The sequence below is a fragment of the Priestia aryabhattai genome (genome assembly GCF_023715685.1).
In the GTDB taxonomy this organism is placed as follows: Bacteria; Bacillota; Bacilli; order Bacillales; family Bacillaceae_H; genus Priestia; species Priestia aryabhattai_B.
In genome coordinates, this window is the sequence record NZ_JAMBOQ010000003.1 from 57,672 (window position 1) to 115,342 (window position 57,671).

55 protein-coding genes, 1 pseudogene and 2 riboswitches (1 of these 58 only partly in view) are annotated in these 57,671 nt (G+C 38.3%); of the genes and pseudogenes, 34 read left to right on the forward strand and 22 right to left on the reverse strand.

From position 1 onward, the window contains the following. A protein-coding gene (locus M3225_RS13455) for a 2-aminoethylphosphonate aminotransferase (protein WP_251394513.1) crosses the window boundary here: on the forward strand, positions 1 to 1,071 show its 3' portion. The gene continues 771 nt to the left of window position 1, outside the view; only the last 1,071 of its 1,842 coding nucleotides appear in the window; its start codon lies off the left edge, out of view; it ends in the stop codon at positions 1,069 to 1,071. Between the two features lie 7 nt (positions 1,072 to 1,078). Then, the gene (locus M3225_RS13460) at positions 1,079 to 1,501 is read left to right on the forward strand and encodes an NUDIX hydrolase (RefSeq protein ID WP_251394515.1); all 423 of its coding nucleotides are present in this window, start codon (positions 1,079 to 1,081) and stop codon (positions 1,499 to 1,501) included. A 110-nt stretch (positions 1,502 to 1,611) separates the two neighbouring features. Here M3225_RS13460 and budA read toward each other — a convergent pair whose 3' ends face one another. The 6 genes from budA to M3225_RS13490 form a co-directional block, all read right to left on the reverse strand. Continuing rightward, complete coding sequence (budA, locus tag M3225_RS13465; protein ID WP_251394517.1) at positions 1,612 to 2,325, reverse strand: acetolactate decarboxylase; 714 nt, start codon at positions 2,323 to 2,325, stop codon at positions 1,612 to 1,614. Positions 2,326 to 2,341: 16 nt separating this feature from the next. Beyond that, positions 2,342 to 4,018, reverse strand: a complete 1,677-nt coding sequence (gene alsS, locus M3225_RS13470; RefSeq protein WP_251394519.1) for an acetolactate synthase AlsS — start codon at positions 4,016 to 4,018, stop codon at positions 2,342 to 2,344. Positions 4,019 to 4,247: 229 nt separating this feature from the next. Next, entirely contained in the window at positions 4,248 to 4,412 is a 165-nt protein-coding gene (locus tag M3225_RS13475) for an aspartyl-phosphate phosphatase Spo0E family protein (protein ID WP_251394521.1), read from the reverse strand. Positions 4,413 to 5,267: 855 nt separating this feature from the next. Then, a complete protein-coding gene (locus tag M3225_RS13480; RefSeq protein ID WP_013055498.1) occupies positions 5,268 to 5,465 on the reverse strand; it encodes a YwbE family protein in 198 nt (65 codons plus the stop codon). Next, positions 5,465 to 5,644: a hypothetical protein gene (locus tag M3225_RS13485; protein ID WP_013055499.1), complete on the reverse strand. Its 180-nt coding sequence runs from the start codon at positions 5,642 to 5,644 to the stop codon at positions 5,465 to 5,467. Before M3225_RS13485 ends, M3225_RS13480 begins: the two co-directional genes overlap by 1 nt. Positions 5,645 to 5,728: 84 nt before the next feature. After that, positions 5,729 to 6,097, reverse strand: a complete 369-nt coding sequence (locus M3225_RS13490) for a winged helix-turn-helix transcriptional regulator (RefSeq protein ID WP_013055500.1) — start codon at positions 6,095 to 6,097, stop codon at positions 5,729 to 5,731. A gap of 315 nt (positions 6,098 to 6,412) precedes the next feature. Between M3225_RS13490 and M3225_RS13495 the strand changes: the two genes are divergently transcribed. The 8 genes from M3225_RS13495 (at position 6,413) to M3225_RS13530 (ending at position 15,121) form a co-directional block, all read left to right on the forward strand. Then, positions 6,413 to 7,612 carry an MFS transporter gene (locus tag M3225_RS13495; protein WP_251394523.1) on the forward strand — a complete coding sequence of 400 codons (1,200 nt, stop codon included), beginning with the start codon at positions 6,413 to 6,415 and terminating at the stop codon, positions 7,610 to 7,612. A gap of 58 nt (positions 7,613 to 7,670) precedes the next feature. After that, positions 7,671 to 8,627, forward strand: a complete 957-nt coding sequence (locus M3225_RS13500) for an LLM class oxidoreductase (protein ID WP_251394525.1) — start codon at positions 7,671 to 7,673, stop codon at positions 8,625 to 8,627. Positions 8,628 to 9,023: 396 nt separating this feature from the next. Then, positions 9,024 to 9,950, forward strand: coding sequence for an ACP S-malonyltransferase (locus tag M3225_RS13505; RefSeq protein WP_251394527.1), 927 nt, complete (start codon positions 9,024 to 9,026; stop codon positions 9,948 to 9,950). Between the two features lie 37 nt (positions 9,951 to 9,987). Continuing rightward, on the forward strand, positions 9,988 to 11,640 hold the full coding sequence (gene mdcA / locus M3225_RS13510; RefSeq protein ID WP_251394529.1) for a malonate decarboxylase subunit alpha: 1,653 nt from the start codon (positions 9,988 to 9,990) through the stop codon (positions 11,638 to 11,640). Between the two features lie 5 nt (positions 11,641 to 11,645). Then, positions 11,646 to 12,512: a triphosphoribosyl-dephospho-CoA synthase gene (locus tag M3225_RS13515; RefSeq protein WP_251394530.1), complete on the forward strand. Its 867-nt coding sequence runs from the start codon at positions 11,646 to 11,648 to the stop codon at positions 12,510 to 12,512. A 23-nt stretch (positions 12,513 to 12,535) separates the two neighbouring features. Next, the gene (locus M3225_RS13520) at positions 12,536 to 12,838 is read left to right on the forward strand and encodes a malonate decarboxylase subunit delta (RefSeq protein ID WP_013055506.1); all 303 of its coding nucleotides are present in this window, start codon (positions 12,536 to 12,538) and stop codon (positions 12,836 to 12,838) included. Then, the gene (gene mdcD / locus M3225_RS13525) at positions 12,825 to 14,525 is read left to right on the forward strand and encodes a biotin-independent malonate decarboxylase subunit beta (protein WP_251394532.1); all 1,701 of its coding nucleotides are present in this window, start codon (positions 12,825 to 12,827) and stop codon (positions 14,523 to 14,525) included. The genes M3225_RS13520 and mdcD overlap by 14 nt, the downstream gene beginning before the upstream one ends. Beyond that, entirely contained in the window at positions 14,513 to 15,121 is a 609-nt protein-coding gene (locus M3225_RS13530) for a malonate decarboxylase holo-ACP synthase (RefSeq protein ID WP_251394534.1), read from the forward strand. The genes mdcD and M3225_RS13530 overlap by 13 nt, the downstream gene beginning before the upstream one ends. 40 nt (positions 15,122 to 15,161) lie before the next feature. Here M3225_RS13530 and M3225_RS13535 read toward each other — a convergent pair whose 3' ends face one another. Beyond that, on the reverse strand, positions 15,162 to 16,100 hold the full coding sequence (locus M3225_RS13535; protein ID WP_028412292.1) for a response regulator: 939 nt from the start codon (positions 16,098 to 16,100) through the stop codon (positions 15,162 to 15,164). Between the two features lie 4 nt (positions 16,101 to 16,104). Next, complete coding sequence (locus tag M3225_RS13540) at positions 16,105 to 17,355, reverse strand: ATP-binding protein (protein WP_251396074.1); 1,251 nt, start codon at positions 17,353 to 17,355, stop codon at positions 16,105 to 16,107. A 265-nt stretch (positions 17,356 to 17,620) separates the two neighbouring features. Here M3225_RS13540 and M3225_RS13545 point away from each other — a divergent pair, with 265 nt between their 5' ends. Both M3225_RS13545 and M3225_RS13550 read left to right on the forward strand, forming a co-directional pair. After that, positions 17,621 to 18,610 (forward strand): glutaminase, encoded by a 990-nt coding sequence (locus M3225_RS13545; RefSeq protein ID WP_251394537.1) that lies wholly within the window; start codon positions 17,621 to 17,623, stop codon positions 18,608 to 18,610. Between the two features lie 103 nt (positions 18,611 to 18,713). Further along, on the forward strand, positions 18,714 to 20,144 hold the full coding sequence (locus M3225_RS13550) for an alanine/glycine:cation symporter family protein (RefSeq protein WP_251394539.1): 1,431 nt from the start codon (positions 18,714 to 18,716) through the stop codon (positions 20,142 to 20,144). Positions 20,145 to 20,174: 30 nt separating this feature from the next. On the opposite strand, the gene M3225_RS13555 is transcribed toward M3225_RS13550, so the two are convergent. From M3225_RS13555 to M3225_RS13565, 3 genes are all read right to left on the reverse strand, one after another. Next, on the reverse strand, positions 20,175 to 21,674 hold the full coding sequence (locus M3225_RS13555) for a sodium:solute symporter family protein (RefSeq protein ID WP_251394541.1): 1,500 nt from the start codon (positions 21,672 to 21,674) through the stop codon (positions 20,175 to 20,177). Then, on the reverse strand, positions 21,674 to 21,877 hold the full coding sequence (locus tag M3225_RS13560) for a DUF3311 domain-containing protein (RefSeq protein WP_251394543.1): 204 nt from the start codon (positions 21,875 to 21,877) through the stop codon (positions 21,674 to 21,676). Before M3225_RS13560 ends, M3225_RS13555 begins: the two co-directional genes overlap by 1 nt. Positions 21,878 to 22,252: 375 nt before the next feature. After that, entirely contained in the window at positions 22,253 to 22,852 is a 600-nt protein-coding gene (locus M3225_RS13565; RefSeq protein ID WP_081085187.1) for a cupin domain-containing protein, read from the reverse strand. Positions 22,853 to 23,236: 384 nt separating this feature from the next. Beyond that, positions 23,237 to 23,315, forward strand: a riboswitch (ZMP/ZTP riboswitch). 56 nt (positions 23,316 to 23,371) lie between these two features. On the opposite strand from M3225_RS13565, the gene M3225_RS13570 reads away from it, so the two are divergent. From M3225_RS13570 to M3225_RS13600, 7 genes are all read left to right on the forward strand, one after another. Beyond that, the gene (locus M3225_RS13570) at positions 23,372 to 24,967 is read left to right on the forward strand and encodes an APC family permease (protein WP_251394545.1); all 1,596 of its coding nucleotides are present in this window, start codon (positions 23,372 to 23,374) and stop codon (positions 24,965 to 24,967) included. Between the two features lie 177 nt (positions 24,968 to 25,144). Continuing rightward, a complete protein-coding gene (locus M3225_RS13575) occupies positions 25,145 to 25,387 on the forward strand; it encodes a hypothetical protein (protein ID WP_251394547.1) in 243 nt (80 codons plus the stop codon). Beyond that, positions 25,356 to 26,132 (forward strand): DUF5105 domain-containing protein, encoded by a 777-nt coding sequence (locus M3225_RS13580; protein ID WP_251394549.1) that lies wholly within the window; start codon positions 25,356 to 25,358, stop codon positions 26,130 to 26,132. The genes M3225_RS13575 and M3225_RS13580 overlap by 32 nt, the downstream gene beginning before the upstream one ends. A 151-nt stretch (positions 26,133 to 26,283) precedes the next feature. Continuing rightward, positions 26,284 to 26,793, forward strand: a complete 510-nt coding sequence (locus tag M3225_RS13585) for an acyl-CoA thioesterase (RefSeq protein WP_013055518.1) — start codon at positions 26,284 to 26,286, stop codon at positions 26,791 to 26,793. Positions 26,794 to 26,975: 182 nt separating this feature from the next. Further along, positions 26,976 to 29,744, forward strand: coding sequence for a phosphoenolpyruvate carboxylase (gene ppc / locus M3225_RS13590; protein WP_251394551.1), 2,769 nt, complete (start codon positions 26,976 to 26,978; stop codon positions 29,742 to 29,744). 218 nt (positions 29,745 to 29,962) lie between these two features. Next, on the forward strand, positions 29,963 to 30,406 hold the full coding sequence (locus M3225_RS13595; RefSeq protein WP_251394553.1) for a hypothetical protein: 444 nt from the start codon (positions 29,963 to 29,965) through the stop codon (positions 30,404 to 30,406). A 391-nt stretch (positions 30,407 to 30,797) separates the two neighbouring features. Further along, on the forward strand, positions 30,798 to 31,805 hold the full coding sequence (locus M3225_RS13600; RefSeq protein WP_251394555.1) for an aromatic ring-hydroxylating dioxygenase subunit alpha: 1,008 nt from the start codon (positions 30,798 to 30,800) through the stop codon (positions 31,803 to 31,805). 30 nt (positions 31,806 to 31,835) lie between these two features. Here the strand turns inward: M3225_RS13600 and M3225_RS13605 are convergent, their stop codons facing one another. The 3 genes from M3225_RS13605 to M3225_RS13615 form a co-directional block, all read right to left on the reverse strand. Beyond that, complete coding sequence (locus M3225_RS13605; RefSeq protein ID WP_251394557.1) at positions 31,836 to 32,591, reverse strand: ABC transporter permease; 756 nt, start codon at positions 32,589 to 32,591, stop codon at positions 31,836 to 31,838. Beyond that, positions 32,588 to 33,325, reverse strand: coding sequence for an ABC transporter ATP-binding protein (locus tag M3225_RS13610; protein WP_251394559.1), 738 nt, complete (start codon positions 33,323 to 33,325; stop codon positions 32,588 to 32,590). The genes M3225_RS13605 and M3225_RS13610 overlap by 4 nt, the downstream gene beginning before the upstream one ends. A 97-nt stretch (positions 33,326 to 33,422) precedes the next feature. Continuing rightward, positions 33,423 to 34,730, reverse strand: coding sequence for a homocysteine synthase (locus tag M3225_RS13615; protein WP_251394561.1), 1,308 nt, complete (start codon positions 34,728 to 34,730; stop codon positions 33,423 to 33,425). Positions 34,731 to 34,988: 258 nt separating this feature from the next. Between M3225_RS13615 and M3225_RS13620 the strand changes: the two are divergent. Continuing rightward, positions 34,989 to 35,945, forward strand: a pseudogene (locus M3225_RS13620) (ABC transporter permease); the annotation flags it as partial. An 87-nt stretch (positions 35,946 to 36,032) separates the two neighbouring features. Here M3225_RS13620 and M3225_RS13625 read toward each other — a convergent pair. Further along, positions 36,033 to 37,019, reverse strand: a complete 987-nt coding sequence (locus M3225_RS13625; RefSeq protein WP_251394564.1) for a S8 family peptidase — start codon at positions 37,017 to 37,019, stop codon at positions 36,033 to 36,035. A 354-nt stretch (positions 37,020 to 37,373) separates the two neighbouring features. Between M3225_RS13625 and folP the strand changes: the two genes are divergently transcribed. From folP to M3225_RS13640, 3 genes are all read left to right on the forward strand, one after another. Then, positions 37,374 to 38,225: a dihydropteroate synthase gene (gene folP, locus M3225_RS13630; RefSeq protein ID WP_251394566.1), complete on the forward strand. Its 852-nt coding sequence runs from the start codon at positions 37,374 to 37,376 to the stop codon at positions 38,223 to 38,225. A gap of 115 nt (positions 38,226 to 38,340) precedes the next feature. After that, on the forward strand, positions 38,341 to 39,474 hold the full coding sequence (locus tag M3225_RS13635; protein WP_251394568.1) for a zinc-dependent alcohol dehydrogenase: 1,134 nt from the start codon (positions 38,341 to 38,343) through the stop codon (positions 39,472 to 39,474). Between the two features lie 240 nt (positions 39,475 to 39,714). Beyond that, a complete protein-coding gene (locus tag M3225_RS13640; protein ID WP_075421262.1) occupies positions 39,715 to 39,909 on the forward strand; it encodes a hypothetical protein in 195 nt (64 codons plus the stop codon). Between the two features lie 26 nt (positions 39,910 to 39,935). Here the strand turns inward: M3225_RS13640 and liaG are convergent, their stop codons facing one another. After that, positions 39,936 to 40,805, reverse strand: a complete 870-nt coding sequence (gene liaG / locus M3225_RS13645) for a LiaG family protein (protein ID WP_251394570.1) — start codon at positions 40,803 to 40,805, stop codon at positions 39,936 to 39,938. A 404-nt stretch (positions 40,806 to 41,209) separates the two neighbouring features. Further along, a riboswitch (purine riboswitch) is annotated at positions 41,210 to 41,311 on the forward strand. A 137-nt stretch (positions 41,312 to 41,448) separates the two neighbouring features. Here liaG and M3225_RS13650 point away from each other — a divergent pair. The 6 genes from M3225_RS13650 to M3225_RS29590 all read left to right on the forward strand — a co-directional run bounded on the left by M3225_RS13650 (position 41,449) and on the right by M3225_RS29590 (position 47,460). Further along, positions 41,449 to 42,642 carry a NupC/NupG family nucleoside CNT transporter gene (locus M3225_RS13650; RefSeq protein ID WP_251394572.1) on the forward strand — a complete coding sequence of 398 codons (1,194 nt, stop codon included), beginning with the start codon at positions 41,449 to 41,451 and terminating at the stop codon, positions 42,640 to 42,642. Between the two features lie 314 nt (positions 42,643 to 42,956). Then, a complete protein-coding gene (locus M3225_RS13655; protein WP_251394574.1) occupies positions 42,957 to 44,393 on the forward strand; it encodes an amino acid permease in 1,437 nt (478 codons plus the stop codon). A 137-nt stretch (positions 44,394 to 44,530) separates the two neighbouring features. Continuing rightward, positions 44,531 to 45,094 carry a biotin transporter BioY gene (locus M3225_RS13660; RefSeq protein WP_251394576.1) on the forward strand — a complete coding sequence of 188 codons (564 nt, stop codon included), beginning with the start codon at positions 44,531 to 44,533 and terminating at the stop codon, positions 45,092 to 45,094. A 32-nt stretch (positions 45,095 to 45,126) separates the two neighbouring features. Further along, complete coding sequence (bioD, locus tag M3225_RS13665; RefSeq protein ID WP_251394578.1) at positions 45,127 to 45,849, forward strand: dethiobiotin synthase; 723 nt, start codon at positions 45,127 to 45,129, stop codon at positions 45,847 to 45,849. Next, positions 45,830 to 47,203 (forward strand): adenosylmethionine--8-amino-7-oxononanoate transaminase, encoded by a 1,374-nt coding sequence (gene bioA / locus M3225_RS13670; RefSeq protein ID WP_251394581.1) that lies wholly within the window; start codon positions 45,830 to 45,832, stop codon positions 47,201 to 47,203. Before bioD ends, bioA begins: the two co-directional genes overlap by 20 nt. A gap of 122 nt (positions 47,204 to 47,325) precedes the next feature. After that, positions 47,326 to 47,460 (forward strand): hypothetical protein, encoded by a 135-nt coding sequence (locus M3225_RS29590; protein ID WP_285885741.1) that lies wholly within the window; start codon positions 47,326 to 47,328, stop codon positions 47,458 to 47,460. Positions 47,461 to 47,544: 84 nt separating this feature from the next. Here M3225_RS29590 and M3225_RS13675 read toward each other — a convergent pair whose 3' ends face one another. Beyond that, positions 47,545 to 47,727, reverse strand: coding sequence for a YolD-like family protein (locus tag M3225_RS13675; protein WP_251394583.1), 183 nt, complete (start codon positions 47,725 to 47,727; stop codon positions 47,545 to 47,547). Positions 47,728 to 48,104: 377 nt separating this feature from the next. On the opposite strand from M3225_RS13675, the gene M3225_RS13680 reads away from it, so the two are divergent. After that, on the forward strand, positions 48,105 to 48,770 hold the full coding sequence (locus tag M3225_RS13680; protein WP_251394585.1) for a TerC family protein: 666 nt from the start codon (positions 48,105 to 48,107) through the stop codon (positions 48,768 to 48,770). Between the two features lie 37 nt (positions 48,771 to 48,807). On the opposite strand, the gene M3225_RS13685 is transcribed toward M3225_RS13680, so the two are convergent. Together M3225_RS13685 and M3225_RS13690 are read right to left on the reverse strand one after the other, a co-directional pair. Next, on the reverse strand, positions 48,808 to 50,076 hold the full coding sequence (locus M3225_RS13685; protein WP_251394587.1) for a dicarboxylate/amino acid:cation symporter: 1,269 nt from the start codon (positions 50,074 to 50,076) through the stop codon (positions 48,808 to 48,810). 144 nt (positions 50,077 to 50,220) lie between these two features. Continuing rightward, the gene (locus M3225_RS13690) at positions 50,221 to 51,279 is read right to left on the reverse strand and encodes a DctP family TRAP transporter solute-binding subunit (protein WP_251394589.1); all 1,059 of its coding nucleotides are present in this window, start codon (positions 51,277 to 51,279) and stop codon (positions 50,221 to 50,223) included. Positions 51,280 to 51,387: 108 nt separating this feature from the next. On the opposite strand from M3225_RS13690, the gene M3225_RS13695 reads away from it, so the two are divergent. The 4 genes from M3225_RS13695 (at position 51,388) to gdh (ending at position 55,538) form a co-directional block, all read left to right on the forward strand. Further along, positions 51,388 to 52,956 carry an ATP-binding protein gene (locus tag M3225_RS13695; protein ID WP_251394590.1) on the forward strand — a complete coding sequence of 523 codons (1,569 nt, stop codon included), beginning with the start codon at positions 51,388 to 51,390 and terminating at the stop codon, positions 52,954 to 52,956. Positions 52,957 to 52,968: 12 nt separating this feature from the next. Further along, positions 52,969 to 53,655 (forward strand): response regulator, encoded by a 687-nt coding sequence (locus M3225_RS13700; RefSeq protein WP_251394592.1) that lies wholly within the window; start codon positions 52,969 to 52,971, stop codon positions 53,653 to 53,655. Between the two features lie 219 nt (positions 53,656 to 53,874). Continuing rightward, a complete protein-coding gene (locus M3225_RS13705) occupies positions 53,875 to 54,735 on the forward strand; it encodes a RhaT/GlcU family sugar-proton symporter (RefSeq protein WP_251394594.1) in 861 nt (286 codons plus the stop codon). Between the two features lie 17 nt (positions 54,736 to 54,752). Beyond that, complete coding sequence (gene gdh / locus M3225_RS13710; protein ID WP_251394596.1) at positions 54,753 to 55,538, forward strand: glucose 1-dehydrogenase; 786 nt, start codon at positions 54,753 to 54,755, stop codon at positions 55,536 to 55,538. Positions 55,539 to 55,569: 31 nt separating this feature from the next. Here the strand turns inward: gdh and M3225_RS13715 are convergent, their stop codons facing one another. Genes M3225_RS13715 through M3225_RS13725 form a run of 3 tightly spaced genes read right to left on the reverse strand, consistent with a single transcriptional unit; the run spans position 55,570 to position 57,505 of the window. Continuing rightward, positions 55,570 to 56,148 (reverse strand): ferric reductase-like transmembrane domain-containing protein, encoded by a 579-nt coding sequence (locus tag M3225_RS13715; RefSeq protein WP_251394598.1) that lies wholly within the window; start codon positions 56,146 to 56,148, stop codon positions 55,570 to 55,572. Continuing rightward, a complete protein-coding gene (locus tag M3225_RS13720; RefSeq protein WP_251394600.1) occupies positions 56,123 to 57,046 on the reverse strand; it encodes an FAD:protein FMN transferase in 924 nt (307 codons plus the stop codon). The genes M3225_RS13715 and M3225_RS13720 overlap by 26 nt, the downstream gene beginning before the upstream one ends. Positions 57,047 to 57,058: 12 nt before the next feature. Then, on the reverse strand, positions 57,059 to 57,505 hold the full coding sequence (locus M3225_RS13725) for a hypothetical protein (protein WP_251394602.1): 447 nt from the start codon (positions 57,503 to 57,505) through the stop codon (positions 57,059 to 57,061). Between the last annotated feature and the right edge of the window lie 166 nt (positions 57,506 to 57,671).

Below are 57,671 nucleotides of genomic sequence, written 5' to 3' on the forward strand. Positions count from 1 at the left end.
CCGGCAACTACAACAGATACCGTCAAATATGCTCAAATAGTGGAGGACATTTGTCCGAGAGAAAAAGAATTTGGAGAGACGATGGAATTTATCTCTACTGAATTAACAAAATTTGTTGGGAATCCAGAGAAGTATACTACGGTATTATTCGGCGGATCTGGAACAGCGGCAGTGGAATCTATTTTAAGTTCAGTAATTGATAACGGTACTGTTGTTATTATCAATAATGGTCCATACGGTGAGAGAATGTGTAAAATCGCTGAAATTTATGGGCTGAATTATTTAGAATATAAAAGCTCTGCCGAGCAGGCTATTGATATGAACGACTTAGAAATTTTTATAAAAAAGATTTCAACGAACGTTTCTTATCTGGCGCTTGTTCACTGTGAAACTTCAACAGGGCTTCTTAATGATATTGAACAAATTGGGGAATTTTGTGCAGTGAAAAATATCGAAATGATTGTGGATGCAATGAGTTCGTATGCAGCTGTTCCAATTGACATGCAAAAAATGAATATAAGCTATCTGGCTGCAAGTGCAAATAAAAACCTTCAAGGAATGGCAGGCGTGTCGTTTGTTATAGCAAATAAAGAACGGTTAGAAAAAACGGAGCAAATGAAGCCCCGTAACCTTTATCTTCATTTATATGATCAGTATCACTATTTCCAAATGAATAAACAAATGCGTTTTACGCCTCCTATTCAGACTATTTATGCCTTAAAGCAGGCAATTATAGAAACTCAGTGGGAAGGAATTGAGACAAGATATGAACGCTACTCAAAATCATGGACTACTTTAACTGATGGAATTACTCGGCTTGGGTTAACCTATTTGGTTCCTGAAACACATCATTCTAAAATTATTACCTCTATCCTCGAGCCTTCCGATAAAAAGTATAATTTTGATATCATGCATGATTTTTTTTATAAACAAGGATTTACCATTTATCCTGGTAAAATTGATAAATTAAAAACGTTTCGAATAGCAAATATTGGTGATATCACATATAGAGATATAGAAAGATTTCTTCACCTTCTTGAACAATATCTTAAAGATTTAAAAGGAGAGTGAAAAAAATATGAATCAAAAATTAGCTGTAGCAGTTATGGTGGTAAATCAAGATCATCACGTGCTTCTAGTCAAGAATCATAGACGGGGATGGGAATTTCCAGGCGGTTTTGTCGAAGTAGGTGAATCAATAAGAGATGCGGGTATACGAGAGGTTAAAGAGGAATCTGGAATTGTTATTGAAGTGACAAACTTTCTAGGAGTAGAACAAGATGTTAAAAGGTCTACTACTGTTATTTTATTAAAGGGAAAAGCGATTAGCGGGGAAATTTCTGTCTCCAATGAAACGCAGGGTGTGGGATATTTTACGTTAGAAGAAGCAAAAAACATAATTAAATTAGATAACTTTAAGGATAGAATGGCTAGGTGTCTAAAAGAGACTGAAATACCATTTTTCTATATTTTAAAAGACACAGGCTCCTTTTACGTATAGGCGGGAGGTTTCTGTGTTGTGCTAGAAATGCAGGCTGAACTCGATTAAATAAAAAACTCTCATCGTCATGCGTAGCGATGAGAGTTTTTTATCAGTAAAAGTATCGTTGTTTATTCAGCCGTCGCAATTTCTTCTTCTACATCATGGTCTTCTAAATTAGCATCTAAAAATTCACTTGTTTCCGATAAATTGAGATTTAATTTCGTTTTTTTACAAATTTGAATTGTAACATCTTGAACGGAGACGTCTAAAACATGACCCCCTTCTTTTTTATATTCATCAATGAAGTGCAGGTGGTAGCCGGGAACACCGATGCCTGAAGAATATTCTGGCGTGTAAAAACCTGCTAGTGTTCCATTTACGTCTGAAGATGTAAATGTAGGCTGATCAGCAGCTGCATCTACCATAGAAGGGTAGGGTTTCTCTTGCTTTGCAACAGTGCGTGTTTTTACTTCTTTAAACTTCCCGTCGATGCGAACTGCATAGAATAAATTCGGGCTAGGAATAAGCTCGTTCATTAAGCTTTCTAGTTGTTCACGGTTCATTTCTTTTTCTCCATGGTAAGAGATATCTTCATAAAAGGTTGTCATAATGGCAAAAGGTGTTTTTGCATCTTTACTAATAGGTGCGGCTTTCCCATCAGCAATATGATAAAACTCTCCGTCAAAGGCAATCATTTCACCGTCCAATTGATTAAACGTACCGATGCCGAAATCACCTTTTTTAGCTAAGGCCTTGTATGTGACAACACCGTCAAACACTCCGTCTAATAAAGCAATCATAGTGGAAGTTTGATGAATCGTTAATTTTTCTTTATTGCTCATCCTTTACTCAGTCCTTTCAGTTAATTTGATCTGGTAGTAGCTGTGTATTTAATTTTTCGTTATCCTTATAATCTACAGGCACATCGATGATAACGGGGCCTTGTTCACGAAAAGCGTTTGCTAGAGTGTCAGAAAATTCTTCTGGTGAGTTAACTCTAAATCCTTTGGCACCAAAACTTTCAGCAAGCGTAACAAAGTTTACACTGCCAAACTCTACTGCAGATTTTCGGCCATATTTAATCTGCTGTTGAAAGCCAACCATATCGTAGGTTTGGTCGTTCCAGATAATGTGAACAATCGGTAAGTTTAACCGAACGGCTGTCTCGAGCTCCATAGCTGAAAATAAAAAACCGCCGTCTCCAGACATGGACAGAACTTTTTTGTGGGGGCGAACGAGTGCAGCTGAAATAGCCCAAGGTAAAGCAACACCTAGAGTCTGCATGCCGTTGCTGAATAGTAAATGCTGAGGTTCATAGGAACGAAAATAACGAGCCATCCATATGTAATGCGAACCGACGTCACACGTGATGGTAGTATCATCTTCAACAAAATCCTGCAGAGTTTCAATTAACTGTAGGGGATGAAGGTGAGTATCATTAGAAAACTCGTACTGATCGTCAGATTGTTCTAGTTTTATTTTTAGCGTTTTTAAAAAAGAAGCACTTTCTTTTGAACGTATTAAATTTGGGAGTTTATCCGCTAATATGTCAATCGTGCTTGGAATATCTCCTACTAACTCAATTTCCGGCTGATAATGATGGTCAGCTTGTGCTTGTAAATCACCTAAATGAATAATGCTTCTTAGACTTTCTGAGTTCCAAATAGAAGGAGGATATTCAACTGGGTCATATCCGATTGTTAAGACGACGTCAGCATGCTTCAATAAGACGTCTCCAGGCTGGTTGCGAAAAAGACCTACTCGCCCAAAAAAGTGAGTTTCAAGCTCACGTGAAACAGCTCCTGCACCTTGGAACGTTTCTACAATAGGAAGGGCATGTTTAGCTACAAGTTGACGGATCGATTCGACCGCTTTAGATTTACTTGCTCTCATACCTAAAAGTAAAACAGGTAGCTTTGCTGTGCGAATGGTGTGTATAGCTTGGGCAATAGCGTCTAAATTGGCAGCGCCAATCGTAGGAGTTTTTAAAACGGATAGAGGGGAAGCTGATGTTTCGCTATCCATCACATCCTGTGGCAAGCTGACAAAAGATGCTCCTGAAGGAGAAGAAGCAGCTTCGCGAAAGGCGTCTGTTATCACTTCTGGAACGTTTGCAACCTCTTCTACCTCAACGCTGAATTTGGTGATAGATTTAAATAGCCCTTCATTATCCATTGATTGATGCGTCTTTTTTAATCGATCTGCTCTAGGTACTGCTCCTGCTAAGGCTACCACTGGATCACCTTCAGAAGTAGCAGTGACAAGGCCGGTGGCTAAGTTAGCGGCACCTGGACCTGATGTGACAAGGCAAACGCCCGGCGTACCTGTCAGTCTTCCCATAGCAGCTGCCATAAACGCAGCATTTTGTTCATGGCGACAAACAATTACTTCTGGTCCTTTCTCTTTCAGAACATCAAATACGCCATCAATTTTGGCTCCTGGAATGGCAAAAATATAAGGCACATTCTGACTTGCCAAACTTTCTACTAGTAAATCAGCGCCTTTTTTTGTTTCAGTAGTATCAGCATTACTCATCGTGTATTCTCTCCTTTATGTTTCTTAAATAGGTTTTAAGGCCTGCTGATTGAATACCCAATTTGTATGACAACTAACCAAAGGAAAGAAGAAGGTTTTAATTTTCTAAATAAAAAACTTCCCTATTAATTAGGGAAGCAGGGATGTACCTATTGCGAATAAAACATATCTGTTTTATTTGTAGGTTTATGGTGCTTGAGGCATAGCAAGTGAAATTCCTACGTGGCTCTTATTTGATATGGTTAAAAAGCTTTTGGTAACTAACAATTTTTTGATCTAGCTTTTGACTTAATTTTAAGATCTCACCGTGAGAATAACTGCTTGTTTTTTTAGCTAATTGATAAATATCTGATTGTAAGGCTCGAATTTCTTTTTCTAACTGAGGTTGCTTCATTGAAATCCTCTCCAAGTCAGAATACTTCTATCTTTTATCTAATAGTATGAAATTCCTTCATATTTGTAAAATGTTTTTCGTTTTGAAAAATATGAAATAGGTGAAGAGCTGCTGACAAGCTTTGTCGAATACTTTTTTTACCTGTTTTCAACAAATATGATATACTGAAGCTAGGAAAAATGACAATCTGGAGCGCACGTTCAGTTATTCTTAACAAGCGAATGAATTCTTAGCTTTGACAAGTTTAACTTGTAAGGTGAAGAAATTCATCACATAATCTTATTAGATCTGAACCTTGTCAGCCCGGATGAGGATTTGTCGAAAACGATTCACTAGAAAAAACCTTCGAGACCGCCAACTCGGAGGTTTTTTTATTTTTGTGTATGGGAAGTAAAAAATAGACATAGACTAATAAAGAAAAAGGTCCCGCACCCATAATCGGCTGTAGTTGATTACACCTTGTCCATTTCTGCAAGGAAGCTGTCTTTTTACTATAGGGAAGTGCCGCCAAACACCATTCCCTAAAGACAATCAGCACACGAGCCTTATGGATGAAGAACCTTTTAGACGATACTTATTGGTGATTACTTATTTTACTACTGGAAAAATAGCAAAATAAGAGCGACTATGGCTCCTAAAAGCTCCACGTAAGCCGTTAGGAGCTGAACATTCTCAGCATCTAGGAAAAATGACTTGAGGATTCGTCTCAGACTATCCACCACCTTTTTTTCCTTGCGTGAATTCCCAAGGGAAAGAAAGGGGACGACAGTGCTTCTTTATTTTAACAAAAGTGGCAAATGATAAGTAGATTTATTTGAAGTATAAATTAAAAAAGCATGTAGAATACATGCTTTTTTAATTTGGGTAAATTTCTTTTATGCGTCCGACTTGTCCATCTGTTAAACGAACTTTGATGCCGTGTGGGTGAAAGCTTGAATTGGTCAGAATGTCTTTGACCGTTCCATGTGTAAGTTTTCCAGAACGCTGATCCGCTTTTAAAACAATGTCGACTTCAATTCCAGGGGCTACGTCTTTTCTATTTTGTCCGTTCATTATACACCTGTTCTCTTGCGCTGATTATTCGTTTTTTTTGTTTGTTGACTCGTCAGCTTTTTGGTTGCTTGATTCGTGCTGCTATTTTGAGCTTTACTTGAAGATTGATTTTTCTTATTAGCAAGCTGCTGTTTGATAGCATCTTGAAGACTAATTTTCTTTTTAAGTTGTTCTGTCATATGGGTTCCTCCTGAATACGTACATCGTCTGAAAAAACAAAGAAAGTAAGGGAATGAAAAAGCTGACTAGATAGTCAGCTTTTTTTAATTAGAAACAGTGACTTCTTCTACAGGCTGCATAAGTACAGCTTCTTTATCAGGATACGTTTTTTCAATATGATGTTCTCCCCAAGAGCATAATGAATCAAGAATGCTTTTTAAAGACCATCCGTAATCTGTTAAAGAATATTCTACTCGAGGCGGCATTTCATTGTACATTTTTCTAACAATGATGCCGTCTGCTTCAAGTTCACGAAGCTGCTGCGTTAATACTTTTTGTGTAACGCGCGGCATAATTCTTTTTAATTCTCCAGGGCGCTTTGTCCCTTTGATTAAGTGGCAAAGAATAACGACTTTCCACTTGCCTCCAATGACTTCTAGTGCCGCTTCCACTGGAATATTATATTTTTTCACGTTAACAACTCTCCTTGTTCTAGAGATAACGGTCAAATGCATGTTTTCGCATTTTTTCTGATGTTTATCATATCACTATAGAGCAAAATTTTCTAGGTGTAAGCATTTTTTTAGAATACCCAATAGTTCATGACTTTAGTATTTACGCTTATTGTAACCTCCAGGTACCTATATCACTTGAAAGTGCGTACTTTTTCTTTGGTTTTACATCGCTCATAATAGCAATTGTTGATGGCGAATTAGCGAATATATGAATGGTACCTAAGCTAATCAGCTGTAAGAGAAGTTATTATAACGAATAGGAGGCGTTAAGAAGTGAACACACTTTCACAAACGCAACAAAGTAAAAAAAGCGGTGCTTTACCGTTATTAGCGCTAGCTATTAGCGCCTTTGGAATCGGGACAACAGAGTTTGTTCCAGTAGGTTTATTATCATCGCTTGCAGATGATTTAAATATTTCCATTACACTAGCAGGGTTATTAATTTCAGGATACGCAATGGGAGTTGCATTTGGAGCTCCCGTATTAACGGCTTTAACAAGTAAAATGAGTAGAAAATCATTGTTAATGCTATTAATGGTTATTTTTATCGTAGGAAACTCAGTAGCAGCTTTATCAACAAGCTTTGGGCTGCTGCTTATAGCACGAATTATTACTGCATTTTCACACGGGATTTTCTTTTCCATCGGTGCGACTATCGCTGCTGATTTGGTGCCGGAAGATAAGCGAGCAAGTGCCATTGCTTTAATGTTTACAGGTTTGACAGTTGCAACTGTTACAGGTGTTCCGCTTGGTACATTTATCGGACAAGCTTTCGGTTGGAGAGCAACATTTTGGGGAGTAGCTTTACTTGGGATTATTGCCATTATTGCAAGTGCTCTTTTAGTGCCTAAAAACTTAAAAGAAGCGCCGCCAGCAAAGTTTAGTGATCAATTGAAAATTTTAAAAAACGGGCCGCTTTTACTATCGTTTGCTATTACCGCTTTAGGATATGGCGGAACGTTTGTATCTTATACGTATTTAGCGCCTATTCTTGAAAAGTTAACAGGATACGCACCAAGCGCGGTTAGTATCTTGCTACTGGTATACGGTGTAGCGGTAGCCATCGGAAATACGATCGGAGGAAAAGCTGCTAATAAAAACCCATTAAAAGCATTATTTTGGATGTTTTTAATTCAAGCAGTTATTTTAATTATTTTATCGTTTACTGCATCTTTTAAAGTAGCGGGAACAATCACGATTTTTGCCATGGGCTTATTGGCATTTATGAACGTACCTGGACTGCAAGTGCTGGTCGTGAACTTAGCTGAAAAGTATGTCCCTTCAGCAGTAAACGTAGCATCTGCGCTTAATATTGCTGCATTTAACGTTGGAATTGCCATTGGTTCTTTTGTAGGCGGCCTGATTGTTGATTCGATTGGTCTTGTTCATACTCCTTGGATTGGAGGAGTAATGGTTCTAGGAGCGGTCTTATTAACCGCATGGAGTCGCTTAATAGAAGCAAAAGCAAAATGAAACTAAGAGATCATCGCTTTTTGCGATGATCTCTTAGTTATAAAAGGAGAGGAAGCAAATGACTACATTTCAACATCATAAGGCGTATCGTCGTATGTACAAGGAGCATGAGTTAACGTTAGGTTTGCATATGCCACTTGAAAATTATCAGTATGCCACACCTACCATGGACAAACAAGTAGAGCTAACGCAGCTTGCAGAACAATATGGATTTACAAGCTTATGGTTTCGTGATGTCCTGCTTCAAGATCCATCATTTGGCGATCCAGCAACAGGTCAAGTTTATGATATGCTTATTTATCTGACTTATCTTGCCAGTCAAACAAAAGAAATTGCTCTTAGCACATCTGCTATCGTGCTGTCTTTGCGCCATCCGCTTCGCATAGCTAAAGAAATGGCAACCATTGATCAGCTTTTTCCTGAGCGTTTGATTATGGGCGTATCTTCTGGAGACCGTCAAGCAGATTTTCGAGGATTAGGTATTCCTCATGAAGAAAGAGGAAAGCGATTTGCAGAGGCTTTTCATTATTTAGAAGAAGCGTTAAATAAAGAATTTCCATCTATCCAGTCCGCTTTGGGATCCATTCAAGGAGCAAATGTTGTTCCTAAGCCAACGAAACGTATTCCAACAATGATTACGGGATATAGTCAGCAGAAGATGGAGTGGTTTGCACAGTATGGAGACGGCTGGATGTACTATCCTCGTCATCCGCATTTTCAAGCAGAAGCCATTAAACAATGGAGAGAACTTGTTGAAATCTATCATTCAGGCGTTTTTAAACCTTTTACACAACCTATGCATCTAGATTTAGCGGAAGATCCAAATGAAATGCCAACGCCAATTCGTTTAGGATTTCGAGCAGGGCGTAATACATTAACTGAGCTTCTTTCTATTTATAAAGAAATAGGAGTTAATCATCTGTTTTTTGCTCTTTTTGATAGTAAGCGTCCGGCTGAAGAAGTCATACATGAGCTTGGTGAAGAAGTGCTTCCTCATTTTCCGTCTCATATGTAGCAAAAAGAGGCTGGGACCAAAGTATTTTAGTTGAAGGAAGATCCGAACGATGAATCGAGATTCTTAATGGAGAATCCAACTCGTTCGGATTTTTTCATTGATATGGGAACGTAGGTTTCATATATGTAGTAGTTGCTTCTAGCGGTTGATTGGAAGGCAAAGCGAAGTCTTGCACGGAAATCAACAGCCGTGTAACAAGCGATCCATACCAGCTCATTTATCCAACTTGTTCGTCTTTAGATTGGATTGATGTAGTTATGTCTCAATCTCTTTTTATATAGATTTCAAGTTATAGGATATATAAGAAATATGTATTAGAGTTATTGATCCTATGTTCTTTATAATAAAATTATCCATTATCTCCTTGGATGATATAAAGTCGAAAGGAGAAACATGATGAGTGTTGCATTTCTATTTCCAGGACAAGGCGCACAATATGCTGGTATGCTTCATGATATAAAAAATAAATGGGGGTTAGTGACTACGTTTGAAGAAGCAAGTGAGGCTTTAAATCAAGACGTATTATCGTTGGATTCGTCAGAAAAATTAAAATATAATAAAAATGTTCAGATATGTCTTTTTATTGCAGGGGTGGCTACGGCTAGGTCGTTTAAAAACAAAGGATACTCACCAGACGTGGTAGGAGGGCATTCAATAGGAGCGTTTGGAGCAGCGGTTACATCTGAAGTGTTATCTTTTAAAGAAGCTCTTCTTCTTGTGAAAAAAAGAGGGGAACTGATGGAAAATGCTTATCCTGATGGTTATGGTATGGGGGTTGTAATGGGAATGCGTGAACATCAGCTTCTCTCTCTTGTACATGAAATATCAACTGATGCAGCTCCTGTTTACGTAGCGAATCCAAATGCTCTTGATCAAATAACGATTTCTGGCACCGTAAAAGCAATTGAGAAAGTTCTTGAAAAAGCATCTAAAAAAGGGGCTAGAAAAACTAAAATGCTTCATGTAACGGTGCCTTCTCACTGTCCTCTTATGGAAGGAGTTTCGAGTGAGTTACGAAAAATAATAACTGAAGTGAAAGGAAAGGACCCGGTCGTTCCTTTTATAGGCAATTGTAAAGCTCGGAAATTATGGAAAGCTGCTGATGTTAAGGAAGATCTGGTAGCGAGTGTTGCTCTGCCCGTTCGCTGGCATGATGCTACGGAAGTTATGTATGAAATGGGTACAAGATTATATATTGAAATGGCTCCAGGAAGAGTACTAACGGATTTGACTGCTAAGAGCTTTCCAGAAGCAAGGGCTATTTCCGCAGCCGAATCTTCCATGAAGTCTGCGTTAATTTTAATGGGAAAAGAAAAAATGTAAGCGCCTTAATTTAGAAGTATAAGAAAGGAGCTAGAACATGAGTGGCATAAAAAAACCTTCAAAATCATGGACAACTCGCCGAGATCAAAAAGCAGCTCGTCTTGTGCAAATAGGTCATATTCTTAAAGGAAAGTTATTGAGTAATGAACACATTATCGAAGCGTTAGAATTGCTTATATCACCTGGAGATAAAGTAGTGCTTGAAGGAGACAATCAAAAGCAAGCATCTTTTTTATCAAAGGCTTTAAACGAGGTAAGCGCTGATAAAGTAAACGGTCTTCATATGATTATGTCTAGTATTTCACGTCCGGAACATCTCGACATATTCGAGAAAGGAGTTGCTGAAAAAATTGATTTTTCGTATGCCGGTGCTCAAAGCCTTCGCGTATCTCAAATGATTGAAGATGGCACGTTGAAAATGGGGGGAATTCATACATATCTAGAGCTTTACGGACGTCTTTTCATTGATTTAATTCCCAATATTGCATTAGTGGCTGCCGACAAAGCGGATGCACAAGGTAACTTATATACAGGAGCAAATACGGAAGAAACACCGACCATTATCGAAGCAACAGCATTTAAAGATGGAATCGTCATTGTGCAGGTAAATGAACTTGTCGAAGAACTTCCGCGAGTTGATATTCCGGCTTCTTGGATTGATTGTATCGTCGTGGCGGATCAACCTTATCAATTGGAAGCTTTATTTACGCGAGACCCTCGTCATATTACAGAGCTCCAAATTTTAATGGCTATGATGACGATTCGGGGTATTTATGAACGCCACAACGTACAATCATTAAATCATGGCATTGGCTTTAATACAGCTGCTATCGAGCTTTTGTTGCCTACTTATGGAGAAAAGTTAGGATTGAAAGGTAAGATATGCAAGCACTGGGCCCTGAACCCTCATCCTACGTTGATCCCAGCAATTGAAAGCGGATGGATCGAGAGCGTGCATTGCTTTGGCGGAGAAGTAGGAATGGAACAATACACAGCGGCGCGTCCAGATGTGTTTTTTACGGGACGTGACGGCAGCCTGCGTTCAAACCGTGCGATGTGTCAAGTGGCTGGTCAATATGCGGTAGATGCTTTTGTGGGATCAACTTTACAAATAGATGGAGAAGGAAATTCTTCTACCGTCACATCTGGACGTCTGTCAGGCTTTGGAGGGGCGCCCAATATGGGGCACGACCCTAGAGGCCGCCGGCATTCTACGCCTGCTTGGTTGGATATGATGAACGAGCAGCACGAATTAGCAAGAGGCAGAAAGCTAGTTGTTCAAATGGTTGAAACCTTTCAATCAGGAAATGAGCCTGTTTTTGTTGAATCTTTGGATGCGATAAATGTAGCTAAGCAAGCAAACTTAGCTACTGCTCCTGTCATGATTTACGGGGATGATGTGACACATGTTGTGACGGAAGAAGGAATTGCTTATTTATATAAAGCACAAAGCTTGGAAGAAAGAAAAGCAGCGCTTGAAGCAGTAGCGGGGGTAACGCCTATAGGGTTACGACACAACCAAAATAAAGTGGAAAAGATGCGCAGAGATGGCTTAGTGGCTTTTCCTGAAGACTTACAGATTCGCCGTACAGAAGCAAAACGTTCATTATTGGCGGCGAGAAGTGTAGAAGATTTAGTAGAATGGTCAGATGGCTTGTATAATCCTCCTGCTAAATTTAGGAGCTGGTAAGGAATATGCGTATTCAGAGTATTCAAGAAGAGCCAAAACCAGCTGTGTTTTATTCATGTCTAATAGCTAAAATGGCAGTTACCGCTCTGGTTGATGAGGCGGTACTTACACCTAAGCCTGGGCTTGTAGATGCAGCAACAACTGGATCTCATCAAGATATGAATATTGAGACGCTGTTAACCTCTGCTTATGCTTTACAACCGACCTTTTCACAGATTGCATTATATAGTCAAGGAAAGCAGCCAAGTCAGATGCTAAGGGAAGAAATTGCTCGAATTGGACGCGAGGGCGAACAAATTATGTACGCGGCTACGGATGGTGTTAATACACACAAAGGAGCCATTTGGGCATTAGGTCTACTTGCTTCTGCAACAGCGGTTTGCGGCATTCAAGCATCACCTGTATCCATCACAGAAGCTGCAGGACAAATTGCTCGTTATGCAGATCGTTTTTGTCCTCTGCATTCATCTAATGGACTTCGTGTGAAAAAACAGTATGGCATAAAAGGGGCGGTTGGAGAGGCGAAGCAAGGATTTCCCCACGTGATTCATATAGGCTTGCCTGCTTTACATAAGGCTCGCAAGCTAGGCATACATGAAACATCAGCGCGGATTGATACTTTAGTAACACTAATGGCCAATCTTGATGATACGTGTATTTTGCATCGTGCTGGTCCGGTTATGTTGGAGGAGGTTAAAATGGCGGCATCCAATGTGTTAGAAGTTGGAGGGGTATCTACATCAATGGGAAAACAGCGGCTAGAAGCGTTAGATAATATTCTTCTATCATCTAACGCTTCTCCAGGTGGGAGTGCAGATTTGCTGGCTGCTGTATTATTTTTAGATCGAATATCTCTTTTTAAAGAATCGTAAACGTCTGCAGGGAGGAGTGGCTAATGGAAACGTTAGTGTTTAAATACAAAGCCGATCGAAAGTTAACTCAGCGCGCACATGTAGGCGTTGTTGGTTCAGGGGATTTAGAAATTTTAATGGTTCCTTCTGATGAAGAACATGCTCACGTATCAGTACGAACAGGAAGTGAAGGGTTTAGTGAAACCTGGAAAGCCGTATTAGACAGGTTCTTTAGTGTTCATACGATTCAAGCGAAGATTGTAATTAATGATTTCGGTGCTACGCCTGGTGTAGTCGCCTTGCGTCTTGCACAGGCTTTGGAGGTGAGTGAAAATGGGAGTGAATAATCAAAGCTTTATTGGGTTAAATGGAAGAGAACGAGCGCAGGCAATCTTAGATCAAGGCACATACCGTGAGCTGCTCGGCCCTTTTGACGGGATTGAATCGCCTCATTTACCTAAGCAAAATATTGTTCCTCAAAGCGATGATGGTGTCATTATAGCAGGTGGGCTGATAGCAGGGGAGCCAGCCGTTGTCATTTCAATAGAAGGAGGGTTTCAAGGGGGAGGCATTGGTGAAGTATCGGGAGCTAAAATTGCAGGAGCTTTAGAATTAGCCCTTAATAATCACAAAAAAGGTGTTCCTGTTAGACCTGTTTTTCTATTCGATACAGGAGGGGTAAGGCTGCAAGAAGCGAATTATGGACTTTTGTCGATATCTGAAATTGGCTCAGCTGTGGTTGCTTTGCGTGAGTATACACCTGTTGTCGGAGTCATTTCAGGAAATGTAGGCTGCTTTGGAGGAATGTCCATCACTGCTTCACTCTTTAGTTATCTCATTATGACAAAAGAAGCAAGGTTTGGCCTTAACGGCCCTGAAGTGATCGAACAAGAAGCAGGGATTGAAGAGTTTGATGCAAGAGATCGAAGCTTAATCTGGAGAACGATTGGCGGTATTCAACGCCATGAAACAGGTTTTGCAGACGCCTTAGCACCGGATGATGTCACTGCTATTCAACGAGCAGTTCAAGAGACGTTTCAGAAGAAAGAAAAAGTAACTAGTAAAACAGAACAAGTAGATTTTTACAGACATTTGCTTAGTAAGGTTGATCCTTCAGAAAAAATGGCTCCTTATCAATTTCAAGAATTGTATAAAGCAACAAAAAATGAACATATCTCTTCAACAGTCTCTTACTCGTTGAATGAAGTTCCAGGTAGTATGCCTAACAGCCGCGGTCGCGTGTGGATCAACGCTTTAATAAATGATGAAGAAGCAGATTTTGAAATTCCTTCCGTTCTTTATAAAGACGCATTGCTAGGAAGAGAAAAGGTCCGATATATATCGGTTGTACCTAATCCTTATAATCGTTTCTTACGTGCACGAAAAGGGGAAGTAGGACTAGATGAAGGATGGGCAATTGCCAAGCACGTTCGTGAAGTAATAAAAGAAGATCGAAATCAATCTCCGCGCCCTATAATTGCCATTGTGGATGTACCGAGTCAAGCGTATGGCTATCATGAAGAACTTCTAGGTATTCACTATGCTTGTGGTGCTGCGGCTGATGCTTATGCAGCAGCGCGCTTAGCAGGTCATCCAGTTATTACATTAATTGTCGGAAAAGCAATTTCAGGAGCATTTTTGGCTCATGGATACCAATCAAATCGGATATTGGCTTTGAAAGACGAAGGAGTGAATGTTCACGCCATGTCCAAACAGTCGGCAGCGCGTATTACCAAAAGAAGTATCAAAGAACTTGAAGAAGCTTCAAAGAAAGTTCCTTCCATGGCCTATGATATTGAATCATTTGCCTCACTTGGCGCTTTATATGAGCTGATTAGCGGTATTCAACCAGAGCAGCCCACAGAGCGCGACGTTCAAACGATTCAAGATATTTTGACTAGAGCAGTAGAAGATGTACGCCGTGAAGGTGTGTACGATTTAAGCAGCCGGCTGCACAGTGAGCAAGCAAGAAAAGCAGGGCGAAAAGCTTCTTTATTAGTAAGAGGTGAGTTGGAAAAACAATGGAATATATAGCTCATGATTTGCTTCAGTTAAAAGAGGAAGCAAAGCTTATCAGTTATACACCTATTCCCGAGTGGGTGGAATATTCATTAGCGAAGGCTCCGTTTGTAGTTGTAAGGCGTGCTGTTCACCGAGATAGACGGATACCTGTTGGAGTAAGAGGAGAACGAAGAAATCAGCGTTTTGGTGCTTTTTTATCTGAGGAGGCCATTATACAAACAATTAGGCCGGAAAATCTCATTTCACTTTTTCAAAACGGCCAGTCCAGAAACATGCCAGCTATACGCGCTTTAGAAGAGGTGGCTATTATTTTTAAAAATTTTGCGTGGGGACCAACCGGCAGTGTAGGGTTCGAGCTTGCAAGCGGTGAAGAAGTTGTAACGACAACCAGTGATTTAGATGTACTCATTCGCCTTTCTTCTTATTTGTCGGTGAAACAAGCGGAAATGATAGTCAGTAAGCTAAAGAGGTGCCCAGTTTCTGTAGATGTACAGGTAGAAACAGAAAAAGGAGCATTTTCTCTAGCGGAATATGCAAAGGGAGAAGAGACGCTGCTTTTGCGTACCATATATGGACCTGCTTTAGTAAAACTGAATCAATTAGTATAAAAGACGGAAAGAGGGACCTGCACCTTTTCCGTCTTTTCTGTCAATACCAGCTTTTTTCTTGGCTTAACAAACGCTTTGCTTCCAAAAAGAATATTTGAATAAACTTTTTTGTGTTAATGCGAATCGGCAAAATTTTAGAATCTCCCTGCAATTCTTTCATTTTTTTACGAACGGCTGTAAAGTCAAAAAACTTAGAAGCATAATTTTCAAACTTTGGATTTGAAAAATCTGTTAATCCAATAGAAGCAAAGTGATTTAGTGAGTGAGTAACTGCTCGTCTTATTCGCTGTTCACAAGCCTTGGTTTCGCGATTAATTTCAATGGAAGACGCGTGAGCTCCTAATTTTTTCTCAGCGACATTCACAAAAATATTTTTTAGAGAAGGGAAATGTTTTTCCACACTTTCTCTTTGGTCATAAGTGTACAGAAACTGTAAAATATCCAGTAAATCTTTTGCTCCATTTTCTCCTACAATACCTAACTCGGCTAATAAGAATTTCCCTACATCGTATAGATGGGCTTGTTTCGTTATCGGCTGGCTTGAAGGGGGGGCGTGATGGGCTGTCGCTAAACTATTCAAGGAGGTTTTAATATCATCGATTGATTTCTCAAGGGAGATTCGTTCAATTACCTTTCGAATAACCGTTAAAATTTCAATTCGATTAATTGGTTTTGTAATATAGTATTCAATTCCTAATGAATAGGCTTCTCCTATCAATTCTTTGGACTCTACCTGTGAAATCATAATCATTTTTCCTTTAAATGAATCTTTTAAATGACGGATCGTTTCGATTCCGTCTCGTCCTGGCATAAGTAAATCAATAAATAAGATATCAATTTGCTTTAAATTTAACGTAGAGGCATCTAAAAAGCTTCCGTCTACGACTTCTTCTACAACTTCTCCTAAATCCTCATCTTCAATCAGCTGACTGAGCGTTGAACGAATGGCTGAATCATCATCTGTAATACAAAATCGCATAAACTCATCCTTTCTGAATTAGACTACAAAGAGGTATTTGAATGATAAAAATCATCCCGTTATCTCCACGTTTAGCTTCAATCGTACCTCCAAGTTCTTGAACAATATCCCTTACGTAAGAAAGGCCAATTCCAGTAGAGGGGTTTCCAAATTGATCGTATTTTGAGGTGAAACCAGGTTCGAAAATAGCTTTTTCGTACTTCAAAGGCACGCCAGGACCATCGTCTTGTACATGAAATTCTACATGTTCAGCTTGTCTATGTACGGATAAAACAATCCTTCCCTCATCTTTAATCGCCTCCACTGCGTTTGCTACCAAGTTATTAATGATCGATAAAATGGTGTAAACGTGGTAGCTGAAATGTTCTCCGGTTACAGAGGAAAAAAAGCGAATTTGTTTGTGAAGAGAATCAGCATATTTTTTGTTGATGCGTACGATCAGCTCGATTAGTTCCTCTGCTTTCATATAATTTTGGAAACTTTCATTTGAAATTGTTTTAGATAAGCCCGCAAAAATACGCTGGTTATCTTTTTTTACTTCGTGAATATCTCCGGCAATCCGAAGCGCCTTTTTACTGAGCGTTTGATTTAGCAAAGAATGATCTTTTTCCTGCTGATTTAATACACGATATAAATCGTACGAAGCTTTTGTAATCACTTCTGTATTATGAAGGGTCTTTTTTAAATGAACAGTTTCTTCATAAAGGCTTGTAATGAGCATTAGCATGTGCTCATTTTGTTTGCGAATTTGACGTTCTCGTGACTGTGATTCATAAATCGTCATCATATTAAAAAAGCTAAGTACAATGAAGCTGTGAGCAAAAGCAATAATGGCCATGTCGGATAATGAATCGACATGAATTGTTGTATGCAAAACGATATACTGCGCAGTTAGTTCGACTGTATCAGCAGCTATTTCAATGATGAGTCCAATCAATCCAATCACAATAGCACTATAGTTCATGCGGCTTACTTTAAAAATAAAAAATAAAAGTGCATACGTAAAGTAAAAGAAAAACGTAGGGTAATGCATATGTGCAGAAACCGCAAATTGAAAATGATCGAGCATGATATAGTCTAGCATGATGCGAAAGAGAACGACGCTTAAAGCGGTTAACAAGCCGCCAGCTAAAACGGTTTTCCGTTTTAAAAGCAACAGGAAAAAGAAAAATGTAGGGGTTCCAAATGTAATTCGAAATGTTTCATTTAACGGATAAAATTTTAACTCTCCCGCCAGCGGGACAGTAATGAGCATGAGCAATAAAATGTACGGATCTTTTCGGATGAAAGATTTAAAATTCAGATAATTACACCTCCTGAAGTGATTCGTGAATTAGTATACATTGTGACAGCGTCCAGCACAATGGAGAAGAGTGCCAAAGATAAAAATATAATTTCAAAAAGTTTTGTAGGTTTTTGTATGCTCTCGTAGGTTGCATTGTACATTAAAAACGAAAATGAAATCGCACTTTATGAAAGCGCTTTAAAATAAAGAACAATTAAGTGATGAGGTGATTTTAATGAAAAGAGAAATAGAACAGGAAATGTCTTACTTACAGCTCACTGCAAAAGATCGGTTACATGAGTGGGTGCAACAAATAAAAGAATTTTCTTCAGAAGGAAAAACGGCTGATTACATCCCAGCTCTGAAAGATATGGACTCGTCTCAATTAGGTATTTGTTTGATTGGTGCTGACGGAACAGTTATCCAGTCTGGGGATTATGAATCGGTATTTACTCTTCAAAGTATTTCTAAAGTCATTAGCTTTATAGCAGCTTGCTTATGCTGCGGCATTCCTTATGTACTAGAGAGAGTGGATGTAGAGCCAACTGGAGATGCATTTAATTCTATTATAAGACTGGAAATGCATAAACCAGGAAAGCCGTTCAATCCTATGATTAACGCCGGTGCTTTAACGGTTTCATCTCTTTTATCTGGGGAGACGGCAAAAGAAAAATTAAGCTATTTGTTTGATGTGATAACGATGCTTACCGGGAAAACACCACTCATTAATGAAACGGTCTTTGAATCGGAATGGCAAACGTCTCATCGAAATCGTGCGCTTGCCTACTATTTAAAAGAAACAAACTACTTACAAGGAGAAGTAGAAGAAGTTCTAGAGGTTTATTTAAAGCAGTGCTCAATTGAAGTAACGACTGAAGATATTGCGCTGATCGGATTAATTCTGTCATTAGACGGATATCATCCAGTGTTTCACAAACAAGTAATTCCAAAAGAAGTAGCTAAATTAACAAAAGCGCTCATGCTTACGTGCGGTATGTATAATGCCTCAGGAAAGTTTGCGGCATTTGTTGGTATGCCAGCTAAAAGCGGTGTATCGGGAGGTATCATGTCATTGGTGCCACCTACTACGAAAAAGCAGTCTCCGTTCCCAGACGGATGCGGTATCGGAATTTACAGTCCGGCCATTGATGAGTACGGGAATAGCGTAAAAGGCGTTACGCTGCTAAAAAAAATCGCAAAAGAATGGGATTTGAGTATTTTTTAGTCTATTTACGTACTCTTCATTCGCTTCAATAATATAAACACCAAGAGAAAAAACTTTCATGTTTTGCATTTGTTCTACCAAATTTTTTAATGAGGTGATAGGCATGCAACAAGCAATCGAAAGTGTAATTAGTGTCATCAATGATTTTTTTTGGTCAAATTTATTAATTATTTTACTTGTATCAATCGGTATTTATTTTACGATTCGCTCTCGTTTTTTGCAGTTTCGCATGTTGAAAGAAATGGTACTTGTTTTGAAAGAAGGACGAGCAGCTAAAGATGGGGGAGTCTCTCCGTTTCAAGCTTTTTGCATAAGCATGGCAGCTCGAGTAGGAACGGGAAATATTACCGGTATAGCGATTGCTATTGCACTCGGTGGCCCGGGGGCTGTATTTTGGATGTGGATTATTGCCATTATCGGTTCAGTATCAAGTTTTGTAGAAAGTACATTGGCTCAAATTTATAAAGTAAAAGGATCAAGCGGATTTCGAGGAGGACCCGCTTATTATATGGAAAAAGGGTTAAATAAAAGGTGGATGGGCGGGTTATTTGCTGTACTCATTACACTATCATTTGGCCTGGTGTTTAACGCTGTGCAGTCTAATACGATTACGCTAGCATTTGAGAACTCTTTCGGAACGAGCCGCTTGTTGATTGGGATTATTATGACAGTTATATTTGCGGTAATTATTTTTGGCGGGATCAAACGCATCGCCAAGATATCGGAATACATCGTTGTCGTATTAGCCGTTTTATACATTGGAATGGCTCTGTTCATTATCTTTAAAAATATTGGTCAAATGCCTGCGGTTCTATCTCTAATTGTGAAAAATGCATTTGGGTTTGAACAGGCGCTTGGGGGATCAATTGGTGCAACGTTAATCAACGGAGTAAAGCGCGGACTGTTTTCCAATGAAGCAGGAATGGGAAGTGCTCCCAACGCCGCGGCAACTGCAGTGACGAGTCATCCAGTTAAACAAGGTCTTATCCAAGCATTTGGTGTCTTGACGGACACACTCGTGATTTGTACAAGCACAGCATTTATAGTTCTCTTATCCCCCGCCTATAAGCAGGGACTAAGCGGCATTGAATTAACGCAAGCTTCTCTTAGTACACATATTGGTTCTTGGGCATCAGGGTTTTTAGCTATCATGGTATTTCTATTTGCTTTTAGTACGTTAATTGGAAATTATTATTATGGAGAAACGAATATTGAATTTTTAAATTCAAATAAGATGTGGCTTTGGTTTTATCGTGTAGGTGTTTTAGCGATGGTTATTTTTGGGTCGGTCGCTCAGCTTCAGCTTGTATGGAATTTGGCAGACTTATTTATGGGGATGATGGTAGTCGTGAACTTGATTGCTATTTTTCTATTATCCAAAGTGGCGTTTTCTGCCTTGCATGACTATACTCAGCAGAAAAAGGAAGGGGAAAATCCAGTCTTTTATAGAGATGCGTTAGAAAACAATCAAAATATTGAATGTTGGGAAAGAAAATCCACTCCACCTCCTTCTGAAAAAGAGAATATTATCTAAAAAAAGTTCAGCCAATTGGCTGAACTTTTTTTATGCGTTTTTCTTTAATTCAGTTTGCGGAGTGCCTTTAGAAAATAATGTTTCTTTCACGCCATTTGTTGCTGCTTTGGTTTTTGCAGCAAAGATTGGATTTAAAATAACAACTACGAGTAAGTTAGATAATAATCCCCAGAACCCTTCATAAAGGCCAAATGAATTTCCTGTTGCATGGACGGTAAACGTTACAACCAACCCTACTACTAATCCAGCAATCGTACTTTCTTTCGATTGATTTCTCCAAAACAGGCTGATGACGATAGCAGGGAAGATTTGTACCATACCAGATACCCCTAGTAACTGTAGGGAAACAAGTGCTTGAGGGAATAATAAACCGAATAAAAGTGCCAGTCCGATAACAACGAAAACCATAGAACGAGTAACCATTGTTAATGTTTTACCCTGTACATTTGGATTAATTAAATCTCTAAATATATTATTTGCAAACAAGTTAGACGCTCCGATAGCCATGATAGAACATGGAATTAATGAAGCAAGAGCAATCGTTGCATAAGCTAACCCTTGGCCAATACCGCCATATGAATATTGAATTAAGGTTAATAATGCTAATCTAGGATCCGTTGTATCTTGAGGTAATACTTGATAAGCAATAAATCCTAAAAAGATGACTAGAATTAAAACAATATTGTAAAGCGGTAAGAAAATAGCATTTTTACGAAGCGAATCTGCACTTTTAGCAGTGAAAACACCTGTAGCAGCGTGGGCCCACATGAATAAAGCTAAAGCAGATACGAGTGATGCTGTAATAAACCATGGAATGCCTTTAGGTCCTTGTGTTGGGATCGTTAATAGCTGCGGTGCATCCTTTGCAACATTGTCGATCATGTTGCCCCAGCTTCCAAAATGCATAATTGGCAGAGAAACAACCATAAATAACATAATCGCCCATACTAAAATATCTTTAATAATTGCCGTATATGTGGGACCTTTAATTCCGCTGAAAAAGGTATAAAGAGCCACAAGAAAGAATGAAAGAATAACAACAGCTTTTACGTTAATGTAGCCAGTTCCTGCAACACGAAGAGTATCTTGAATACCGCTAAGCTGAAGATCAATATAGGGAATAAGCATCAATACACCTACTATGGCAATTAAAGAGGAGAGAAATTTACTACTAAAACGTTCTCTAGCATAATCAGCAAGCGTAGTAAGTTTGTGCTTTTTAGCAACAGTCCAAAGCTTTGGAAGAAAAAAGTATGAAATTAAAAAGGCTAAAACAGAGTAAGGAATGGCAAAAAATGCAATGCTTCCTCCCTGATAAGCTGTACTTGTAAGACCTAGGAATGTATAAGCAGTATATAAATCTGCTCCTACTAAAAGCCAGACGAGCAGGCTTCCAAAACGTCTTCCGCCTACAGCCCACTCTTCAACTGAGCTTCTAGATGATTTGTCACGTCCCGCTATAAAGCCAATCGCGATAACGACAAGAACAATTGCTGATGTGATTAAAAGTGCGGTTAAATTTCCTTGCATTATTCAATGTCCCCCCAAGATTTTTGTAAACGATAAATGATAAATGTACACACAGGCGTTAAGAAGACCCATAAAAATAACCATAAATGCAAAAGAGGTAATCCAAAAATAATTGGATGAATGTTATTTACAAAAGGTAAAAAAGCGAATTGAGCAATAAATGGAACGATAAATAAAATAAAAATTATGAATTTTCTGTTCAATTTTACTCCTCCTACTAAAATTTATCTAACAATGTTCACTATGATAGCAAGTCTGACATGGTAAAGCAATAAGTTTTTTGAAAATTTCGTTATAACCTATGAAAATTTTTTTAGAAAAACAAAAAAGAGCTTATGATGAGAGTATATTCGAAATGATTATGGAAGAAAAAAAGGGGATAATCTAAGCGAAGTTGCTCTTGAAGCAAAAAGAGAACGGAAAAGAAGAAATTTAGTTTTTGCAGAGAAGTTTTTGTTTCTTTGATGAGATAAAGTATATTGCTATTGCATCATAAGAAAAGAATTTGTATGTTCAAAAAGAGATTCATGGAAGGAATAAAACAGAGCAAATAAAAAAACTAGACAATAAGTGCTTGTCTAGTTCCACCACTCTGTCAATGGTCCTTTGTCGCCATAAACAGGATCTGTTGTAGGAATAGGTACTTGTGCAATTTCATCAAATACGTGAGGGCGATCAGTTTGTTTTCCTGTTCGTAAATTGTAATCCATGCCTTCTGGATAAGCTCCAACCACTTTAAAATCAGCAGTTGATTGGAGACGCATATGCCCTGTTCCTGCAGGAAGTACGAGCACATCGCCAGCATGCACCACAATATTTTCCCCCATATGTCCACCTAGTTTTAAGCGCGCAGATCCGCTAATTACACCTAGTGCTTCATGAGAATTGCTGTGGTAATGGTGAAAATCATGTATGCCGCCTACCCAGCTGTTTTTCCAGTTGTGAGAATTAAAAATGCTCTCCACTTTCTCTTTCTTACTAATAAATACGTGTTCATACAACAAAACTGGAAGACGAGGGTGATTTGGAATGGTTCCGTCGTCATCAAAATAAAGAACTTTTACATTTGCATAATTCATAAGCATCCCTCTAACAATCTTTTTTCGTAATTTTCCCTGTTTTTTGCTTGCGTAAACAGAGAAGTTTGCTCGAAGTACTTCATTAGTTGCGAAGTGCATGATATGTAGGTTTTAACGTTTTCAAAAAAAAGTCTCCCACTTCAAACGTCGCTAAGTGGTGGGCAGTTCACTTTAGTATCTTTTCTTCATATTGTATATAAGTAAAGGGCCTAGTGCAAGAATTCTATAGATATATAGCTGTTAATTCATGTTTTGTAAATAAGTAATATATATTAGTATAACTTATGAGAGGGAATTCGTTCGTGGAGTAAAAGAACCGAATAATAAGAAAGTTAGGATTTTGGATCATTTTTGTGATGTATAAAAGGTTTTTAGATATTGAATTCTTAATTTTACGAATAATTTATTATTTTTAGAAAATTAATGTAAGTATTTTTGTGTATTGAGTAATGGTGATCAATGTTATATACTAATAAAAAATATATTCCTATATGTGACTGGCGCAACATGGATGACCATGGGGGAGCATATAGCGTATAAGCCGCGCGCCTGGGCAAACACTTGAGAAAATTTCGCAAGTGTTTTTTTTATTTTCCTAGGGAAGAGGGGTAGATTTGGATGAGCAATATGCAAAGGAAGATGGGAACATTTGCATTAACCATGACAGGAATAGGTTCGATTATTGGTTCCGGATGGCTGTTTGGAGCATGGAAAGCAGCTCAAATTGCGGGACCCGCGGCTATTTTTTCATGGGTTATTGGAATGGTGGTTATCTTGACTATTGCCCTATCATATGCTGAACTGGGCGCGATGTTTCCACAAGCAGGGGGGATGGTTAAATACCCTCAGTATTCACACGGATCATTTATTGGGTTTTTGGCTGCTTGGGCTAACTGGATTTCAATAGCTTCAACGATAACAGTGGAAGCTATTGCATCTGTACAATATATGAGTACGTGGCCGTGGAAATGGGCTCGCTGGACTCATGAATTAGTAGACAATGGCATTTTAACGTCTAAGGGGTTGGCAGTTGCGTCTTTGTTATTATTCGTTTATTTTTTTGTGAACTATTGGACGGTAAATCTCTTTGCCAAAGCCAATTCATTTATTACGATTGTTAAATTAATTATTCCTGGTTTGACGGCAGGGGCTTTATTTTTTTCTGGTTTTCATAGCGGGAACTTTTCAAGTGAGCATGGGGTAGCACCTTACGGGTGGGCAAGTGTTTTAACTGCAGTGGCAACATCAGGTATTGTGTTTGCATTTAATGGGTTTCAAAGTCCAGTAAATATGGCAGGAGAAGCAAAATCACCTAATAAATCGATTCCGATAGCTGTAATTGGTTCAATTTTTATTGCTGGAATTGTATATATTATATTGCAAATAGTTTTTATCGGAGCAGTAAGTCCGTCGTCAATTGCTGATGGATGGAATCATTTGAATTTTAATTCTCCTTTTGCTGATTTAGCGATTGCGCTTGGAATTAACTGGCTGACAATTGTGTTATACGCAGACGCATTTGTTTCTCCTTCCGGCACAGGTGCTACATATACGGCAACTACTTCTAGAATGTTATACGGGATGCAACAAAATGGATATTTGCCAAAGATATTTGGTACTCTTCATCCACTTTACAATGTCCCGCGCCCAGCTATGTGGCTAAATTTAGCAGCCTGCTTTTTGTTTCTCTTTTTATTTAGAGGATGGGGTGTCTTAGCAGAAGTGATCTCAGTAGCGACGCTTATCTCTTATATTATGGGTCCTGTAGCGCTTATAACATTAAGAAAAACGGCTTCACACTTTTACCGTCCATTTTATTTAAAAGGAGCATCAATTATTGCGCCATGCGGCTTCGTTTTTGCTTCCTTGACGCTTTACTGGGCAAGGTGGCCTCTTACAGGTGAAGTGATCTTTATTATGGCAATTGGCCTGCCTGTTTATTTTTATTACCAAGCGAAAAATAAATGGGTGGGCTTTAAAAAAGAATTTTTAACCGGGGCTTGGATGCTTATCTATTTAGCGTGCATGATTTTTATTTCCTACATAGGAAGCGAAAAATTTGGAGGCAAAAATATTTTGCCTTTCGGATGGGATATGCTAGTGATTGCTTGCGTATCATTAGCTTTTTATTACTGGGGAATTAAAAGTGGCAAATCCAATCGATATATGAAGGAAGCTGAACAAATCAATCAAGAAAATTTTCAATCTAAATAAAAAAATACGAGCCGGTGCTCGTGTTTTTTTATTTATTTATATGAGTGGAGAATTTAGACTTGGTTTTTATCAAAATATTGTAAAAAATATAGATTTTAAGGTTTAAGGATTTACACAGAGGGAACCTTTATTTGGGGTAAAGTTCTAAAAAAACAAAATAAAGGGGATCAGGCAGCTGTGAAAAAAATGAATGTTTTGGCTTTGGTTTTTGTACTTATGCTAGTATTAGCGGCTTGTAACAGTTCTAAGGAAACGGGAGGATCCACTTCGGCTAAAAATAAGGTGATTGAAGCATCCATTGACAGCGCTTCTTATATTTTAGTAGATAGTGATGAAGGAGCTACAAGTGAAGAAAAAGGGCTATTGAAAGTTGATTTGAAAGTGAAAAATGTCTCCAAAAACAGGAGTGAACAGTCGTGAGCTTGGACTAGAAAGCAGTGCATCTGACAAGATTGGCGCTGGAAAGCAAAAAAATTTAACGTTTGTCTTTGAAGTCAAAAAAGATAAAAAATACAAAATTGGGCTTCAGCCAACATCATCTGATTATGATGAAGAAATTGACGAAGTAACATTAACGCTGAATACGAAGAAATACGCGAAAAGCTATAATAAGCTGCAAGACCCAGCAAAAGCTCTGCAAGCTTATACAGAAGTTCTTTACTTAAACAAAGAAAATGTAGACTATGATAAATATGTAACAGCAGACAAAACAGCTGTCATAGAAGAACAGAAAAAAGCGTTTAACGAGGAATTAAAAGGTGCGTTTTCTAACAGTTTAACCGACAAAGCAAAAAAAGATTTTTTTAACATGTATAAAGATGTTTTAAAAGAAAAAGCAAGCGTGAAGACAAAGGTGATTGCGAATGCAAATAATAAAGCCGTAGTAGAAGTGGAGTACACTACCGTTAATTTATCAGACTTATATTCATACGTATCGCAGCTTAAGCGAGCATACACAGATGAAACGAAAGATTACGATACAGAACACTCTGAAGAGTTTGCGGCTTCTAAATTCAAAGATATTGTAAATGAATTAGAGACGAAAGAAGGAAGTCGTCCCTTACGAATTTTTATGGTGAAAGAAGATGGAAAATGGACTGTGAAGTCAAGTGACCTATACAGTGATTCTTTAGGTGAAACGTTTGGATCAAGCTATATTCGATAAACAAAAAAGAGAAGAATTTTTCTTCTCTTTTTTGTTTTCTGTAAATAAATCAACGAGTTTTTTGTAAAGCTAAATTTATCAAAATATGCTAGTATAGGTTCATTCATTCTTTTATTCTTATTATGATAGGCATCAATGGAGGTTCTTACTAATGAAAGCAAATTATTGTAAAGATACAAAGGCCGTTCGAACGAGCCGCATTTTCCCTAATGATATTAATAATCACAATACGTTATTTGGCGGAAAGTTAATGAGTGATATTGATATGATTGCGTCCATTTCAGCTTATCGTCACAGTCGTACAGAGTGTGTTACAGCTTCAGCAGACTCCATTCACTTTCTGCATCCTATTACGCCTCAGGATTCTGTATGTTTGGAGTCATATGTATCATGGACAGGTCGTTCATCCATGGAAGTGTTTGTGAAGGTGATTAAAGAAAATTTAAAAACCGGAGAGCGTCAAATTGCAGCCACATCATTTTTAACTTTTGTGGCAATGGATGATGATGGAAAGCCCCGCGCAGTACCGGAGCTTATTCCAGAAACAGAAGAAGAAAAATACCTTTTTCAAACGGGGGCAGATCGCGCTGCCACACGTAAACAAGTGCGTAAAAAAAGTAACGAACTAGCCTCGGTATTGGATTTAGGACAACCTTGGTAACATAAAAAGACTGCAGTGCAAAGCACTGCAGTCTTTTTATGTTTGATGAAATCTCCTCTCCTGAGCGAGAGGAGGAAATAAAATCATATGAAATTTATTTTCGTTCATGGTAATATGGATTTAATATAATTTTCTAAAAAGTTTAAAAAGTAAAATATTTACAAAGAAAGGTGTCGTGTCTAATGGTAACAGTAGAAGCAGCGGAAAGACAAAACAGCAGCACTGCCCTGCGCCGTGATGTAAAGTTTCTCGGTCAATTGTTAGGGAAAGTTCTGGTTCACCAAGGTGGAGAAGAACTGCTCAACAAAGTAGAAAAAATACGTGAAGTGGCAAAATCACTTAGAGAAAATAAGGATGAAGCCATCTATAAAGAAATAAAAAATGAAATCGTTACTCTTGAACAGCCGATGCGCGAGCAGGTTATTCGGGCGTTTGCTGTTTATTTTCATTTAGTTAATATTGCAGAGCAAAATCATCGAATTCGTCGCAGACGCGAATATCAGCAGCAAGAAGATTCCATTATGCAGCCGGGTTCATTGGAAAGTGCCGTTGTTTCGCTTAAAAATAATGGCGTGGCGCCAGATGTAATTGCTAACTTGCTTCAAACTTTATCCCTGGAGCTCATCATCACTGCTCATCCAACAGAAGCCACTAGACGAAGTGTTCTTGATATTCATAAACGAATGGCTGAGCTTCTGAAAAACTTAGATAATCCAACGTTAACAAAACGTGAACGTACGGAAATTGAAGAAAGACTGTTTAGCGAAGTGTTGATTTTATGGCAAACAAATGAACTGCGAGATCGCAAGCCAACCGTAATGGATGAAGTATCCAATGGATTATATTATTTTGATGAAACGTTATTTGAAGTACTTCCTCAAATTCATCAGGAATTGGAAAATTCATTGCAGGAGAATTACCCGGAAGAAAATTGGAAGGTGCCTAATATTCTTCGATTTGGTTCATGGATTGGCGGAGACCGAGATGGAAATCCAAACGTAACTCCTAAAGTAACATGGCAAACGCTTGTCAAACAAAGAAAGTTAGCTATTCGTAAATATAAAGAGTCGCTTACTCAATTGAGACAAAGATTAAGTCAATCTACAAAAAGAGTCGCAGTTTCAGATAACCTTATTGATTCTATTAATCAAGAAATATCGTTATTACCTGAGAAAAAGCGATGGAGAATCAAACACGAAGTATATCGCTGCAAGCTTACGATTATGCTTCATAAATTAAATTTAGTTGGAGAATCGGAAGCAGGTTATCAAAGGTCTGAAGAACTTTTACATGATTTGTTTCTAATCAAAGATAGCTTGCAAAAGCACCAGCCTCAAGATTATCAGTTGAAAAGTTTGTGTAAATTAATTCGCCAAGTTGAGCTGTTTGGGTTTCATTTAGCAACGCTTGATATCCGTAATCACAGCGGGGAACACGAAGCGGCAATCAAAGAAATTTTCCATGCTGTTTCTTTAGCTGAAGATTATTCAGCGTTAACAGAAGAGAAAAAAGTTGAACTACTAGGGAAAGTTCTTCAAGACCCAAGACCTGTGGTATCGTTTGTAGAGAATTACTCTAAAGAAACGCAGCAAGTAATTGAAGTATTTAACATGATACATCGAGCACATAAAGAATTTGGAGAAAGATCTATTGAAGTCTACTTAATCAGTATGACGCAGTCTGCAAGTGATTTGTTAGAAGTCATGGTGCTCGCCAAAGAAGCGGGGATTTATCGTCTTCATGCAGATGGCCGTATTGAAAGCAAGTTAAATATAGCTCCGCTGCTTGAAACAATTGATGATCTCACAGCAGGTCCTGAAATTATGGAACAGCTATTTCAATTAGATTTTTATCGAGAGCACTTAAGGAAACAGCAGGATTTGCAGGAAATTATGCTTGGCTACTCAGATGGAAGTAAAGACGGAGGAACACTTACTGCTAATTGGAAGCTCTACAAAGCGCAGCAGGAAATTCACGATATGGCAAGGAAGTATCAAGTTCGTCTGAAGTTTTTCCATGGCCGAGGCGGCTCACTAGGCCGAGGAGGTGGACCGTTAAACCGAAGTATTTTATCTCAGCCTGTTGAGACGCTAGGAGACGGCGTTAAAATTACAGAGCAAGGAGAAGTTCTTTCTTCTAGATACTCTTTATATGACATTGCTTACCGAAGCCTTGAACAAGCGGTCTCAGCTCTTCTTACAGCGGCAGCAAATGTTTCTCAAGAAGCTGAACAATGTGATATTCGTACACATGAATGGGAAGAAACAATGGACGAGATTTCAACTGCTTCTTTACGTAAGTATCAAGAGCTTGTTTTCAAAGATCCAGACTTTTTAACGTACTTTAAACAAGCTACACCTCTTCCTGAGCTGGGGGCTCTAAATATTGGGTCACGTCCAATGAGTCGAAAAGGAAGTGATCGCTTTGAAGATTTGCGAGCGATTCCGTGGGTATTTGCATGGACGCAAAGCAGACAGCTGCTTCCAGCCTGGTATGCTGCAGGTACTGGCTTACAGCATTTGGTGGAGAAATCCGGAGATATACAGCTTCTTCAGCAAATGTATAAAGAATGGCCATTTTTCCGCTCGACAGTCGATAATCTGCAAATGGCCTTAACAAAAGCAGATTTAATGGCAGCAAAAGAATATACGGAAATGGTACAAGATCCGGTTATTTCAGAGCGAATTTTTACCGCCATTAAAAAAGAGTATAATCTCACGAAAGAAATGATTCTTCAAATCACGGGTCAAAAAGAATTAATGGATCATCTTCCTACGATTAAAGAATCTATTAAATTACGAAATCCGTATGTGGACCCTCTAACATTCTTACAAGTTAAGGTCATTTCCAAGCTGCGTGAAGATGAAGCTGGAACGTTAAATGAAGAACTTTTAAAAGAAGCGTTATTAACGATTAATGGCATTGCAGCAGGGTTACGTAACACAGGTTGATGGATACCAAAAGACACCTCAAGAAAACAAAGGAGGTGTCTTTTGTTTATTCTTCTCACATAAAGAACTGCCTGTCAGTTCCCTCTCTTTTAAAGAGAACTTCCGTCTGTTGAATAGGCACTGAGAAAAATCAATGATAGAATAGAGAAGAAATAGAAATATTATACAACTGAGTGTGAGTGGTGGGGTAACTAGATTGAATATGGAGGAGGAGGACAATGGTAAAAAATTCGCAAATCTTCATTGAAGCTGACTCCGAGAATTCTGTATTTATTGGACTGGAATTTTGTGAGTATACACAAAAAATGAATCCTACTTGTTTGTCCAAACAGCATATAAATGTGTTTATTCATCCGGAAGAACTCACTGTGGAATTTAAGAAAACAAAAAGTGATAGAACCATCGACGATTTTCATCTGATGCATATCGTTCCGGTTCATTGCTTTAATTATTTATTATGTTCGATCTCGCAAGGTATTGTTACAGCTGTTCAGCTGAAAGCGGTCGGTCATCAAGGAGAAACGTTGTTTGAAGAAAATCTTACATTGAAGTTTCATGAAAAAGCGACGGATTATGAAGAAACGCTCTCGTTTTTCAAACATTTAAATCAAGAAATACAAAAACAGACGAAAAAATATACAGCCAGTTATATGAGCTCATAATAAAGCAAGCTGCGGTTTTAAAAACAGCAGCTTTTATTCGTTTAACCGAAAAAATTATGTTAGAGATGCTTACAAAACAAGAGATTTTTTAGTAGGAAATTGATAAAGTAAAAATAAGAGAAATCAGTGGACAGAAAAGCTTTTAGCGGCTGGCCGCTCTTTATTCAATATGTAAGGTTAGGTATTGGTATTAAAAAAATAGCGATGAATACGTATTGTCATTGTAGATGAAGTGCTAAGGCCGCTCTATCTGCAATCATGTAGAATCTTCGCGCGCTTATAGTCTGTTTTACGGAACGAAAAAGCTGCGGAATTAGAAGAACTCCTTCTATTTCTGCGGTTTTTTTTATAAACAAGAAATAAATTTACTTATCGTACGGAGGCGATGCAGATGATTAAAGATTTAGTATTGGCTAAGGAATGGCTGCCTGCAGCTTATTCACATGATTTAACAGGTCAGCCCTTGCAAGTAACGATTTTAGAAGAGAGAGTTGCGCTTTTTCGCACAACTAATGCCATTAAAGCATTTAAAGATTTGTGCATCCATCGCGGTGCAGCGTTATCTCTTGGAAAAGTGGTAGATGATTGCATTGTATGCCCTTATCACGGATGGAAATACGATGATGCCGGGGCTTGTGTGAAAATTCCTCAACAGCCGCCGGGAAGAGCTATTCCTTCAAAAGCAAAAGCACAGGTGTATGACTGCGTTGAAAAGTACGGGATTATATGGGTGAAGATGAACAGCGAGGCAAGTGATACTCCTCTTCCCCTGTATGACGAACATCTTAACTCCGGATTCAAAACGGTTTGCGCCAACCCTCATACTCTGCAGGCAGCAGCTCCTCGTGTCGTAGAAAACTTTCTAGATGTAAGCCATTTGGCTTTTGTTCACGAAGGAAGCCTTGGACACTCTGACTACGCCGAAATTCCTGATTATAAGGTGCATTGGAAAGATAGCCGATACGTTTCTGATGAAATCGCTGTGTACGCAGATGCAGATGGTACGGGTAACTTTGCGACTATTTATTATACCTTTGAAATTCTTCGTCCTACCGTTGCAAGGTTGAAAAAAGTGAACTACGAAACGGGTGAAATCTTTTCGATGCTGTTTGCGGTTTTACCTGAAGAGGAAAGAAAGTCCACCGTGTTTGCATTGGTTTCTAGAAACTATTCGTTTGATGCACCTGATCAATATTTCCGTGATTTTCAGCAGCTTATTATTGAACAAGATACCAGTATTGTGGAAAGCCAAAAACCCGAAGAGCTGCCGCTTGACTTACAAGCAGAGCTTCATTTGAATCCGGATCGACTGAGTATTGCATATAGAAGATGGCTCGGTGATTTAGGAGTGACCTTTGGAAGTGACATAGGAACAAGATTAAAAAAAGCTGCTCAATAAAAAAGAAGAAAGGAGTCTCCTTTCTTCTTTTTATGCATTTTCACGGATAAGCTGCTGATAGCTATTAAAAAGGATAGGATATGTTAAGCGGCTTAGGATGACGCAGGAAAGAGTAGCAGACGCTAGAATAGTAAAAACGATAAGCAGTTGGAATTTGACAGCCTGTATCGGATCTGCACCTCCAATAATCTGGCCTGTCATCATGCCCGGAAGCTGAACGAGTCCAATTGTTTTTTGACTTTCTACAGTAGGAATCATGCTAGCTTTGATTGCAACATTTAAAATGCTATGAATAGCTTGTCTGGGAGTGCCGCCAAGCGCCAGAATCAATTGAATTTCTTCTCGTCTTCTATTTACTTCAGCATCTAACCGATTTAAAAATAAATTGGCAAGAATCATTGAATTTCCAATAATCATACCGCTGACAGGAATGATGTATCGCGGAGTAGCAGGGATAATATGTAGGCCGAGCATAATGCTTTGGGTCAAGATTTCTACAATAAAAAGGGTGACAAATACGCGCAAAAAGGCCTTGAAGCCCTGCTTTTTTTTCTTTACAACGTTTTGGGAAGCGACCGTCAGCATAAGGAATAAAATAAGAATCATAAAAGCAGGGTGATTCGCATCAAAAATAAAAGATAAAACATATCCTATCACTAACAGCTGAACGGCTGCTCGAATACTAGCAATGATAATATCTTTTTGGAGTCCTATACGAAAAGATTTTGATAAAAAAAGAGCAATAAAAACAAAAACGATTGTAAAAATAAGTGAAAGTGAACTCATAGAAAGGCTCCTTCAATAAATTGTTTTGTTTCCGCTTTTACAGGGGTATGAAAAAAAGCCTCCGTCTTCGCTTTTTCTATAATCACTCCGTTCATTAAAAGCCAGACTTCCTCTCCTAAACGTTTGGCTTGATCTAAGTTATGGGTAACCCAAATAATCGTTTTATTCTGTTCTTTATGTAAATGAGAAATAAGCTGTTCAATTTCATGAGCAGAAGTGGCATCCAAAGCGGAAGTGATTTCATCTAAAAGTAAAAGATCCGATCCGTTCGACAGCGTGCGGGCTAATGATAACCTTTGTCTTTGACCACCGGATAAATCTCTTGCATCCTGCTCTAACAAGTCAGGGGAAAGACCCGTTAATGTACAGAGTTCTTCAGGCATAATGTCCTGTTTGCCATGCAGTTTTTGAACAAGCATCATATTATCTCGCACTGTTCCATCAATAACAGGAGCTGATTGAAAAGCGATGCCCACTTTTTTTCGCAAATCAGCAATATTCCATTTGTTGATGTCTTTTCCATATACTTCAATACTTCCTTCATCAGGTGCAGAAAGTAAATTGCACATGGAAAGAAGGGTGCTTTTTCCGGATCCTGATGGTCCTACCATCATGACGAGCGAGCCTTGCATCACTGTACCGGATATGCCTTTTAAAACACTATGTTCTTTATCTTTAAATGTTTTATAAACGTCTGTAAATGTGATGGCAGGCATTGAATTGAACGTGTTCATAGTAACTCCTTTCTGATTCGTTTTGTTTATTGTAACATAAGCTAAAGTGTAAAAAGTTATTGGGTGATATAAAAAAAGCTGTGAAAAATCACAGCTTTTAAACAGTTGTATTTACTTTTTGGCTGGCTTTTAAGGCATGATCTAAATCTTCCAGAAGATCATCGATTGCTTCTGTTCCAACGGATAGGCGAATGAGTTCTGGCGTCACACCGGAAGCTTTTTGTTCGTCTTCAGATAGCTGTTGATGAGTAGTGCTCGCCGGGTGAATAATGAGTGATTTAGAGTCCCCGATATTGGCTAAATGAGAAAATAACTGAACCGAATCAATTAACTTAGCCGCAGCTTTTGTTCCTCCCCTTACACCGAAGGTTAAAATTGCTCCTTGTCCTTTAGGCAGGTATTTTTGCGCCAATGAATAGGAAGGGTGGGAAGGAAGCCCCGCATAATTTACCCATTCTACTAATTCATGCTGCTCTAAAAATTTCGCTACCTTTAATGCATTTTCGCTGTGACGTTCTAATCGCAGATGGAGTGTTTCTACCCCTTGAAGGAGTAAAAAGGAATTAAAAGGTGATAAAGCAGCTCCAATATCTCGTAAAAGCTGAACGCGCGCTTTTGTAATATAAGCCGCTTCACCGGCAGCTTCGGTGTAGACGAGGCCATGGTAGCTTGGATCTGGAGTTGTTAAGTCTGAAAATTTTCCGCTCGCTTCCCAATCGAATTTTCCACTGTCTACGATAACCCCCCCAATTGCTGTCCCATGTCCTCCAAGAAACTTAGTAGCAGAATGAACGACAATATCTGCTCCGAAATCGATGGGACGAAGAAGGTAAGGGCTTGGAACAGTATTATCAATAATAAGAGGAATTCTATGTTCATGGGCAATGTCTGCAACTGCCTCGATGTCTAGCACATTTCCCTGCGGGTTTCCAACGGATTCAGCATAAATTGCCTTTGTTTTGGAAGTGATTGCACTTCTAAAATTTTCTGGATTATCGGCGTTTACAAATTTGACGCTAATGCCCAGTTTAGGAAGCGTAGACGAAAAGAGGTTATATGTTCCCCCATATAAACTGCTTGCTGATACAATTTCATCTCCTGCTGAAGCGATATTTAAAATGGAAAAGGTAGTAGCTGACTGACCCGAAGCTACTCCAAGGGCACCTACTCCGCCTTCTAACTCAGCAATTCGCTGTTCAAAAACGTCCGTAGTAGGGTTAACAATTCGAGTGTAGATATAGCCTTGTTCACTTAAATTAAATAAAGACGCGGCATGCTCCGTATCTTTAAATCCAAATGAGCTTGTTTGATAAATAGGTACGGCACGCGAAAAAGTAGCCGGGTCAAGCTGTTGGCCAGAATGGATGGCTTGTGTTTCAGGGCGAAATGGTTTCTTAGCAGACATTGAAACTCCTCCTTGGATATAAAACTTATAAAAAACATAGGAATAATAAACTTTAATCATAATATACGAATTCTATTGAATGATGTCAAATAATAATTAGAATATTTAGAAATTATAAATAAGATTAATACTGTAATTCAGTATCAATATATCTCTTTAATTGTTAAAAATACCATAAAAAATATAAAATGTAAGTAAAATGTAAATTAATTTGTATAATTATGTTAGAATGTTAGGTGTTTGAGAGTTTCTTAGACAGAGCCGATCTTCACAGAGGATGATATCAACGCTCTTTCCACCATTCCCGGAGTGAAGAATGTGGTTGCTTCTAGTTCAATGGGAATGGGAGTAAGGTATAGAGACAAGGAATCTGATACGACTGTTAATGCTATTAATGAAGGGTATATTGAGGTTAATCAGCTTGAAGTTTCAAAAGGAAGGATGCTAGACAGCTCTGACTTTTTGTCAGGCAATCGAGTAGGCGTTATCACAAGCGATATGAAAAAAGAGCTGTTTAATAAAAAAGAAGCCCTCGGACAAGTAGTATGGGTTCAGGGACAGCCTATTAAAATTATTGGTGTGACAAAAAAGCCAACGGGCTTTTTAGCATTTGAAATACCAACCATTTATATTCCGAATAATACGTATAAATCAAGCTTTGGTAAGCTTGACTATACAACCCTTAGCGTTCAAGCAAAAAGCTCTGATCAATTAAAAAAAGTAGGCAATGACGCAACAGATTTATTGAATAACTTGCATGATACGGAAGATGCTTACAAAGTGAATAATTTAGAAGAAATAGCAGATAGCATTGGAAATGTAACGCGTATTATGACAACAATTATTGGGTCGATTGCAGGCATTTCACTGCTTGTTGGCGGTATTGGCGTTATGAATATTATGCTGGTTTCTGTAACGGAACGTACAAGAGAAATTGGTATTCGTAAAGCATTGGGAGCATCTAAAAGACAAATTCTAACTCAGTTTTTGATTGAATCCATTACCCTCACATTAATTGGTGGTTTGCTTGGAATTGGCCTCGGCGCGGGCGGGGCAGCTCTTGTTTCGTTATTTGCTGACTGGCCGTCATTAATTTCGTGGCAAGTAGTACTTGGAGGAGTGTTGTTCTCCATGACGATTGGTATTGTATTCGGTATGCTTCCTGCAAACAAAGCGGCGAAGCTAGATCCAATCGAAGCATTAAGATATGAATAAAGACAGGCATTTAGTTGACGAGAATCAAGAAGGTTTCTGGTTAATTTGTGAAAAACGGATCATCTAATGATCCGTTTTTCTTATTTATTACTTACTAGGATTGATACGGGCTACGTTAATAATATCATGTATTTTTTCTACCAAATCGAGCATGAGAAATCCGTTTCCTTCAGAGCTTTTTCGATATCCAAGAGGAAGCGTCCTTCTTACAAGTTGAGCATAGATTTCGGCTTCGATTAAAGAGCGGCCAAATTCCTTCTCACATAAGTTAATTAATAGAGCTAAAGCTCCTGCCACGTGGGGAGTCGCCATTGAAGTTCCTGAAAGAGTCGCATACTTATCTTCTAAGTAAGTAGAGATAATGTTAACTCCCGGTGCGACTAAGTCCACTTCTTCATTTACATTAGTAAAAGGGGCAAGACTTAAGCTGCTGTCTACAGCTCCTACTTGAATAACTTCGTTGTAACTTCCTGGGTACGAATATTCAAGTGTTTCTTCGCGGTCATCACCTTCGTTTCCAGCTGCAACAACGACAGAAACATCTTTATTAACAGCATTTCGAACAGCTTCGTGCAGTTCCGGAACGTCTTGTGGTCCCCCGAGCGACATGGAAATAACTCGTGCTCGCTCATTGTTAGGACCGCGCCATTCGACGGCATAGTTAATAGCGTCAATAATCCATTCGTAATTTCCGGATCCTTCACCGGTAAGTACTTTTAAGCTTAGAATTTTTGCTTTGGGTGCCACTCCTACTACCCCTTCATTATTGAGCGCAGCAGCAATGGTGCCAGACACGTGAGTACCGTGTCCGTTATTATCTTCAAACACAGCAGAATCTCCGTTATGATCCGAAGTGAAATTTCTTCCTCCGATAATACAATCTTTTAAGTCAGGATGATTTGTGTTAACACCAGTGTCGATAACTGCAATTACAATGCCTTCTCCTTGATTGCTCTCTTCCCAAATAGCAGGCGCTTGAATTAAGCTTACTCCTTTAGGCGTTTCGTTTATTGAGTCGATAATCGACTCAATTGTGTAAGGAATTAATTTGACTTGTAACGGTTGTTGAGTCATAGTCATCCTCCTTAAAATGAATTCTATAAAAATGGAAGGTGCTTAATTTTAAATTCCTAACTATTTCTATAAATTAAACGCTTTTCATGCGAATCCTTTCTTTTTGAATAAAAAGACTCACAAAAGATGTGAAAAAAAGGAAAAAAGACCCTGAAGACAAGCCCAATAGAAATTTTTAATGTTATCTGTGTATTCACTTTTAATGTTTATCTCACACTATACGAGAAAGAATCTCCAAGAAAAATCACATAGGACTGGTGACTTTTGATATAATTACGAACGGTATGACATTTTCAAAATACATGATGTTTATAAATATACATTAATTTGCAAATTACGAAGGGGCTGAGGATAGTGTCAACTTTAACGTCTCAATCCGTCATCAAATGCGGAAAGTATGAACTGAATTATGCGGACCGTACGCTTATTATGGGGATTTTAAATGTAAACCCGGATTCATTTTCAGATGGCGGAAAGTACTACGATGTAGATAAAGCGGTTGCTCATGCTGAGAAAATGGTGAAGCAAGGGGCAGACATCATTGATATCGGAGGAGAATCAACTCGTCCTGGTTATACAAGAATTAGCGATGAAGAAGAGATTAAACGAATTGTGCCCGTTATTTCTGAAGTGGCTAAGCGCGTAGAGGTGCCGATTTCTGTAGATACATACAAATCGGAAGTGGCCAAGCATGCGCTAGAAGCAGGAGCACATATTATTAATGATATATGGGGTGCAAAAGCCGACCCTAAAATGGCTCAAGTTGCAGCGGACTATAATGTTCCCATTATTTTAATGCATAACCGCCATGAGCCTAATTATACAAATCTGGTTACAGATATGATAAGTGATTTAGAAGAAAGCATCTCAATTGCAAAAGCTGCCGGGGTTCGCGATGATCAAATTATTTTAGATCCAGGCGTTGGCTTTGGAAAAACGGCTGCGCATAATGTAGAAGCGATTCAGCATCTAGATCAGCTGACGAATATTGGCTATCCTGTGCTGCTTGCTACTTCTCGTAAAGGATTTATTGGACAAATAGTCGATGCTCCTCCTACGGAAAGAATGGAAGGAACTGCAGCTACTGTATATGCAGGGATTGCACAAGGTGTTCAAATGGTTCGAGTTCATGACGTATTAGAAATCAAGCGCTTTGTAAAGATGGCAGATGTACTGGTAGGAAAACATATATTTCAATTTCAATAATCATTTAAGCAGACGCGTAAGCGCTGCTTTTTTATTTTCCTTGATTTATCCGGATAGAATACATGCCTTTAGATAAATTTAAGTAATATGAAGGTTGTAAAAATGGAGGGTGAAAATGAAAGCAGTAACGTACCAAGGACCTAATCAGGTAAAAGTAGCAGAAGTGGAAGATGCTAAGCTAGAGAAGAAAGATGATATTGTCATTAAAATAACGTCAACCGCTATTTGTGGTTCTGATCTGCATTTATATCAAGGAAGCATGCCATTGCCTCACGGTTATATTATTGGTCATGAACCAATGGGAATTGTGGAAGAAGTAGGACCAGATGTTACAAAAGTAAAAAAAGGAGATCGCGTTATTATTCCGTTTAACGTAGCGTGCGGACAGTGTGAGTATTGTAAGGATGATTTAACGAGCCAATGTGATAATTCTAATCCGCATTATGATTCTGGCGGCTATTTTGGTTATACTGAAAAGTTTGGAAATCATCCAGGAGGTCAAGCTGAATATTTAAAAGTGCCGTTTGGAAATTTTACACCATTTGTTATTCCAGAATCGTGCGAATTAGAAGATGAATCGCTTCTTTTTTTATCAGATGTGCTTCCAACTGCTTATTGGAGCGTAGAGCATGCGGATGTTAAAAAAGGAGATACCGTTATCGTCCTCGGCTGCGGACCAGTGGGATTAATGGCTCAAAAGTTTGCTTGGATGAAAGGTGCCAAACGGGTTATGGCAGTAGATCATGTTCCATACCGAATGCAGCATGCAAAGAAAATAAATGCTGTAGAAACTTTTGATTTTACCGAATATCCAGATATGGGAGAGCATTTAAAAGAAATCACAAAAGGCGGAGCTGATGTGGTGATTGACTGTGTAGGTATGGATGGTAAAAAGTCGCCTCTTGAATACATTGAACAAAAATTAAAACTTCAAGGCGGGACGCTCGGCCCTATTCAAATTGCGACAAAAGCCGTTCGTAAATGTGGCACCGTCCAAATCACCGGCGTATACGGAAGCAACTATAACAATTTTCCGCTAGGAGCATTTTTTGCTCGAAATGTAACTCTTAAGATGGGGCAAGCTCCTGTCATTCCGATTATGCCGAAATTATATGATCAAATTGTAAAAGAAGAATTCGATCCAAAAGAAATTATTACTCATAAGGTCGCCCTAGAAGATGCAGCTAATGCCTACAAGATCTTTAATGATCATCAAGATAACTGTATTAAAGTCATCTTAAAACCTTAAACGGTCTTTTCTATTAGGTAAAGATTCCTGAGCAGTGAGCTCGGGAATTTTTTATGTATGTAAAGTGGAGGAGGTAAATAATTGACGATTGGATGGTTGATTTTACATAATTTAGCTCTATGATAGAAAGAGAAGATCTAACGCTTTTATTTTCTGGTTAAAGTGTGCTGGCTAAAATGAAAGAGGTAACATCTTGATATTCAGTCTTATTGAATCACCGAAATGTGGAGGAGAGAATGAATGAAATTAGCATTGCTTCTTGTCATTATTATCGGCGTTGTTGCTCTTGCAGGTACGATCAGTGCTGCAAAGAAAGTAGATGAAGATTACGGGAAATCTAAAAAGAAAAGTATAGTGAATTTATCTATTATTTATGGAGTTGTATTTATAGGATCAATTGTAGGAGTGGCATGGTATATTGCAGTGAGACCATAAATAAAGCGAACACGAAAGTGTTCGTTTTATTTTGATTCTAACGTTAATTCCCCGCTTGAAACAGCTACATCGATAGGGTATTTTCCATTTCCGTGCTCTCCTTTTAGTGCATCTTCTGTTACGGTTGCGTTATTTAACTTAAAGTCATTGTTAATGTCACCGCTGCTTACTTTTCCATTCACTTTAAAACCAGCGCTTTTCGGAAGAACCAACACGGCATCTCCAGATCCTACATCTATAGAAACGGCCTCTTCTAGCTTTTTAAAATCCATATAAAGATCACCAGATCCAATGCGCGCCTGAAGTTTTCCTTTATAGTTTGCTCCTTTAATTTCCCCAGAGCCTACAGCAAATTTAGCCGTTTGGGTCTCAACATTACTCAGCTGTAAATCTCCGGAATTGACATCCGTACGAAGAGAGGTACTCGTCAAGTTTGATATGCTTGCATTTCCAGAACCTACTTTAATCGAAACATCTTTCAGTTGAAGTGCTTGTTCAGGCTGTGTAGCAACTTGAAGGTCCCCAGATCCTACCGTAAGCGCAAGGTTATGGTGATAATCTTTAGGAATGTAGATTGTCACTTTTGTGTTTGAAAAAATAGAAAGCCATTGAAAGGGACTTTTTTTATACGTGACAACTAGGATATCTCCATTTTGCTTTACATCCACTTTTCCTTTACCTTCTACTTTTGTTTTAACATTTTGACGATCTTGCGGAACGACAGTTGTACTAATACTTGGAGAATCGATTTGGATATGCTGAATATCACTTGATAACGCCGCTTCAGAGTTGGACGTCTTGAATGAACTTAACGACCAAGAGGAAGGTGCAAACGCAGTAGAAAAGAGAACTGCGGTACCACCTATTACTAAAATAAAAGCCAATATTTTTTTCACGTTATAACCCGCTTTCTGCACATAATTCAACTTGTTTTCTTCTACCATAAAGTGTAAATTAGAAAAGGGTTAATTTCAACGAACAACAGGATTATTTTTTTCTACGTCTCAAGTCGTAAAAAAGTTAAAAAGGAACATTTGTTTTGAGGTTTTGAGAAATTAAATGAAAAGAAATTAGATACTCAAGCATATTTAGCAAAGAATCAATTTTCTTGCTTCAAAAATAGGAAAAAAATCGAGTTAAAAGGATGATTAAATTCACTTTTTTTGTGTAATTTTCGGATGAGTAGTTCAAAAGAATTAGAAAATAAATAGAATTTTCATACCAATTTTATTATTCCGAAAAACTTTTAAAGTGTTGATTATTAAAAAAATAAAGGGTAGAATTTGTTCATATCAATTGAATACAGCTAAGATTACGATCTTGTATATTATCAGTAATATGGTCTGATAGTCTCTACCTAGTAACCGTAAAAAACTAGACTACAAGAAAGTTTGGATATAAGCAGCAAAAAGAAGGGCGTATTATCATGGATACTGTCTTCTTTCAAAGCTCTTACTTTTCATACTTTCTGGTATTGTCAGAATTTATGAAAAGTAAGAGCTTTTTTGGTTTTCAAATACACACCTGGGAGTGGCTTACATGTACTTTTTATTAAATTTATTAGGCGTTTTTGTAGTAATGGGTGTCGTCTTCTTATGTTCTCCTAAAAAGAAAGAAATAAAGTGGCGTCCGATTGCTTCACTGTTAGTCGTTGAAGTCCTCATTACTTGGTTTATGTTAGGAACTTCAATCGGAACATGGGTTATTAATAAAATTGCTTCGTTCTTTACATGGCTCATTTCCTGTGCCAATGATGGAATTGCCTTTGCGTTTCCATCCGTAATGGGAAATGAAACAGTTGACTTTTTCTTCAGTGCATTACTACCGATCATCTTTGTCGTAACGTTTTTTGATATTTTATCTTACTTTGGTATTTTAACGTGGATTATTGACAAAGTAGGCTGGGTCATTTCGAAAGTTTCTCGCTTGCCTAAATTAGAAAGCTTTTTCGCTATTCAAATGATGTTCCTAGGAAACACGGAAGCATTAGCTGTTATTCGTAATCAACTTTCCGTGTTAAAAGACAATCGTTTGCTTACGTTTGGAATTATGAGTATGAGCAGTATTAGCGGATCTATTATCGGTGCTTATTTAACAATGGTTCCCGCTACGTACGTGTTTACAGCAATTCCACTGAACTGTTTAAATGCGCTTATTTTAGTGAGTTTATTGAATCCAGTTCATGTTACAAAAGAAGAAGATATTATTTACGTACCGCCAAAGTCGGAGAAAAAAGACTTTTTCTCTACGATTTCAAACAGTATGTTAGTCGGAATGAACATGGTTATTGTTATTTTAGCGATGGTTATTGGATATGTAGCTCTTACATCTGCGCTTAACGGTATTTTAGGCGTTATTGTAGACGGCTTGACTGTACAAAAGATTTTCTCTTATATCTTTAGTCCATTTGCATTCTTACTAGGGCTAACGGGGCATGATGCAATGTACGTAGCTCAGCTGATGGGTATCAAGCTAGCAACAAATGAATTCGTGGCGATGATGGATTTGAAGAAAAATCTAGATACACTTCCACCGCATACGATTGCAGTTGCTACAACATTCTTAACATCTTTTGCTAATTTCAGTACGGTGGGTATGATTTATGGGACGTATAATTCTACGTTATCAGAAGGTAAATCAACGATTATTGGAAAAAACGTATGGAAACTGCTTGTGAGCGGTATCGCTGTTTCTTTATTAAGTGCTATGATCGTTGGATTGTTTGTTTGGTAAAAAGTGAAAAAGCTGTGCTTTCGTCTTCGAAAGCACAGCTTTTTTCTTGTTGTACCATCTATTTATTTGAAGAAAAACTGGCATGAATATCGACAGTGAAAGAAAATCACACTATTCAAGAAAAATTCATTTTACTTTTGCAGAAAAACATTTTAAATCTAGTGAGCATTATGTTAAGATTACAAAAGGCTGTTTTATTTAAATTTAGAACACCGCATAAATATGTAAGTAAATATGCATAGAAAACAAAGGTTTATTAATTTTTTTCTAGGTAATATCTCGTAATAAATAGGTTGAAAGGAAATGTCGTTAATATGATAGAAGGACAACAGCAAACAAATGAATTAAAAAAGACGATGAAAAGCAGACATTTGTTTATGATTTCGCTCGGCGGGGTTATCGGTACAGGTTTCTTTTTAGGAACAGGATACACGATTAGCCAAGCAGGAGCGATTGGAGCTATCCTTTCGTTTATCGTAGGTGGCTTTATTATGTACTTAACAATGCTTTGCTTAGGGGAACTTGCAGTAGCAATGCCAGTTTCCGGCTCGTTTCAGACATATACAACAAAGTTTATTGGCCCTGGTGTTGGTTTCGCTTTTGGATGGTTATATTGGTTGGGCTGGGCTGTAACGGTTGCATTAGAATTTTTGTCAGCAGGTCAGCTTATGCAAAGATGGTTTCCTGATTCTCCTGTATGGATCTGGTGTGCTATATTTGCGCTTTTATTATTTTCATTAAATGCACTGTCAGCTAAAGCGTTTGGTGAAGCGGAGTTTTGGTTTGCCAGCATTAAAGTGTTAGCTATTATTTTATTTATCGTGCTTGGTGGAGCTGCTATGTTTGGTTTTCTTCCATTAAGCAATGGAGACAGCGCGCCGCTTTTCTCTAATTATACCGCTCACGGCGTATTCCCTCACGGAATTAGTGCCGTGTTGATTACGATGATTACAGTTAACTTCTCATTCCAAGGTACGGAGCTCATTGGTGTAGCGGCTGGGGAAAGTGAAAACCCAGACAAGACTGTACCAAGAGCAATTAAACAAACTGTATGGAGAACGCTTGTATTTTTTGTACTAGCTGTAGCTGTCTTAGCGGGTATGATTCCGCTTGAAAAAGCAGGCGTAGTTGAGAGTCCATTTGTTGTTGTATTTGACCAAATCGGTATTCCATATGCAGCAGATATTATGAACTTTGTTATCCTAACGGCACTGTTATCTGTAGCTAACTCAGGTCTTTATGCAGCAACGCGTATGCTGTATTCATTATCAAAAGATAACATGGCGAGTTCAGCTTTCATGAAAGTAAATAAACGCGGTGTGCCGATGAATGCCCTGCTTTTAACATTGGGCATTGCGCTTTTATCTTTACTTTCAGGATTCTTTGCTCAAGAAACAGTATTTGTATGGCTCATTTCTGCAGCGGGATTAGGTGCACAAATCGGATGGATTACGATTGCTGCATCACTGCTTGCATTTAGAAAAAGATATATCAATCAAGGAGGGCAAATCGAGGATTTAAAATTCAAAGTCCCTCTTTACCCGGTATTACCTTTAATCGCATTAGTATTAAATACGATCGTATTGGGAAGCATGGCATTTGATGCAGAACAGCGAATGGCACTGTATGTCGGTATTCCACTAGCGCTGCTGTTTTATGCTTATTATCATGCACGTGTAAAAAAGAAAGTTGATTTATCTATCAACCGTCAAGAAGTGCAGCTTAAAAATGACAAAAAGGTAATTTTATAAAAGTCAAAAAGACGCTAAAGCCCAGCTTTTTGCGTCTTTTTTTATAGTTTATTTGTTAACTTAAAATAAAATTAAGTTGACAAATAAAAATAAATTATTGCAAACTTAAAGCAACGAAAAGAGAAAGGAGGGTGAATATGAAAACGAAAACCATGGCGTATGTTTCTTTATTTGCAGCTTTAACGGCTATCGGTGCATTTATAAAAATTCCTATTCCCTACATACCGTTTACTCTTCAAATTGTTCCTGTCTATTTAGCCGGCGCGCTGTTAGGTCCGCGTTTAGGTTTGTATAGTCAGCTATGCTACATAGGTATTGGGTTGATCGGTGTTCCGGTTTTTGCAGAAGGAGGAGGTTTGGGGTATATCTTCAAACCAACGTTTGGCTATTTAATTGGCTATGCTGCAGGTGCATTTATGAACGGCTACCTTATTCAAAAATATGACCTAAAGAAACCTTTTGCTGTCTTTTTAGCAAACTTATCTACGTTAGCTATTGTGTACGTAGTCGGCTGCTTCTGGCTTTACGGAGCAATGAAATGGATAATTGAAAAGCCTCTTTCACTGAGTGATACACTTCTTTTTGGAGCTGTTTTACCAATGCCTGGAGATCTTTTATTGTGCATTTTATGTTCAGTGCTGGTTCACCGAATGCAGCCTCAATTTAGTCGTTTTTCAACAAAGCGGGTTAAAGCGGGGTAATTAAGACATAGAAAAAAAGGAGAGAAAAGAGAATGGGCAAAGCGTATTTTATTACGGGAACTGGAACGGATATTGGCAAAACGCTGGTTACAAGCATTTTGTATAAAGTACTTGGTCGTCTAGGAATAAAAACGACAATTTGCAAACCATTTCAAACTGGCTACCAAGATGAAATTGGAGGTTATCCAGATATTCACTGGTTTGAAACAAGGCTCGGAGTAGCAGATACGGGTATTTATCAGTTAAAGCCGGAGACGTCTCCTCATTTGGCTATTGCACTGAGCAACAGGCAGGTAGAGCCTTCAATCGTCTTAAAACGCATTAATGAATTAAAAAAGGAATTTGATGTAGTGCTCGTGGAAGGAGCGGGAGGTCTTGCTGTACCTTTAATTGAGGAGGAAACAACGTTCTATATGACAAAAGATTTGATCATAGATGCACAAATGCCCGTTATTGCTGTTGGAACAACGGGGTTAGGAGCTATTCACGATGCGCTTTCTACCTTTTCATATGCAAGTGAGCATCATCTTAAAATCAACGGACTCATTTTTAATCGTTTTAATCACAGCAGTATCATTCATAAAGACAATGTTCGAACGATTGAAAAGCTGCTTCACGTATCATCTTTAATGACCGTTCCTGTCTTCACACATATCGATGGAGAGTTAGATGCATATATTGAGAAAATGATGAGGCAAAACAGTGTTATTCAACATATTCAGGAGGTGTTTGACTGTGCCGTATCAAAAAGCTGAGCTGGAAAAATGGGATAAAGAATATGTGTGGCATCCGTTTACACAAATGAAAGCTTACCGTCAATCGAATCCTCTTATTATTGAAAGAGGAGAGGGAAGCTATTTGTATGACGTAGAGGGAAACAAATATTTAGATGGATACGCTTCTCTATGGGTGAACGTGCACGGACATAATGATCCGGAATTAAATACAGCTTTACATATACAAGTGGAAAAATTAGCGCATTCTACGCTGCTTGGATCCGCAAATGTTCCGTCCATTTTGTTAGCCAAAAAGCTAGCGGAAATTACCCCTGGCAGCTTATCGAAAGTCTTCTATTCTGATACAGGCTCCGCCGCTGTCGAAATTGCGTTGAAAATTGCCTATCAATATTGGCAAAATCTCGACTCCGTAAAGTACAAAAACAAAAGTAAATTTATCTCACTCGATGAGGCATATCACGGAGATACAATCGGGGCAGTCAGTGTGGGAGGCATGGATTTATTTCATCGAATCTTTAAGCCTTTGTTGTTTGAACGAATTCCCACACCTTCTCCTTATACCTACCGTATGGATGGGTTCGAAACGGAAGAGCAAGCTTCAGATTACTGTATTCAACAGCTAGAGAAGCTACTACAGAATAAAGGGGAAGAAGTAGCCGGCTTAATTATTGAACCGCTTGTGCAAGGAGCAGCGGGTATTATTACACATCCTCCTGGCTTTTTAAAACAAGTAGAGCGTCTATGTAAAGCGTACGGCGTATTGCTGATTTGTGACGAAGTAGCCGTCGGATTTGGACGAACAGGAACGCTGTTTGCATGTGAACAAGAAGGTGTTGTTCCGGATATTATGTGTGTAGGAAAAGGGATAACAGGAGGATATATGCCGCTTGCTGCTACGTTAACAAGCGAGAAGATATTCAATGCTTTTTTAGCTCATCCGGATGAAAATAAAACGTTCTTCCATGGCCATACGTATACGGGAAATCAATTAGCCTGTGCAGTAGCGCTCAAAAATATTGAACTGATAGAAGAGAGAGATTTGATCCGTAGTATACAGGGAAAGGAAGAAGTTTTTAAATGCTATCTATTAAAGCTTTATGAGCTGCCTAACGTGGGAGACATTAGACAAAGAGGATTAATGGTAGGAATCGAGATTGTGAAAGACCGTGAAGCAAAATCTGTTTTTGAAGATAAAAAAGTAATGGGAGACATTATTTTAGCCGCTCGCCAAAAAGGTTTAATTATTAGAGAGCTAGGTCCTGTGATTACAATGATGCCTATTCTTTCAATGACAGATGAAGAATTAAAAAGAATGGTTGAAATTGTATATGAATCGATTAAGGAAGTAATCGCACGCTATAAAGTGAGTTAAATAAAAAGAGGCTGGGACAAAAGTATTTTATTTAGTTGAAGGAAGATCCGAACGATGAATCGTTCGGATCTTTTCAGTGTTATGGTGAACATGGATTTAATCTATTTAGTTGCTTCTAGCTGTTGATGGGAGGGCAAGGCGAAGACTCCTGCGGGCAAAGCGGAATAGGTGAGACCCCGCAGGAGCGTAAGCGACGAGGAGGCTCATCGGCCGCCCGCGGAAAGCGAAGCCTTGCACGGAAATCAACAGCGGTGTAACAAGTGATCCATACTAGCTCCTTTATCCAATTTGTTTGTCTTTAGATTGAATTAATTTAGTTATGTCTCAATCTCTTTTTTCTATCAATAAATATTTTTAATACTTGATAGGCGAAGTGATCGTACATGCTCATTTTCATCTTTTAATAGAAGGGTTTGTTCAAGCAAGTTTAAGTTTTGAATATAACCTTTTACCGTTTGAACAAAACCGTTGTTTTGATAGTTAATAGTTAGTAATTTATTCGTTTTTAGCGCTTTTAGAATCATACCTATTTTCTCCCTTCTTATATCGTAGCTGACGAAAAACTACAAAATAACGAAGAAGCATCGGAGGCGTGTATTATTTATAAAAATCACTCTATTTTTTATAAATGCTCTCCTGCTACTAATAGTAAAGGATGATGGTGAAAAACAGATGAAAGATAGAAGAATAGAGTTTGATTTATTGTAATCAACTGACTTTTCCTTTACAAATACCTATTTCAAATTTCTTTTTAGTGATAAAATACTGTTAGTGAAATAACTACTTCTCTTCATTAAAAGGTAGGAATGGGTTATGTTGATAGAGTTTTAGTTCTCTATTTCTAGTAATGAAGCGAGAGATAGAGAAATAGACTAATAAAAATCAATCAAGGAGTTTTTTTATGGATCAGAGTTTTATTTTAAATCTTTTAGAAATTTTACTGATTAACATTGTACTGAGTGGTGATAACGCAGTCGTGATTGCTTTAGCTTGTCGGAATCTTCCGGATGAGCATCGAAACAAAGCGGTTATTTTCGGTACATTAGGAGCGGTTGTATTACGTGTAGGGCTAACGTTTGTCGCTGTATATTTATTAACAATCCCATTTTTAAATTTCATCGGAGGCCTGCTTCTTCTATGGATTGCCATTAGTCTTTTAAAAGGTGAAGATGACGGAGATATTAAAGCGAATTCAACTCTAGCAGGTGCTATTAAAACAATCATTATAGCGGATCTTGTTATGAGTTTAGATAACGTAGTAGCGGTTGCAGGTGCAGCTAACGGTAATATTCTACTCATTATCCTTGGTCTTGTTATCAGCATTCCGTTAATCATTTGGGGAAGTCAGCTTTTAATGAAAATCATGGAAAAATTCCCGATTATCATCATTGCCGGCGCAGCGCTTCTTGGCTATACTGCTGGTGAAATGATATTTAAAGACAAAGCGGTGGGACATGTATTAGAAGGATTTAATCCACATTTGCATACGATTGTTCCTATTTTGTTAGCTATTTTAGTTGTTGTTGTTGGGAAACTTAGCGGACGTTCTAGAAAAGAAACGCATTAATCCTAAAAAAGACCCCTGTAAGGGGGTCTTTTTTCTATTACTTAGCTAATGGAGGTGCGGAATTAACGTCTTGTATCGGCTCTACAGGAGGATGAAATTCATTTTCCATTTTCGATACGACTACAGTTGCTACACCATTTCCAATTAAGTTTGTAATGGCACGAGCTTCCGACATGAAGCGGTCTACTCCGATTAACAGCGCAATTCCTTCAACTGGAATCATCGGGAATGCAGCAAGCGTCGCTGCTAGTGTAATAAATCCAGAGCCCGTAACTCCGGCAGCTCCTTTAGACGTTAGCATTAAAATACCAAGTAGCGTAATCTCTTGCATTAACGATAAGTCGACTCCATAAGCTTGAGCGATAAAGATAGCAGCCATGGATAAGTAGATTGCTGTTCCATCTAGGTTAAATGAGTAACCGGTTGGAATGACAAGTCCTACTACAGATTTTGAACATCCGTACTTCTCCATTTTGTCCATCATTTTTGGCAGTGCGGATTCCGAAGAAGATGTACCTAATACAAGTAGAATTTCTTCTTTAATAAAAGCAATGAATTTAAAAATATTAAATCCATAAATCTTAGCAATGGTTCCAAGTACAAACACAATAAATAAGAACATAGTAATGTAAACAGATCCCATTAAGAAACCGAGTTTTTGAAGAGAGCCTATTCCAAAGTTACCGATCGTATAAGCCATTGCTCCAAACGCTGCAATAGGTGAAAGTTTCATAATCATATTAACAATTCCAAAGAAAATATCTGTACAGCGTTCAAAGAATGTAATGACAGGAGCCGCTTTTTCGCCGAGTGTAGCTGTAGCCATTCCAAATAGTACGGCAAAGAATAAGATTGGCAATAATTCACCATTTGCCATTGCGCCAAATACGCTGTCTGGAATAATTCCCATGATAAACTCCATAAAGCCATGCTCCGCTTCAGCCGCTTGCTGCGTATATTGAGTAACATCAGCTCCGCTGGCGCCATTGATATTAAATCCAGCCCCAGGTTTGATAAAGTTTACAACCATAATGCCAATTGCTAAGGCAAACGTAGTGACAATCTCAAAGTATAAAAGAGCTTTACCTCCAATGCGTCCCACTTTCTTTAAATCTCCCATGCTTCCGATACCGATGACAACTGTTAAGAAAATAATTGGGGCAATAACCATCTTAATTAATTTAATAAAGATATCAGCCAATACTTTTAATTTAGCTCCAAATTCAGGAAACATGAAGCCAATTGCAATACCAAGAAGGATACCAATAACAACTTGAACAGTTAGATTTTTAAAACTTAATTTCATATGTAATGCTCCTTTCGAGAATGTTTTGTTAACGCTTACATTATTTGTATCCTTATATTAACTGATAATTTTAACTATTTATATTTCTGGTGATAATGTTCTTTTTGGTCATTTTGGTCAAAAAAAGTGATGAACATATAGTCATCACTTTTTGGTTTCCATATTTTTTATTTGCTGGATGATATCAAGCGTCTGTTTTGTTGCATTTGCTTCAAACGATTGATAAAGAGAGTTAAATTGTTTTTTCCATTCAGCTTTCTGTGTATCATTTAAATAGTAAACGCGCATGCCCGATTTATTTTTTATTTGCTGCAGCTGTTCATCGTTCATCATTTTTGATTGATTCCAAATCCAATTCGTTGTTTCTACCATGGCATCACTTAATAGTTGTTTTACGTCTTCAGGAAGGCTGTCCCAATACTTTTCGTCCATTAAAACAGCATAGCCCAAGTATCCATGGTTGCTGATAGTCATATATTTTTGCAGCTCGTACAAACGTTTTGAATAGATATTAGAAATGGTATTTTCCTGTCCATCAAATTCCTGTCGTTCAAGGGATTGATATACTTTATTAAACGAGACAGCCTGGGGCTTGGCACCGAGAAGTTCAAATTGTTTTTTGATTACTTCACTTGGCATAATGCGAAACGTTTGACCTTGAAAATCGGCTGGATGAAGCAAAGGTTTCTTATTGCTAGTCATTTGTTTAAAGCCGTTGCTCCACAAAGCAAGTCCTTTAATGTCTTTGTCTTGCAGCGTACTCAACAAATCCTGTCCGATTTTACCGGTAAACACTTGTTTTGCCTCGCTGTAATCATCGAAAATGAAGGGAAGATCAAATAGTTGCCAAGTAGGGGAGAGGTCGGTTAGTTTTGAAATAGAAGGTGCAATCATTTGTACATCATTTCGGCGAAGGGCGTCAAGTTCTTCGTCATCTGAATACAATACACCGTTTGAATATACTTCAATTTTAACTTTACCATCAGATTTTTGATTAACGATTTCAGCGAATTTTTGAGCTGCTAAGCCTTTCGGAGTGTTTTCAGCTACAACGTGGCTAAAATTAATCACAATTTGCTTATTTAACCCTTTTTGCTCATCGTCATGATACACATTATCCTGACTTATAACCGTATACTGCAAAAAAACATATAACAATAAGAAAACGCTAACAATTATACTTGCTCCTACAAACATCTTCAAAATGTCCAACCCCGCGATTCAATAATTTTTCCCTACAAATATTCTAACATGCCCTTTCTCAACGTGGTAAAATTAAAATAAACTTCAATCAGCAGTAGGTGTTTCGCTATGATGCGTTTATCGATGCAAACGAAAATGACGGGATTAATCTTTTTTATCGTAGTCTTTTCGTTGTTTTTAGCAAGTATTGTAGTGATTAATAATTTTGTGCAGTCAAAAGAAAATGATTTAGAGCAAAGGGCTTTAATCACTTCGAGAACAGTTGCTGAAATGCCTGAAATTCGAGAAAAAATTGAAAAAGAGAGTAAGAACATTAATCAAATTGTAGAGCCGATTCGTATTATTCACGGTGCTTATTATGTAGTGGTGATGAATATGAATCACGAACGTTTGTCTCACCCTTTGCAAAGTATGATTGGCCAAATCTCTAAAGGAGATGACGAGGGCCAGGCGTTTGCAGAACATACGTATACCGATAAAGCAAAAGGAGAAGGCGGAATGGTCATTCGCTCTTTTGTGCCCGTTGTAAACGATCAGCATGAACAAGTAGGCGTTGTTGTCTCAGGTTATCTTCTTCCGAAATTTACAGAGGTTATTTTAAGTTTAAAAAAAGAAATCTTTCTTATCTCAGGTCTTGCTCTTTTTTTTGGAGGATGGGGAGCTTGGGCGCTTGCATCTCGTATCAAAAAAGAGATGTTTGAGCTTGAACCACATGAAATTGCTCGTTTGTTCGTAGAACGAACGGAGACCTTTAATGCCATGCATGAAGGAGTCATTGCGATTGATAAAGAGGAGAACATTACTATTTTTAATCATAAAGCGAAAATTATGATGGGTGTACCCGATGAGGTAATTGGAAAAAAAATCTATGATGTGATTCCAGATACAAGACTTCCAGAAATTCTGCAGCTTAATCAGCCTGTGTATAATCGAGAGCTTCAAGTTCGAAATTTGAATATTTTAAGCAATCGTGTGCCGATTAAAGTTAATAATCACACAGTCGGTGCGGTCGCTATTTTTCAAGACAGAACGGAAGTTAAAAAATTAGCTGAAGAGTTAACAGGGGTTAAATTGTTTGTAAGCGCTCTTAGAGTTCAAAACCATGAATACATGAATAAACTTCATACGATTGCAGGGCTTATCCAACTTGGAAATAAAGACAAGGCTCTTCAGTACGTTTTTCAAGTGTCTGAACAGCAAGAAGAGCTCACGCAATTTCTTCATAAGCATATTAAAGATGAAAGTATATCGGGATTGCTGTTGAGCAAAGTCAGCCGTGCCAAAGAAATTGGAATTGAGTTAGCTATCGATCGCCACAGCGAGCTTCACTCATTTCCTCCTTACTTAGATCATCATGATTTTGTGATTATTATTGGTAACTTAATTGAAAACGCTTTTGATTCGTATCAACATATGGAGCGTCAGGAACGGAAGATCTATATAAGTATGGAACAAAATGACGGCATTCTTTCCATATTAGTTGAAGACAACGGGTGTGGCATGAATGAGGATCAAGTAGAGAGAATCTTTGATGAAGGGTTTTCAACCAAAGCAAAGGAAAATAGAGGAATTGGTTTGCATTTAGTAAAACAAATTGTTGAAAAAGGAAACGGTCAGATCGAAGTAGAGTCAGAATTAGATGTTGGAACGACTTTTATCATTACATTCTTTTTATAGGAGGAGTGGGAGATGAATAAAAAAGAGTGGACGGTGCTTCTCATAGAAGACGATCCTATGGTACAAGAAGTGAACCGCCAATTTATTGAACAAGTTGAAGGGTTCACCGTTATCGCTGCAGCTTCGAATGGGATAGAAGGTATACAGCTCATTAAACAGCATCAGCCTGATTTAACGATTATTGATATGTATATGCCTAGTCAAGATGGTTTAACCACCTTACAGCAAATTCGAGCAAATGGCTATAAAACAGACGTGATAGCGGTTACGGCTGCAAGTGATATTGAAACCGTACGGAAAGTTCTTCAGTACGGCGCAATGGATTATATTATGAAACCATTCAAGTTTGAACGAATGAAGCAAGCGCTTGAGCAATATCGTTCGTTTCAAGTTAAAATAAGTCAAAAAGAGCATATCACTCAGTCTGAATTAGATTCTATGCTGTTTCAGCAGCTAGAAGAAAAAGCCGATTTGCTTCCAAAAGGGCTAAATGCAGTTACGTTAAGGAGAATACAACAATATCTTTCGCAGCAAAATCATCCAATTTCTGCTGAAGAAGTGGCGGACGGCGTAGGAATTGCGCGTGTTACAGCAAGAAGGTATTTAGAGTTTTTAGAACAGGAAAACGAGCTGAAATTATCAGTTGAATACGGCCGAGTGGGAAGACCTATTAATCGCTATATGTTAAAAATAAATTAAATCATACAGAACAGCTTTTATTTGGAAAAGCTGTTTTTTTGCGTTAGAAAGTATATCTTTTTCTCTCCTAGAACAAATTAAGGTATACAGTTTTCGCTATCCAAAGAATATTTCGTGCGGTCATTAATTCATAAAATGTCCCTGAAAAAGGATTAATGGCGGAAAAATTGGGGAATATGCACTTTGACATTTAATTTTAGCACAGGAAGGTTTTGAAACATGGACATATTTTTAGCTGTCTTACCAGCCATATTTTGGGGAAGCATTGTGCTGTTCAATGTGAAACTAGGCGGAGGACCTTATAGTCAAACGCTTGGAACCACATTGGGAGCTTTGATTTTCTCCATCGGTATTTATATTTTTGTACACCCTACTTTTACACCTTTAATCTTTGGCGTTGGAGTTGTGTCGGGGTTATTTTGGGCAGTTGGACAAAGTAATCAGCTGAAAAGTATTGATTTAATTGGAGTTTCTAAAACGATGCCTATTTCAACTGGGCTTCAATTAGTTTCCACTTCATTATTTGGAGTGATTGTGTTTCACGAGTGGTCTACAAAAACTTCAATCATTCTTGGTGTGCTCGCTCTTATCTTTATTATTGTAGGGATTGTTTTAACATCACTTCAAAGCAAAGAAGAGAAAGAGGCTGAAGAAGGAAAAGGAAACTTTAAAAAAGGAATTGTTATTTTATTAATTTCAACCGTTGGTTATTTAGTTTATGTTGTAGTAGCCCGTCTATTTAATGTAGACGGATGGTCTGCTTTATTACCGCAAGCAATTGGTATGGTCATTGGAGGAGTATTGCTGACGTTTAAGCATAAGCCATTTAATAAATACGCAATTCGCAACATTATCCCAGGTCTTATTTGGGCCGCTGGTAATATGTTTTTATTCATCTCACAACCTAAAGTAGGCGTAGCAACAAGCTTTTCGCTTTCCCAAATGGGAATTGTCATTTCAACATTAGGCGGGATCATCATTTTAGGTGAGAAGAAAACGAAGCGTCAGTTAGTTGGGATTATTATTGGGATTATACTGATCATCATAGCAGGAGTCATGTTAGGGCTCGCCAAAAGCTAACTAGGAGGGTATTAACAATGTATAAAGATTTAGAAGGAAAAGTAGTTGTCATAACAGGTTCATCTACTGGTTTAGGAAAAGCAATGGCGATTCGTTTTGCGACAGAAAAGGCTAAAGTAGTTGTGAATTATCGTTCTAAAGAAGAAGAAGCTAACAGCGTCTTAGAAGAAATTAAAAAAGTTGGCGGAGAAGCAATTGCTGTCAAAGGTGACGTAACAGTTGAGTCTGACGTTATCAATTTAGTTCAATCTGCTATTAAAGAATTTGGAAAGCTCGACGTTATGATTAATAACGCAGGACTAGAAAATCCGGTTTCATCTCACGAAATGTCTTTAAGCGATTGGAATAAAGTAATTGATACGAACTTAACGGGAGCTTTTTTAGGCAGCCGTGAAGCGATTAAATATTTCGTAGAAAATGATGTTAAGGGAACAGTTATTAACATGTCGAGTGTTCACGAGAAAATTCCTTGGCCACTATTTGTTCATTACGCAGCAAGTAAAGGCGGCATGAAGCTCATGACTGAAACACTTGCATTAGAATACGCTCCAAAAGGTATTCGTGTAAATAACATTGGGCCGGGAGCGATTAATACCCCTATTAATGCTGAAAAATTTGCTGATCCTAAGCAGCGTGCAGATGTAGAAAGCATGATTCCAATGGGATACATCGGTGAACCAGAAGAAATTGCAGCGGTTGCTGCATGGTTAGCTTCTTCAGAAGCAAGCTATGTAACAGGAATTACGCTCTTTGCTGACGGTGGTATGACACAGTATCCATCATTCCAAGCAGGACGCGGATAAGAAAAAACGCACTCTTTGATAGAGTGCGTTTTTAGTTTTCCTGAGCTTTTTTTTGGTTCTTAGGAGCCGACTGGTGTTGAATTCGTAAAAAAAGCAAAATTAAAACTATGCAGCCAGTGATGCTGTACATCCCAAGAATAAGCGGCTGCTGCGTATCTGGTCCAGAAGTAATCCCGTGATACAGTGCTAGCAAATAGCCTGGAAAAGCAAGAAAATGAATGGCTTTCCATGTTTTTCTCCCAAGCTGTTTTATAAAATCGGATGTAATAATTAATACGAATAAAATGTAGAGTGAAATAGTACCAAGACCTGTGCTAATTGGTTTATAATCGGAAGTGAACGGAATTAAAATTTCAGAAAGTGAAAAATGAATAGATTGATCAAATGATAAAACAAGTCCGTGAATCATTCCAAATAATAATCCGAACCACCCTGAGGATTGATGAACCAGCAAAAGCTGTTTTTTTCGTTTTGGTTTAAAAAACGAAAAGCTGTGAGAAATGCCAGCGGCAACCGATACAAACATTAGTAAATAAGAAGTTAAGCCGGCTGCCCGAATGGTATTCCAAACGGGAAAGTGGGAGCTAAATTGCGTGAGGAGAGTAGCCATAATGGTATACCTGACCTTTCACATTTTTTTTAATTAACACCTTGCCTTCTTTTGTAACCGCAATTACCTCTAAAGAAGGATGATGCATTTTAGCTAATCTTAACCCAGCGTCCCAGCCGAGAATAACCATGCATTTTGCATAGACTTCAGAAATGTTCAAGTCTTCTGAAACAACCGTTACTTGCAGGAGCTCTGATGAACTAGGCTTGCTGATTCTGCCGTCAATAATGTGATGGTGAGTGTGTCCGTTCACTTGCCATGACCGCTTTCCTACACTGCTTGTGGCAATGCCGCAGTTGCTCTTCACGTTAATGCTCATGAGATTTTTTGATGAATCAAATGGATGAGAAAGAGCGATGGACCAGTGCTTGCTAGCAGGACCCCACGTTACAATATCTCCACCTCCATCAATTGCCCCAAGTGAAGTTCCTTTTTTCTTTAATTGATTCGCCATTTGCTGAATGCTCCAACCTTTTGCGATTCCGCCTAAATCAAGACCGACATTAGAAGCAAGCTGAATACTTCTCATTCCTTTATGAATCATAATAGGGTTAATAGCATCAAAAGTTGCTACTTCTTGAGGAAGCTGATTGTTAGGCAGTTGCTCAAAGCTTTGGTCATATCCTAGAGTTTGAATAGAATGATACAGAAATGGGTTGAAGATTCCGTTTGTTTCATTGTAATAGTAAGAGGCTGTTTTTGCAGCTTCATACAACATTTTTGAGGGTAAAAATAATCTTCCGTTCAGCGAATTAAGCTGTGAAAGCTCGCTTGTTGGAAGAAAGCGGCTCAGCGTTTCTTCTACAAGATAACACCAGCTCTCTACTTTTTTGCTGACAGGTTTTCCAAGCTGATATACATTAAATGTGGTATTCATCGCTTTAAATGAGTAGCTCATTCCATCACATCCTTAAGAAGGTCTTGATTGCATAGAAGAATCATCGTTATTACCCCAATTATCCTGGCCATTTGTGGAATTATCATTTGACCACTGACCTTGCTGATTACCCGAATCATTGTCTGACCACTGATCATCTTGACTACTTGAATTATCGTCTGACCACTGATCACTTTGCTCACTAGAATTGTCATTTGACCATTGATCTTGCCCGTTGGTTCCATTGTCCGTATTGGAGTCCGATCCTGAATCTGGAAATAGATCCGTCTCATCTTCCGTTTGAGTTTGAGATGAATTATTGGCTGATGTATCGCTATTTAGTGCTGTAGTTGTTGAATTTGTTTGATCATATTTCTGTGAAAGTCCTACAAAAGTTGTAAATGCAGCAACGCTCGATAAACCAACCATCCATTTTGTCCATTTATTAGCTGCCATTGATATGCTCCTTTTATCTTTCATATTTTGCAACTGAACACTGAAGTAAAACTGCAGTGGAAGGTAACATACATCGTTCAATTGTTATAGTTCAATATAGACAGAAAAAATGAAAAAATAGTGAAATAGACGGGTGGAATTTAAATTTGCGAGGGTTTTTATTAGAAGAATAGAAAGAAGCCTTATTCCA

Excerpts from the sequence above, each read along its gene's own strand:
- M3225_RS13460 (WP_251394515.1), top strand. The coding sequence starts at position 1,079 with ATGAATCAAAAATTAGCTGTAGCAGTTATGGTGGTAAATCAAGATCAT.
- budA (WP_251394517.1), bottom strand. The coding sequence starts at position 2,325 with ATGAGCAATAAAGAAAAATTAACGATTCATCAAACTTCCACTATGATT.
- alsS (WP_251394519.1), bottom strand. The coding sequence starts at position 4,018 with ATGAGTAATGCTGATACTACTGAAACAAAAAAAGGCGCTGATTTACTA.
- M3225_RS13475 (WP_251394521.1), bottom strand. The coding sequence starts at position 4,412 with ATGAAGCAACCTCAGTTAGAAAAAGAAATTCGAGCCTTACAATCAGAT.
- M3225_RS13480 (WP_013055498.1), bottom strand. The coding sequence starts at position 5,465 with ATGAACGGACAAAATAGAAAAGACGTAGCCCCTGGAATTGAAGTCGAC.
- M3225_RS13485 (WP_013055499.1), bottom strand. The coding sequence starts at position 5,644 with ATGACAGAACAACTTAAAAAGAAAATTAGTCTTCAAGATGCTATCAAA.
- M3225_RS13500 (WP_251394525.1), top strand. The coding sequence starts at position 7,671 with ATGACTACATTTCAACATCATAAGGCGTATCGTCGTATGTACAAGGAG.
- M3225_RS13505 (WP_251394527.1), top strand. The coding sequence starts at position 9,024 with ATGAGTGTTGCATTTCTATTTCCAGGACAAGGCGCACAATATGCTGGT.
- mdcA (WP_251394529.1), top strand. The coding sequence starts at position 9,988 with ATGAGTGGCATAAAAAAACCTTCAAAATCATGGACAACTCGCCGAGAT.
- M3225_RS13515 (WP_251394530.1), top strand. The coding sequence starts at position 11,646 with ATGCGTATTCAGAGTATTCAAGAAGAGCCAAAACCAGCTGTGTTTTAT.
- M3225_RS13520 (WP_013055506.1), top strand. The coding sequence starts at position 12,536 with ATGGAAACGTTAGTGTTTAAATACAAAGCCGATCGAAAGTTAACTCAG.
- mdcD (WP_251394532.1), top strand. The coding sequence starts at position 12,825 with ATGGGAGTGAATAATCAAAGCTTTATTGGGTTAAATGGAAGAGAACGA.
- M3225_RS13530 (WP_251394534.1), top strand. The coding sequence starts at position 14,513 with ATGGAATATATAGCTCATGATTTGCTTCAGTTAAAAGAGGAAGCAAAG.
- M3225_RS13535 (WP_028412292.1), bottom strand. The coding sequence starts at position 16,100 with ATGCGATTTTGTATTACAGATGATGATTCAGCCATTCGTTCAACGCTC.
- M3225_RS13540 (WP_251396074.1), bottom strand. The coding sequence starts at position 17,355 with ATGCTCATTACTGTCCCGCTGGCGGGAGAGTTAAAATTTTATCCGTTA.
- M3225_RS13545 (WP_251394537.1), top strand. The coding sequence starts at position 17,621 with ATGAAAAGAGAAATAGAACAGGAAATGTCTTACTTACAGCTCACTGCA.
- M3225_RS13550 (WP_251394539.1), top strand. The coding sequence starts at position 18,714 with ATGCAACAAGCAATCGAAAGTGTAATTAGTGTCATCAATGATTTTTTT.
- M3225_RS13555 (WP_251394541.1), bottom strand. The coding sequence starts at position 21,674 with ATGCAAGGAAATTTAACCGCACTTTTAATCACATCAGCAATTGTTCTT.
- M3225_RS13565 (WP_081085187.1), bottom strand. The coding sequence starts at position 22,852 with ATGCACTTCGCAACTAATGAAGTACTTCGAGCAAACTTCTCTGTTTAC.
- M3225_RS13570 (WP_251394545.1), top strand. The coding sequence starts at position 23,372 with ATGAGCAATATGCAAAGGAAGATGGGAACATTTGCATTAACCATGACA.
- M3225_RS13580 (WP_251394549.1), top strand. The coding sequence starts at position 25,356 with ATGTCTCCAAAAACAGGAGTGAACAGTCGTGAGCTTGGACTAGAAAGC.
- M3225_RS13585 (WP_013055518.1), top strand. The coding sequence starts at position 26,284 with ATGAAAGCAAATTATTGTAAAGATACAAAGGCCGTTCGAACGAGCCGC.
- ppc (WP_251394551.1), top strand. The coding sequence starts at position 26,976 with ATGGTAACAGTAGAAGCAGCGGAAAGACAAAACAGCAGCACTGCCCTG.
- M3225_RS13595 (WP_251394553.1), top strand. The coding sequence starts at position 29,963 with ATGGTAAAAAATTCGCAAATCTTCATTGAAGCTGACTCCGAGAATTCT.
- M3225_RS13600 (WP_251394555.1), top strand. The coding sequence starts at position 30,798 with ATGATTAAAGATTTAGTATTGGCTAAGGAATGGCTGCCTGCAGCTTAT.
- M3225_RS13605 (WP_251394557.1), bottom strand. The coding sequence starts at position 32,591 with ATGAGTTCACTTTCACTTATTTTTACAATCGTTTTTGTTTTTATTGCT.
- M3225_RS13610 (WP_251394559.1), bottom strand. The coding sequence starts at position 33,325 with ATGAACACGTTCAATTCAATGCCTGCCATCACATTTACAGACGTTTAT.
- M3225_RS13615 (WP_251394561.1), bottom strand. The coding sequence starts at position 34,730 with ATGTCTGCTAAGAAACCATTTCGCCCTGAAACACAAGCCATCCATTCT.
- M3225_RS13625 (WP_251394564.1), bottom strand. The coding sequence starts at position 37,019 with ATGACTCAACAACCGTTACAAGTCAAATTAATTCCTTACACAATTGAG.
- M3225_RS13635 (WP_251394568.1), top strand. The coding sequence starts at position 38,341 with ATGAAAGCAGTAACGTACCAAGGACCTAATCAGGTAAAAGTAGCAGAA.
- M3225_RS13640 (WP_075421262.1), top strand. The coding sequence starts at position 39,715 with ATGAAATTAGCATTGCTTCTTGTCATTATTATCGGCGTTGTTGCTCTT.
- M3225_RS13650 (WP_251394572.1), top strand. The coding sequence starts at position 41,449 with ATGTACTTTTTATTAAATTTATTAGGCGTTTTTGTAGTAATGGGTGTC.
- M3225_RS13655 (WP_251394574.1), top strand. The coding sequence starts at position 42,957 with ATGATAGAAGGACAACAGCAAACAAATGAATTAAAAAAGACGATGAAA.
- M3225_RS13660 (WP_251394576.1), top strand. The coding sequence starts at position 44,531 with ATGAAAACGAAAACCATGGCGTATGTTTCTTTATTTGCAGCTTTAACG.
- bioD (WP_251394578.1), top strand. The coding sequence starts at position 45,127 with ATGGGCAAAGCGTATTTTATTACGGGAACTGGAACGGATATTGGCAAA.
- M3225_RS13675 (WP_251394583.1), bottom strand. The coding sequence starts at position 47,727 with ATGATTCTAAAAGCGCTAAAAACGAATAAATTACTAACTATTAACTAT.
- M3225_RS13680 (WP_251394585.1), top strand. The coding sequence starts at position 48,105 with ATGGATCAGAGTTTTATTTTAAATCTTTTAGAAATTTTACTGATTAAC.
- M3225_RS13685 (WP_251394587.1), bottom strand. The coding sequence starts at position 50,076 with ATGAAATTAAGTTTTAAAAATCTAACTGTTCAAGTTGTTATTGGTATC.
- M3225_RS13695 (WP_251394590.1), top strand. The coding sequence starts at position 51,388 with ATGATGCGTTTATCGATGCAAACGAAAATGACGGGATTAATCTTTTTT.
- M3225_RS13700 (WP_251394592.1), top strand. The coding sequence starts at position 52,969 with ATGAATAAAAAAGAGTGGACGGTGCTTCTCATAGAAGACGATCCTATG.
- M3225_RS13705 (WP_251394594.1), top strand. The coding sequence starts at position 53,875 with ATGGACATATTTTTAGCTGTCTTACCAGCCATATTTTGGGGAAGCATT.
- gdh (WP_251394596.1), top strand. The coding sequence starts at position 54,753 with ATGTATAAAGATTTAGAAGGAAAAGTAGTTGTCATAACAGGTTCATCT.
- M3225_RS13715 (WP_251394598.1), bottom strand. The coding sequence starts at position 56,148 with ATGGCTACTCTCCTCACGCAATTTAGCTCCCACTTTCCCGTTTGGAAT.
- M3225_RS13720 (WP_251394600.1), bottom strand. The coding sequence starts at position 57,046 with ATGAGCTACTCATTTAAAGCGATGAATACCACATTTAATGTATATCAG.
- M3225_RS13725 (WP_251394602.1), bottom strand. The coding sequence starts at position 57,505 with ATGAAAGATAAAAGGAGCATATCAATGGCAGCTAATAAATGGACAAAA.